This window comes from Escherichia sp. WS1451, from assembly GCF_046487365.1.
Taxonomy (GTDB): Bacteria; Pseudomonadota; Gammaproteobacteria; order Enterobacterales; family Enterobacteriaceae; genus Escherichia; species Escherichia coli.
Genome location: NZ_JBJQJP010000001.1, coordinates 402,069 through 456,841, shown reverse-complemented (window position 1 = coordinate 456,841; position 54,773 = coordinate 402,069). Strand labels below are relative to the sequence as shown.

Annotated in this window: 72 protein-coding genes and 1 pseudogene (1 of these 73 only partly in view); 30 read left to right on the top strand and 43 right to left on the bottom strand. The window is 49.0% G+C overall.

Annotated elements, in window-relative coordinates:
- The first annotated feature begins 70 nt into the window (after positions 1-70).
- Together ACJHX7_RS02310 and ACJHX7_RS02305 are read left to right on the top strand one after the other, a co-directional pair.
- Positions 71-115: a protein YmgK gene (locus ACJHX7_RS02310; RefSeq protein WP_120795380.1), complete on the top strand. Its 45-nt coding sequence runs from the start codon at positions 71-73 to the stop codon at positions 113-115.
- Positions 116-373: 258 nt separating this feature from the next.
- Positions 374-697 (top strand): anti-adapter protein IraM, encoded by a 324-nt coding sequence (locus tag ACJHX7_RS02305; RefSeq protein WP_094030205.1) that lies wholly within the window; start codon positions 374-376, stop codon positions 695-697.
- Positions 698-799: 102 nt separating this feature from the next.
- Here the strand turns inward: ACJHX7_RS02305 and ACJHX7_RS02300 are convergent.
- The 4 genes and pseudogenes from ACJHX7_RS02300 to ACJHX7_RS02285 all read right to left on the bottom strand — a co-directional run.
- Positions 800-967 (bottom strand): annotated as a pseudogene (locus tag ACJHX7_RS02300) (isocitrate/isopropylmalate family dehydrogenase); the annotation flags it as partial.
- A 464-nt stretch (positions 968-1,431) separates the two neighbouring features.
- Positions 1,432-2,166, bottom strand: a complete 735-nt coding sequence (locus tag ACJHX7_RS02295; RefSeq protein ID WP_001028881.1) for a DUF3800 domain-containing protein — start codon at positions 2,164-2,166, stop codon at positions 1,432-1,434.
- A gap of 493 nt (positions 2,167-2,659) precedes the next feature.
- Positions 2,660-3,289 (bottom strand): hypothetical protein, encoded by a 630-nt coding sequence (locus tag ACJHX7_RS02290; protein WP_163433770.1) that lies wholly within the window; start codon positions 3,287-3,289, stop codon positions 2,660-2,662.
- A gap of 196 nt (positions 3,290-3,485) precedes the next feature.
- A complete protein-coding gene (locus ACJHX7_RS02285) occupies positions 3,486-3,620 on the bottom strand; it encodes a hypothetical protein (RefSeq protein ID WP_001297180.1) in 135 nt (44 codons plus the stop codon).
- Between the two features lie 114 nt (positions 3,621-3,734).
- Between ACJHX7_RS02285 and ACJHX7_RS02280 the strand changes: the two genes are divergently transcribed.
- A complete protein-coding gene (locus ACJHX7_RS02280) occupies positions 3,735-4,937 on the top strand; it encodes a DUF4236 domain-containing protein (RefSeq protein WP_039022691.1) in 1,203 nt (400 codons plus the stop codon).
- Between the two features lie 257 nt (positions 4,938-5,194).
- A complete protein-coding gene (locus ACJHX7_RS02275) occupies positions 5,195-5,935 on the top strand; it encodes a DUF2971 domain-containing protein (RefSeq protein WP_224142731.1) in 741 nt (246 codons plus the stop codon).
- A gap of 103 nt (positions 5,936-6,038) precedes the next feature.
- On the opposite strand, the gene ACJHX7_RS02270 is transcribed toward ACJHX7_RS02275, so the two are convergent.
- From ACJHX7_RS02270 to ACJHX7_RS02160, 23 genes are all read right to left on the bottom strand, one after another.
- Positions 6,039-6,623 (bottom strand): tail fiber assembly protein, encoded by a 585-nt coding sequence (locus ACJHX7_RS02270; RefSeq protein WP_039022689.1) that lies wholly within the window; start codon positions 6,621-6,623, stop codon positions 6,039-6,041.
- Positions 6,623-9,538, bottom strand: a complete 2,916-nt coding sequence (locus ACJHX7_RS02265) for a prophage tail fiber N-terminal domain-containing protein (protein ID WP_104888979.1) — start codon at positions 9,536-9,538, stop codon at positions 6,623-6,625. The genes ACJHX7_RS02270 and ACJHX7_RS02265 overlap by 1 nt, the downstream gene beginning before the upstream one ends.
- A gap of 64 nt (positions 9,539-9,602) precedes the next feature.
- Positions 9,603-10,202: an Ail/Lom family outer membrane beta-barrel protein gene (locus ACJHX7_RS02260; protein ID WP_104888910.1), complete on the bottom strand. Its 600-nt coding sequence runs from the start codon at positions 10,200-10,202 to the stop codon at positions 9,603-9,605.
- A 66-nt stretch (positions 10,203-10,268) separates the two neighbouring features.
- Positions 10,269-13,667 carry a host specificity protein J gene (locus ACJHX7_RS02255; RefSeq protein ID WP_410231519.1) on the bottom strand — a complete coding sequence of 1,133 codons (3,399 nt, stop codon included), beginning with the start codon at positions 13,665-13,667 and terminating at the stop codon, positions 10,269-10,271.
- Between the two features lie 60 nt (positions 13,668-13,727).
- Positions 13,728-14,300 carry a tail assembly protein gene (locus ACJHX7_RS02250; protein ID WP_000847660.1) on the bottom strand — a complete coding sequence of 191 codons (573 nt, stop codon included), beginning with the start codon at positions 14,298-14,300 and terminating at the stop codon, positions 13,728-13,730.
- Positions 14,297-15,040: a C40 family peptidase gene (locus ACJHX7_RS02245; protein ID WP_000194779.1), complete on the bottom strand. Its 744-nt coding sequence runs from the start codon at positions 15,038-15,040 to the stop codon at positions 14,297-14,299. Before ACJHX7_RS02245 ends, ACJHX7_RS02250 begins: the two co-directional genes overlap by 4 nt.
- Positions 15,041-15,045: 5 nt before the next feature.
- Positions 15,046-15,744 (bottom strand): phage minor tail protein L, encoded by a 699-nt coding sequence (locus tag ACJHX7_RS02240; protein ID WP_001152612.1) that lies wholly within the window; start codon positions 15,742-15,744, stop codon positions 15,046-15,048.
- On the bottom strand, positions 15,744-16,073 hold the full coding sequence (locus ACJHX7_RS02235) for a phage tail protein (RefSeq protein ID WP_000847332.1): 330 nt from the start codon (positions 16,071-16,073) through the stop codon (positions 15,744-15,746). The genes ACJHX7_RS02240 and ACJHX7_RS02235 overlap by 1 nt, the downstream gene beginning before the upstream one ends.
- A complete protein-coding gene (locus tag ACJHX7_RS02230) occupies positions 16,070-18,619 on the bottom strand; it encodes a phage tail tape measure protein (RefSeq protein ID WP_094030540.1) in 2,550 nt (849 codons plus the stop codon). Before ACJHX7_RS02230 ends, ACJHX7_RS02235 begins: the two co-directional genes overlap by 4 nt.
- Positions 18,612-19,046: a phage tail assembly protein T gene (locus tag ACJHX7_RS02225; protein ID WP_000459458.1), complete on the bottom strand. Its 435-nt coding sequence runs from the start codon at positions 19,044-19,046 to the stop codon at positions 18,612-18,614. Before ACJHX7_RS02225 ends, ACJHX7_RS02230 begins: the two co-directional genes overlap by 8 nt.
- Positions 19,028-19,450, bottom strand: a complete 423-nt coding sequence (gene gpG / locus ACJHX7_RS02220) for a phage tail assembly chaperone G (RefSeq protein WP_000479153.1) — start codon at positions 19,448-19,450, stop codon at positions 19,028-19,030. The genes ACJHX7_RS02225 and gpG overlap by 19 nt, the downstream gene beginning before the upstream one ends.
- Positions 19,451-19,465: 15 nt before the next feature.
- Complete coding sequence (locus ACJHX7_RS02215; RefSeq protein ID WP_094030558.1) at positions 19,466-20,206, bottom strand: phage tail protein; 741 nt, start codon at positions 20,204-20,206, stop codon at positions 19,466-19,468.
- A gap of 7 nt (positions 20,207-20,213) precedes the next feature.
- Positions 20,214-20,609, bottom strand: coding sequence for a phage minor tail U family protein (locus ACJHX7_RS02210; protein ID WP_094030541.1), 396 nt, complete (start codon positions 20,607-20,609; stop codon positions 20,214-20,216).
- Positions 20,606-21,184: a phage tail protein gene (locus tag ACJHX7_RS02205; protein ID WP_094030542.1), complete on the bottom strand. Its 579-nt coding sequence runs from the start codon at positions 21,182-21,184 to the stop codon at positions 20,606-20,608. The genes ACJHX7_RS02210 and ACJHX7_RS02205 overlap by 4 nt, the downstream gene beginning before the upstream one ends.
- Before the next feature lie 11 nt (positions 21,185-21,195).
- Entirely contained in the window at positions 21,196-21,549 is a 354-nt protein-coding gene (locus tag ACJHX7_RS02200) for a head-tail joining protein (protein ID WP_094030543.1), read from the bottom strand.
- Between the two features lie 11 nt (positions 21,550-21,560).
- Positions 21,561-21,959, bottom strand: a complete 399-nt coding sequence (locus ACJHX7_RS02195; RefSeq protein WP_094030544.1) for a DNA-packaging protein FI — start codon at positions 21,957-21,959, stop codon at positions 21,561-21,563.
- A gap of 41 nt (positions 21,960-22,000) precedes the next feature.
- The gene (locus ACJHX7_RS02190) at positions 22,001-23,026 is read right to left on the bottom strand and encodes a major capsid protein (RefSeq protein WP_094030545.1); all 1,026 of its coding nucleotides are present in this window, start codon (positions 23,024-23,026) and stop codon (positions 22,001-22,003) included.
- A gap of 55 nt (positions 23,027-23,081) precedes the next feature.
- Positions 23,082-23,414 carry a head decoration protein gene (locus ACJHX7_RS02185; RefSeq protein WP_094030546.1) on the bottom strand — a complete coding sequence of 111 codons (333 nt, stop codon included), beginning with the start codon at positions 23,412-23,414 and terminating at the stop codon, positions 23,082-23,084.
- A gap of 9 nt (positions 23,415-23,423) precedes the next feature.
- Entirely contained in the window at positions 23,424-24,743 is a 1,320-nt protein-coding gene (locus tag ACJHX7_RS02180) for a S49 family peptidase (protein WP_094030547.1), read from the bottom strand.
- A complete protein-coding gene (locus tag ACJHX7_RS02175; RefSeq protein WP_089630660.1) occupies positions 24,724-26,325 on the bottom strand; it encodes a phage portal protein in 1,602 nt (533 codons plus the stop codon). The genes ACJHX7_RS02180 and ACJHX7_RS02175 overlap by 20 nt, the downstream gene beginning before the upstream one ends.
- Complete coding sequence (locus ACJHX7_RS02170) at positions 26,322-26,528, bottom strand: phage head-tail joining protein (protein ID WP_000198149.1); 207 nt, start codon at positions 26,526-26,528, stop codon at positions 26,322-26,324. Before ACJHX7_RS02170 ends, ACJHX7_RS02175 begins: the two co-directional genes overlap by 4 nt.
- Complete coding sequence (locus tag ACJHX7_RS02165) at positions 26,525-28,450, bottom strand: phage terminase large subunit family protein (RefSeq protein ID WP_001027295.1); 1,926 nt, start codon at positions 28,448-28,450, stop codon at positions 26,525-26,527. Before ACJHX7_RS02165 ends, ACJHX7_RS02170 begins: the two co-directional genes overlap by 4 nt.
- Complete coding sequence (locus tag ACJHX7_RS02160) at positions 28,425-28,970, bottom strand: DNA-packaging protein (RefSeq protein WP_094030548.1); 546 nt, start codon at positions 28,968-28,970, stop codon at positions 28,425-28,427. Before ACJHX7_RS02160 ends, ACJHX7_RS02165 begins: the two co-directional genes overlap by 26 nt.
- A gap of 343 nt (positions 28,971-29,313) precedes the next feature.
- On the opposite strand from ACJHX7_RS02160, the gene ACJHX7_RS02155 reads away from it, so the two are divergent.
- Entirely contained in the window at positions 29,314-29,496 is a 183-nt protein-coding gene (locus ACJHX7_RS02155; RefSeq protein WP_033560302.1) for a hypothetical protein, read from the top strand.
- A gap of 98 nt (positions 29,497-29,594) precedes the next feature.
- Here ACJHX7_RS02155 and ACJHX7_RS02150 read toward each other — a convergent pair whose 3' ends face one another.
- From ACJHX7_RS02150 to ACJHX7_RS02100, 11 genes are all read right to left on the bottom strand, one after another.
- On the bottom strand, positions 29,595-29,969 hold the full coding sequence (locus ACJHX7_RS02150) for a DUF6979 family protein (protein ID WP_094030549.1): 375 nt from the start codon (positions 29,967-29,969) through the stop codon (positions 29,595-29,597).
- A 38-nt stretch (positions 29,970-30,007) separates the two neighbouring features.
- Positions 30,008-30,451 (bottom strand): lysis protein, encoded by a 444-nt coding sequence (locus ACJHX7_RS02145; RefSeq protein WP_094030550.1) that lies wholly within the window; start codon positions 30,449-30,451, stop codon positions 30,008-30,010.
- Positions 30,448-30,924: a glycoside hydrolase family protein gene (locus tag ACJHX7_RS02140; RefSeq protein ID WP_094030551.1), complete on the bottom strand. Its 477-nt coding sequence runs from the start codon at positions 30,922-30,924 to the stop codon at positions 30,448-30,450. The genes ACJHX7_RS02145 and ACJHX7_RS02140 overlap by 4 nt, the downstream gene beginning before the upstream one ends.
- Positions 30,911-31,216 carry a phage holin family protein gene (locus tag ACJHX7_RS02135; protein WP_000544528.1) on the bottom strand — a complete coding sequence of 102 codons (306 nt, stop codon included), beginning with the start codon at positions 31,214-31,216 and terminating at the stop codon, positions 30,911-30,913. The genes ACJHX7_RS02140 and ACJHX7_RS02135 overlap by 14 nt, the downstream gene beginning before the upstream one ends.
- 321 nt (positions 31,217-31,537) lie before the next feature.
- On the bottom strand, positions 31,538-32,227 hold the full coding sequence (locus ACJHX7_RS02130) for a bacteriophage antitermination protein Q (protein ID WP_094030552.1): 690 nt from the start codon (positions 32,225-32,227) through the stop codon (positions 31,538-31,540).
- Positions 32,224-32,364, bottom strand: coding sequence for a YlcG family protein (locus tag ACJHX7_RS02125; protein WP_000971093.1), 141 nt, complete (start codon positions 32,362-32,364; stop codon positions 32,224-32,226). Before ACJHX7_RS02125 ends, ACJHX7_RS02130 begins: the two co-directional genes overlap by 4 nt.
- Positions 32,361-32,723: a crossover junction endodeoxyribonuclease RusA gene (rusA, locus tag ACJHX7_RS02120; RefSeq protein ID WP_094030553.1), complete on the bottom strand. Its 363-nt coding sequence runs from the start codon at positions 32,721-32,723 to the stop codon at positions 32,361-32,363. Before rusA ends, ACJHX7_RS02125 begins: the two co-directional genes overlap by 4 nt.
- Positions 32,720-33,010, bottom strand: a complete 291-nt coding sequence (locus ACJHX7_RS02115; RefSeq protein WP_021540087.1) for a DUF1364 domain-containing protein — start codon at positions 33,008-33,010, stop codon at positions 32,720-32,722. Before ACJHX7_RS02115 ends, rusA begins: the two co-directional genes overlap by 4 nt.
- The gene (locus tag ACJHX7_RS02110; protein WP_000224907.1) at positions 33,003-33,173 is read right to left on the bottom strand and encodes a NinE family protein; all 171 of its coding nucleotides are present in this window, start codon (positions 33,171-33,173) and stop codon (positions 33,003-33,005) included. The genes ACJHX7_RS02115 and ACJHX7_RS02110 overlap by 8 nt, the downstream gene beginning before the upstream one ends.
- Complete coding sequence (locus tag ACJHX7_RS02105) at positions 33,173-33,628, bottom strand: YbcN family protein (protein WP_094030554.1); 456 nt, start codon at positions 33,626-33,628, stop codon at positions 33,173-33,175. The genes ACJHX7_RS02110 and ACJHX7_RS02105 overlap by 1 nt, the downstream gene beginning before the upstream one ends.
- Positions 33,625-33,726, bottom strand: coding sequence for a hypothetical protein (locus ACJHX7_RS02100; RefSeq protein WP_094030555.1), 102 nt, complete (start codon positions 33,724-33,726; stop codon positions 33,625-33,627). The genes ACJHX7_RS02105 and ACJHX7_RS02100 overlap by 4 nt, the downstream gene beginning before the upstream one ends.
- A gap of 424 nt (positions 33,727-34,150) precedes the next feature.
- Here ACJHX7_RS02100 and ACJHX7_RS02095 point away from each other — a divergent pair, with 424 nt between their 5' ends.
- The 3 genes from ACJHX7_RS02095 (at position 34,151) to ACJHX7_RS02085 (ending at position 37,442) form a co-directional block, all read left to right on the top strand.
- Positions 34,151-35,938, top strand: a complete 1,788-nt coding sequence (locus ACJHX7_RS02095) for an AAA family ATPase (protein WP_032236358.1) — start codon at positions 34,151-34,153, stop codon at positions 35,936-35,938.
- Between the two features lie 9 nt (positions 35,939-35,947).
- Positions 35,948-37,141 (top strand): hypothetical protein, encoded by a 1,194-nt coding sequence (locus ACJHX7_RS02090; RefSeq protein WP_104888908.1) that lies wholly within the window; start codon positions 35,948-35,950, stop codon positions 37,139-37,141.
- A 178-nt stretch (positions 37,142-37,319) separates the two neighbouring features.
- Entirely contained in the window at positions 37,320-37,442 is a 123-nt protein-coding gene (locus ACJHX7_RS02085; protein WP_255402470.1) for a hypothetical protein, read from the top strand.
- Positions 37,443-37,486: 44 nt separating this feature from the next.
- Here ACJHX7_RS02085 and ACJHX7_RS02080 read toward each other — a convergent pair whose 3' ends face one another.
- The 4 genes from ACJHX7_RS02080 to ACJHX7_RS02065 all read right to left on the bottom strand — a co-directional run bounded on the left by ACJHX7_RS02080 (position 37,487) and on the right by ACJHX7_RS02065 (position 40,061).
- Complete coding sequence (locus ACJHX7_RS02080; protein WP_094030556.1) at positions 37,487-38,209, bottom strand: replication protein P; 723 nt, start codon at positions 38,207-38,209, stop codon at positions 37,487-37,489.
- Entirely contained in the window at positions 38,206-39,135 is a 930-nt protein-coding gene (locus ACJHX7_RS02075; protein WP_122992267.1) for a replication protein, read from the bottom strand. Before ACJHX7_RS02075 ends, ACJHX7_RS02080 begins: the two co-directional genes overlap by 4 nt.
- Positions 39,136-39,221: 86 nt before the next feature.
- Entirely contained in the window at positions 39,222-39,761 is a 540-nt protein-coding gene (locus ACJHX7_RS02070; protein WP_001546577.1) for a toxin YdaT domain-containing protein, read from the bottom strand.
- A 69-nt stretch (positions 39,762-39,830) separates the two neighbouring features.
- Entirely contained in the window at positions 39,831-40,061 is a 231-nt protein-coding gene (locus ACJHX7_RS02065) for a transcriptional regulator (protein ID WP_001067458.1), read from the bottom strand.
- Between the two features lie 104 nt (positions 40,062-40,165).
- Here ACJHX7_RS02065 and ACJHX7_RS02060 point away from each other — a divergent pair, with 104 nt between their 5' ends.
- The 15 genes from ACJHX7_RS02060 (at position 40,166) to ACJHX7_RS01990 (ending at position 48,067) form a co-directional block, all read left to right on the top strand.
- Complete coding sequence (locus ACJHX7_RS02060; RefSeq protein WP_000858971.1) at positions 40,166-40,855, top strand: helix-turn-helix transcriptional regulator; 690 nt, start codon at positions 40,166-40,168, stop codon at positions 40,853-40,855.
- Between the two features lie 122 nt (positions 40,856-40,977).
- A complete protein-coding gene (locus tag ACJHX7_RS02055; RefSeq protein ID WP_000654526.1) occupies positions 40,978-42,000 on the top strand; it encodes a hypothetical protein in 1,023 nt (340 codons plus the stop codon).
- 21 nt (positions 42,001-42,021) lie between these two features.
- Entirely contained in the window at positions 42,022-42,528 is a 507-nt protein-coding gene (locus tag ACJHX7_RS02050) for a hypothetical protein (protein ID WP_000841195.1), read from the top strand.
- Positions 42,529-43,008: 480 nt separating this feature from the next.
- Entirely contained in the window at positions 43,009-43,215 is a 207-nt protein-coding gene (locus ACJHX7_RS02045) for a phage encoded cell division inhibitor protein (RefSeq protein WP_000233576.1), read from the top strand.
- 75 nt (positions 43,216-43,290) lie between these two features.
- Positions 43,291-43,587 carry a host-nuclease inhibitor Gam family protein gene (locus ACJHX7_RS02040; RefSeq protein ID WP_096946078.1) on the top strand — a complete coding sequence of 99 codons (297 nt, stop codon included), beginning with the start codon at positions 43,291-43,293 and terminating at the stop codon, positions 43,585-43,587.
- A 5-nt stretch (positions 43,588-43,592) separates the two neighbouring features.
- Complete coding sequence (bet, locus tag ACJHX7_RS02035) at positions 43,593-44,378, top strand: phage recombination protein Bet (RefSeq protein ID WP_000100844.1); 786 nt, start codon at positions 43,593-43,595, stop codon at positions 44,376-44,378.
- Entirely contained in the window at positions 44,375-45,055 is a 681-nt protein-coding gene (locus tag ACJHX7_RS02030; RefSeq protein WP_024230154.1) for a lambda exonuclease family protein, read from the top strand. Before bet ends, ACJHX7_RS02030 begins: the two co-directional genes overlap by 4 nt.
- Complete coding sequence (locus tag ACJHX7_RS02025; RefSeq protein ID WP_000149544.1) at positions 45,052-45,234, top strand: DUF1317 domain-containing protein; 183 nt, start codon at positions 45,052-45,054, stop codon at positions 45,232-45,234. Before ACJHX7_RS02030 ends, ACJHX7_RS02025 begins: the two co-directional genes overlap by 4 nt.
- The gene (locus ACJHX7_RS02020; protein WP_000548537.1) at positions 45,207-45,398 is read left to right on the top strand and encodes a DUF1382 family protein; all 192 of its coding nucleotides are present in this window, start codon (positions 45,207-45,209) and stop codon (positions 45,396-45,398) included. Before ACJHX7_RS02025 ends, ACJHX7_RS02020 begins: the two co-directional genes overlap by 28 nt.
- 76 nt (positions 45,399-45,474) lie before the next feature.
- On the top strand, positions 45,475-45,690 hold the full coding sequence (locus ACJHX7_RS02015) for a hypothetical protein (protein WP_000188870.1): 216 nt from the start codon (positions 45,475-45,477) through the stop codon (positions 45,688-45,690).
- Between the two features lie 98 nt (positions 45,691-45,788).
- Entirely contained in the window at positions 45,789-46,010 is a 222-nt protein-coding gene (locus ACJHX7_RS02010) for a TraR/DksA family transcriptional regulator (RefSeq protein WP_000763374.1), read from the top strand.
- On the top strand, positions 46,010-46,342 hold the full coding sequence (locus ACJHX7_RS02005; RefSeq protein WP_042099480.1) for an ASCH domain-containing protein: 333 nt from the start codon (positions 46,010-46,012) through the stop codon (positions 46,340-46,342). The genes ACJHX7_RS02010 and ACJHX7_RS02005 overlap by 1 nt, the downstream gene beginning before the upstream one ends.
- On the top strand, positions 46,320-46,559 hold the full coding sequence (locus ACJHX7_RS02000) for a DUF4222 domain-containing protein (protein WP_094030526.1): 240 nt from the start codon (positions 46,320-46,322) through the stop codon (positions 46,557-46,559). Before ACJHX7_RS02005 ends, ACJHX7_RS02000 begins: the two co-directional genes overlap by 23 nt.
- 139 nt (positions 46,560-46,698) lie before the next feature.
- Positions 46,699-46,935, top strand: coding sequence for an excisionase (locus ACJHX7_RS01995; protein WP_000088653.1), 237 nt, complete (start codon positions 46,699-46,701; stop codon positions 46,933-46,935).
- The gene (locus ACJHX7_RS01990; protein WP_000741339.1) at positions 46,925-48,067 is read left to right on the top strand and encodes a site-specific integrase; all 1,143 of its coding nucleotides are present in this window, start codon (positions 46,925-46,927) and stop codon (positions 48,065-48,067) included. Before ACJHX7_RS01995 ends, ACJHX7_RS01990 begins: the two co-directional genes overlap by 11 nt.
- A gap of 113 nt (positions 48,068-48,180) precedes the next feature.
- Here the strand turns inward: ACJHX7_RS01990 and icd are convergent, their stop codons facing one another.
- Positions 48,181-49,431 (bottom strand): NADP-dependent isocitrate dehydrogenase, encoded by a 1,251-nt coding sequence (icd, locus tag ACJHX7_RS01985; RefSeq protein WP_000444487.1) that lies wholly within the window; start codon positions 49,429-49,431, stop codon positions 48,181-48,183.
- A 580-nt stretch (positions 49,432-50,011) separates the two neighbouring features.
- Here icd and ACJHX7_RS01980 point away from each other — a divergent pair.
- From ACJHX7_RS01980 to purB, 7 genes are all read left to right on the top strand, one after another.
- Positions 50,012-50,461 carry an STM2901 family protein gene (locus ACJHX7_RS01980; protein ID WP_000381622.1) on the top strand — a complete coding sequence of 150 codons (450 nt, stop codon included), beginning with the start codon at positions 50,012-50,014 and terminating at the stop codon, positions 50,459-50,461.
- Positions 50,461-50,796, top strand: a complete 336-nt coding sequence (locus tag ACJHX7_RS01975; protein WP_000246191.1) for a DUF1493 family protein — start codon at positions 50,461-50,463, stop codon at positions 50,794-50,796. Before ACJHX7_RS01980 ends, ACJHX7_RS01975 begins: the two co-directional genes overlap by 1 nt.
- A 332-nt stretch (positions 50,797-51,128) precedes the next feature.
- A complete protein-coding gene (gene rluE / locus ACJHX7_RS01970; protein WP_094029790.1) occupies positions 51,129-51,767 on the top strand; it encodes a 23S rRNA pseudouridine(2457) synthase RluE in 639 nt (212 codons plus the stop codon).
- A gap of 9 nt (positions 51,768-51,776) precedes the next feature.
- Positions 51,777-52,238: a phosphatase NudJ gene (gene nudJ, locus ACJHX7_RS01965; protein ID WP_000476093.1), complete on the top strand. Its 462-nt coding sequence runs from the start codon at positions 51,777-51,779 to the stop codon at positions 52,236-52,238.
- 53 nt (positions 52,239-52,291) lie between these two features.
- Entirely contained in the window at positions 52,292-53,398 is a 1,107-nt protein-coding gene (gene mnmA, locus ACJHX7_RS01960) for a tRNA 2-thiouridine(34) synthase MnmA (RefSeq protein ID WP_094029791.1), read from the top strand.
- A gap of 35 nt (positions 53,399-53,433) precedes the next feature.
- On the top strand, positions 53,434-54,075 hold the full coding sequence (gene hflD, locus ACJHX7_RS01955; protein ID WP_001297479.1) for a high frequency lysogenization protein HflD: 642 nt from the start codon (positions 53,434-53,436) through the stop codon (positions 54,073-54,075).
- Positions 54,076-54,078: 3 nt separating this feature from the next.
- Positions 54,079-54,773, top strand: partial view of an adenylosuccinate lyase gene (gene purB / locus ACJHX7_RS01950; RefSeq protein WP_000423742.1) — the 5' portion only. The gene runs 676 nt beyond the window's last position; only the first 695 of its 1,371 coding nucleotides appear in the window; it begins with the start codon at positions 54,079-54,081; its stop codon lies off the right edge, out of view.

Here is a 54,773-nt window from a genome sequence, read left to right as displayed (position 1 = left end):
AAAAATTGAAACCTTATTCTCAGGTCATGCTTATATTCATCATTATCGTTATATTAAAAGGCCAACCATAATGTTTAGCAAATTGGCTCAAAGTAGCATAAAGGCTATGTTTTAATTACAGAATATTCAGTCATTTGAATGTATAACATTTTAGCTAAACAAATCTAAAACGAAGTGAATAATTTAATGTTTTCACTAAATCTCATTTTGTTTAATCTCTATTGAGATTCCTTGCTTTAAATTTTGTTTTATATAGATAATGACATTAATTTTTAATTAATTTATTTTTTTGGGAGTAATATACACATATGCAAAATCAAGAAATGAACATCCAAATGAACTATATTAAGCACCGTGGGATAAGACATAACAAATGAAGTGGATAGTAATTGACACGGTAATTCAACCTACATGCGGCATATCTTTTTCAGCCATATGGGGTGATATGAAAATGATCATCTGGTATCAATCCACTATATTTCTTCCTCCTGGCAGGATATTTACACTGGTTAAATCTGGTATTATCCTTAAGGATAAAGAATATCCTATTACTATTTATAACATCGCACCATTCAACAAGGATTTATGGAGTTTACTCAAAAGCAGTCAAGAGTGTCCTCCAGGAGAAAGCAAAATAACAAATAAATGTTTGCATAATAGTTGCATTATAAAAATATGCCCATATGGGCTCAAGTAATGGGCTTCATATAAATATGCTCAATGTGCTATTAATAATACCCACATAAATAAAACAACGGGCGTGTTATACGCCCGTTACAATATTTAACACATGTAGTAATTACATATTCTTGATGATCGCGTCACCAAACTCTGAACATTTCAGCAGTTTAGCGCCTTCCATCAGACGTTCGAAGTCATAGGTTACAGTCTTGGCGTTGATTGCGCCTTCCATACCTTTAACAATCAAGTCTGCGGCTTCAGTCCAGCCCATATGGCGTAACAGTATATAAAAACATTAAGTTCAATTCATTGATATTTAATGATAAAAATTATTTTATTGTCTTTTATTAGCCAAAATCAACTTTATTCAACCGTTTGATTTCATTGACGTTCGTTTTTATTTTGGGGAAAGGTTTTCTCTACCATTTATATCCAAATTACAAGTCTACATTTTATTAACATCTCAATACATGTGAGGCCTTGCAGACCTTTGTGAGACCTTATGTGTCTCTGTTTTGTCCCACCTTGTATTACGACTTGCATAGCCAATAAAGATAAATGTGACGACAAACGGCGCGGCAGTCTTCTTTTCCTTCATACTTTCCCCACCCAGCATGCATACCTTCTACCATAACTGTAGTGAATGTCTGTTATGAGCGAAAAGCGGAAGTCAGTTGTATCATCGTCACCTATATTCTTAGGAACACCTAGCTTAATTTTGCTAGTAATTGATAAATAGTAATATTACATTTAATGGATGCAACCTAAGTACACTTCCCCAAAGGTTTTTAATGCCAACTGACTAAATTCAGTTGTTAAGTTTTTCGACAAAACCAATCCTTTATTAATAGTTTTAAATGTGGCAAATTCAGGCATCTCATTCCCAAGAGGTTCATTTCCCCTGAGCATAGATTGTCGAAGTGTAGCAAAAAGCTCAAATCCAAGCGGGGATTCTATTGGGGGCTCATAGCCGAAGTCGTAACCGTAAGTTAAAATTTTTGCTTTTCCTGTTATTGTTTCTCTCAACCTAACACCACTAAAAGATGCTACTAGATCAGCAAGTTGTATCCCACAAACTTCATGGGATGAGCATGTTATAACTTTGACTTCATCAGAGCATAGACTGAGAGCTTCTGTAGGGTTTATGATACCTTCATCGAAAAAAATATTCCCTTTCCTGTCTGGAAAATTCTTAATCAATAAGCTTAATAAAAAAGACACATCCTCATAAGAACGATGGCGATACTCACTTGGCATAATAAATGCCCCCCATCGACAATTTGCGTTTAAGTAGGAAATAAGATTACTCCTCAAATTTCTTAAAGATTCAGATTTATCCATTCTTGCGCATGAGTGATGTTCATCAACTGAATGTTCTGAAAGAATCTTGTATATATCAGACTGAGGATCCTGATTACAAACTACATAAGCCAAGATCATAAACCCAAACTCCTCGTGTATCGACTCATCAATGTAAATATTCAAAGCCTTATCCTTTCAATGATATATTATTTTTATGTTAGATTATAGGCATGGTTCATTGAATTACAACGCCATTTTTGAGTTAAAAAATCCTCTGAATATATTAATTTATCATTTTGCGTGTGACATAATGATAAACATGCTGAATATTAGTTAAAATGTCCGCTTCTGGCACTCAACTGCCATAGGCGGGCCCAAGGGCAGCTTCGAACGCAGGCTGTATGAAAACTCTGATTGCTGACAGAAGGTCACGCGTTTAGATGACTTCTTAGAAAATTTACATAGAAAGATGATGCAGATTTTACTTAAAAGCGCAGGCGTCAGCCTCTTTTGCATTCACCTCTGAAGCTTAAACCGTTTTCACACAGTCTGAGCGAATTACAGACGCAACACTAAGTTTATTGCGCCCTTGAGCACAATCTTGACCAATATGTAGAACTCATTGGAAAAAAAGTGCGGAAAATAGAGAATTAACTCAAGTTTTGTTTATATAGTTCTAAATGAATTTATCATGCCAAAAATACGTTGCGCCAGTTACATTTTGTGCATGAACTTGCCCATATTCAAATGTAGGTTCTTTCTTCATATGTTGCGTATTCAACTCTGGTTTATTCCAATAAATCAAGTTCGCTTCAAATTCACTCAATAGTTTCTCAGCGAAATCAAAAGGCTTAATCCATTCTATTGGGATGGTTTTGCTGTTTTTTAAAAAAACAACGCAGCACAAATATATACGCTTTGACAAATTGTCATATTTAGGATGGTGTAACTTAGTAATTGCGCTATGGCCTGAAGAAAATCGTGAGCTCTTCGATGATGTCTTGCCGATGTAAACAAGCCTTTCATTTTCATCATCTCCAACTGTAATCAAATAAATAGGATAACAAGCTAGAGGGGCCTCACCATCACAATTTGACGATAAGTAATTTTGGTTAGACTGCCATGAAATATCTAGGTTTTGGGCTGAAAGTCCAATAGTTTCATGTAGTGCATATGAGGATTGGAGAACTAGAAAACATCCTATCTCTTTTTCAGGAATTAGTAATGAAGGGTCTTTCAAACTTCTGCGAAGATAATTTTCATTCGATCCGTATTCGAGGGGTCTGTAAGTTAATTCATAAGCCATAACATCGATCCTTTAAATTTCATAACGATATGTTAAGGGATGGATGACCTGCTGGTCAATGTGCCTAGGGACTAGCCATGTCAGCTTCTGGCACATAGCAGCCCTAGAGACAGTGGCGTAAAGTCATGGAGGACCGATGGGAGGAGGCACAAATCCTCCCATACAAAAAATACGCAAAATCGATAACAGCTTGAAATCATTCAATATTCTCACTATCAGAAGCTGACCAGCCAGCCGCAGCACTTTCTTGCAGACGACGAGCCTGCGGTTTCAACTCCACCAGCCCACCAATCATTATTGGGCTTTTACGTTTTTCTTCACCTGCAAGCAAACCGTTGTATCATGGCGGAATGAAGATGAGCTAGGAATAATCTTATGAATCAGCTCAATATTCATATAAAAACATTTCGAACTTTGGTGTACAAAACTACATAGGTATAACTTTATGTCTCTTCGTTTCAGACAAACCTTTACTCTATTTCCTGGCGTTCGACTCAACATTGGCAAGCGTGGAATAAGTGCAAGCATTGGCGTGCCTGGCGCAACTGTCAATGTTGGTAAAAAAGGGGTTAGAGCAACTGTCGGATTACCGGGCACAGGCTTATCTTATACTACACCTACCTTGCCCTATGATGATGGATACTCAGTTACCAATCCATTAAATCCAGCCCCTACAGAACCTCATTTGGAGTCTGGGTCATCTCCAGAAAACACACCATCGAACGCTAAAATATATATGCCTGTAGCTGGCATGAATGAAATATCCAGCGCTTCGGTAGAAGTCCTTACAAGTACCTCCCTTTTACCTTTACGAGATTTGATTGCTAAAGCACGAGAACAAAGAGCAGAGATAAAAGCAGATCTTCAAGAGGCTCTTGCCGAAGAATCAAAACAAAAAAGCGAGCTGGCTCGACGCAAATCAAGTCTATTCCGTTGGTTTTACAAACGACGCATCGCAGAACTTGAGACACTACTCCCCCTAACCCAAGCTGAGATATCTCGCCTAGTTTCATGGGAAGACAGCACAAAAATAGCCATAACATTCGAGAGCAGTGATGCTTCACAGCGCGCATATGCAGCGATGGTCCATGCATTTGATATGTTAAAATCGAGTGTCAAAAAATGGGATATTACTGCAGATAAAGCTACAGACCAGTTTGCTGAAAGAACATTAGCAACCCGGTCTGTTAATCGTCACCCAGTTACCTTTGATTTTAGTTCAACGGATCTCATTCAATTTACAGGGCGTGCGATGAGGTTTGAAAATGTAAATGGAGACGATATTTTGCTTTATCCTGGAGTTGCAGTCATACCACGAGCTGATGGAGCATTCGCTCTGATTGATTTACGCGAATTACAAATTAGTTCAGAATATCTAAGATTCCATGAGGAAGAAGGTGTTCCCAGTGACTCACGCATAGATGGTTATACATGGGCGAAAACGAATAAGAATGGCTCACCAGACCGTCGTTTTAAAGACAACTACCAAATCCCTATTTGCATTTATGGAAATATTACTTTCCATTCTCAAACAGGGGTAACTGAAGAATATATGGTATCAAATGCAGATGCCGCGCACGCCTTTGCTGAGGCAGTAAAACGCTATCAGATTTCACTCACAGAAACAGAAGCGTTGGTACAAGCCTAATTTATCGCCGATATGGGGACGAATCGTAGCCCCCCCCTCGAACAAAAAAAACCTTAAGAACCAGACTATTATGGCTGGTTCTTATACGGAGGATTTGTTATTGTACAACTCTTCTATCTGGTATATTTACGGATAGAACTGTTCAGGCTACTCAATCCTTTTTAAGTACAAATGAACAGATAGAAATAGTTATATTGCAAGGAGCTATCATGCACACTGAGTATATATGGCGATACCTTGACATAGAGAAATTCTCTATGTTACTCGAACAAAATGCTTTATTTTTTTGCTCAGCAAAAAATTTTGAAGATCCATTCGAAGGTGAATTTGCTTGGGGACATACTGGCTATAAAAAATTCATTGAGACACAGGAAAAACTATGCGCTACTCATGGTGCCGGCATGGACTTAGATCCTTTCATGGCATTCAATTTAAAGACACTTAAGGAAATAAGCGAGAGGACATATATAAGTTGCTGGCATTGTAACGAACATGAATCTGAAGCTATGTGGAAGCTGTATTGTAAAAACCCCGCTAAAGGCGTTGTCATAAAATCAAAGAAAAAAAACCTCCAAAGCCAACTTGAAAATAATAATTTAAACAAACTACAATTAAAACACGTAAAATACGTCAAAAATTTCTGGATAAAACAATACAATCCAGAATCAGATGTATTCTTTAACAAGAGACCATCTTTCGAATACGAAAAAGAGTTTAGAGCTATTTTTCAAGAGAATACCTTTAACACTCCACCTGTAAAGGGAAAACTAGTCCCTGTATCTCTTAACAATCTGTTGGAAGAAATAAGGATTTCACCTTTCGCAGATAAGGATTTCAAAAATGAAGTTTTACAAATTTCAAAAAAATATGGACTAGATCTAAAAGTCAAAAACTCTGAAATTGAAATGCATCCCATCATGCATGTTGAGGAAGAAATAATTGCAGAAGGCCCCAATTGGTATCAGTCAAAAATCAGATTGGCAATACGTGATGCTTAATCTTATATTGAAGTTTTTTATGTCTCCTGCTGAAACTAGCTAAAATTTACCAAGCCGCAGCACGTTATTGCATACAACGTGTATGCGGCGTATCTCAAAACGATTACTCCATAACAGGGACAGCAGGCCACTCAATATCCGGTGCTACTGATGTATCAACACGGTTCAGCAACACCCGATACTTCTTCCATGCTGCCAGCAACGACGCCTCTTCTTCCGTTGCGATCTCCAGATCCACAGCATCCTGAAGTGGCGCAATATGCTCATTCGCTGCCTGCATCAGGCTGTTTTTTGTTTCTTCCGCCTCCCGGATCCGGAATAGTTTTTCTGCTTCTGCATCTTTCACCCAGGCTGTGCCGTTCCACTTCTGAAACTCCCCTTCCGGGGATAACCAGGTGACATTTTCCGGTAATGAGCCGAGTTCAGAAATAAATAACGCGTCGCCGGAAGCCACGTCATAAACCGTTTTACCCCGATGATCTTCAACGAGATGCCACGATGCCTCATCACTGTTGAAAACAGCCACGAAGCCAGCCGGAATATCTGGCGGTGCAATATAGGTACTGTTTGCTGGCAGACCTGTATGAGGCGGAATATATGCGTCACCTTCACCAATAAATTCATTAGTTCCGGCCAGCAGATTATAAATTTTTATGGTCCGTGGTTGTTCACTCATTCTGAATGCCATTATGCAAGCCTCACAATGTAGTTAAATGCGATGTTTTTGACGGTGTTTTCCGCGTTACCAGCAGCGTTAACGGTGATGGTGTGTCCATGTGAGCCAATCGCAACAGAGTGCGTATGAGCACCAATACCGACAGTATGTGCGTGAGCACCTGCAGATGCAGCTGTGCCGCTGACACTATGAGTGTGCGCTCCTGCAGCACTTGTATTCACACTGGCCGCAGACACTACCTTATGTACTGACCCATTTTGTGACCACTGGCTGACTGCTGATGCGCCTGTGACACTATGAGTATGGTTTCCGGCACTTGCGGCTGTACCGCTCACACTGTGCGTGTGCGCCCCGGTGTTATTCGTGGATTTAGTGCCGTAATCAAACGACGATGTGGTTTTCGTCCCCAAATCCGTACTGGATGCGCTGGCGCTGTGGGTGTGCGATTTAATGCCGTCCTGTTCCTGAGACAATACGGCCCGACCACTGGCAGGTTTGCCCTTAATCGTCCAGCCACGCATATCAGGGATCACGCCTGACGGATAAGCGGCTGCAAGTTTCGGGTATGCAGATTTGTCAAAAGTCTGCCCCTGCATCAGGGCATAGCCAGACGGAACGGTATCTGATGGCCACGGGATTGGTGCGCCAGGCGGATAAAACTGCTCTGATGGCGTATAGAGTGAATAAACCGTACCGTCCGTTAACCCTTCCGGCTTATTAGCAGAATATGCTGGTGACGTATGAATCGTCACGCTGGCATTACTGGTATAATCCCATTGAATATTTACACCAGTCGCATAATTTCCGATTGCAACGTAAATATCGTAAGTATCACCAGATGTATTGACCCAGGCAAAATTTGTAAACCCTGTCGATGTGCGCTGCCATAAAGCACCAGTAATCCCCTTCGGATTACCATTACCTGCACGCAAAACAAGTTCAGATATACCTGCCTGTTGAGGTGACCCCACGTTAAATCCCGCGCCACCAATCAACGTAATTGAAACAACAGAACTCGCCTGTGGCATGGTTACCGTTGCTAATTTGAACCAACCAGCACCACCGCTGAATGACATTGTTGTTGAGTTAAGCGTACCAATATCTTTCGGCGTCAGTGTTATATCCGATGAAAGCGCCTTACCATTCACCTTACGGGCAGAAGGTACCCGACCATTCGCATTATCATTAGCTGCTTTCACTGCTTTCGGTGTCGCGGCAAGCGTTTCAGATGCGCTGTTGGTTGCACTACTGAGCTGGACAATTCCTTTTTGTGCTGTCGTAGCGTCCTGAGCAGTATATTTCCCGTTAGCAAGGTCATAGGCTGCCTTTACCGACTTTGGCGTTGCCGCCAGCATTTCAGATGTGCTGTTGGTCGCGTTGCTAAGCTGAACTATCCCTTTCTGTGCTGTCGTTGCATCCTGTGCGGTGTATTTCCCGTTAGCCAGCTCATACGCGGCCTTAACGGCTTTTGGCGTTGCCGCCAGTGACTCGGAAGTGCTGTTAGTCGCACTGCTGAGCTGTACTATCCCCTTTTTCGTCGTGCTCGCATCCTCAAGCGCCACGGCGGATGCAATATCCTCTGCCCGTTTTGCCGCTGTCTCGGCGCGCGTTGCCGCGGATTCCGCCGTACTTTTGCTCTGAGCTGCCGCCGTCGCACTGCCAGCTGCCTCTGTCGCCTTCGTGGATGCCGTCGTGGCGCTGCCCTTTGCTGCTGACGCCTGTCTGGTCGCCTCATCTTTTGAAGCAGACGCAGATGATGCCGATGACGCCGCCGAACTGGCGGACGATGCGGCAGCCGTTTTTGAGGATTCTGCGCTGGTTTCCGACGCTTTCGCGTTCGTCTCGGATGTCTTCGCTGCGGAAGCAGACCTCGCTGCTGCGCTGGCCTGTACAGCGGCTTCGCCAGCATTCGTAGTGGCTGTTGAAGCAGACGATGCAGCACTTTCTGCCGATTTTCCGGCGGCGTTGGCACTGGCTGAGGCCTGCCCGGCACTTGTTGACGCGGCACTGGCAGATAATGCAGCCGCTGTTTTTGAGCCTGCTGCTGCGGAGGCACTCTGTTCTGCTGCCGTTTCAGAGGACTTAGCGTTTGTCTCAGACGTTTTGGCCGCCTTCGCGGAATTGCCTGCCGCCGTTGCCGAGGAGGCTGCACTACTGGCGCTCGAGGCTGCGCTCGTTTCTGATAATTTTGCCGCCTCTTTTGAAGCCGACGCATCCCGGGCTGAGGTGGCAGCTTCTGACGCTTTCGTGGTCGCGGTGGATGCAGAAGTGGCTGCTGATTGTTGTGACGCTGCCGCATTCGTTTCTGACGTTTTCGCCGCACCGGCACTGGTGGCCGCCGCGCTTTTTGAGGACTCAGCAGCGGCAGCACTTTTTGATGCTTCAGTGGCCTTTGTTGATGCCGTTCCTGCGCTGGAGGACGCTGACTGAGCCGACGACGCGGCCTGTCCGGCTGACGTGCTGGCTGCGCGTGCTGAGCCTGCAGCATCAGTCGCATGGGTTGCCGCCTCACGGGCTGATGTGCTGGCATCGCCGGCTGACTTCTTCGCGGCTGCTGTGTTCTGTGCCACCGAGGACGCGTTACGCGCCACCTCTTCCACCATCAGTTCAAAACGTCGCAGTGCCTCCGGACGGGCATCATCCTCCGTCATGGCACCGAGAAAATCATTCAGCGTACCGGGTTGAGAATCTTCATACACGGTGATAGTCCCGGCATGTGACGGCGGGAATCCCTCCACCAACAGAATAACGCTGTACTGACCATACTCAACGTCCATACTGTAACGCCCGGCTTCATCCGGATTTTCTGAGGCCAGCGTGTTCACCACCACCGTGGTACTGTTACGTTTTGCTTTCAGCTGGATTGTGCAGTTCTGTACCGGTTTTCCTGTGCCGTCTTTCAGTACACCAGAAATCTTTACTGCCATATTCACCCCACAAAAAAGCCCGCCTGAACCGGCGGGCTGTCATAACACTGTGTTACCTGGCTAATCAGAATTTATAACCGACACCCGCGATGAAACCGTCAGTGCGCCAGTCGCCACTGCCGGAGCCTTCATAAGCAATATCAACGGCCACGGATTCGGTCGGGTTAAACTGCACGCCAGCTCCCCACGCCAGAGACGTGTTGCTGTGGCGACCGTCATCACTTCCGGTCAGCACGTCGTGCGTTTTCCCCTTGTTGTCAGTTACGCGGAGATAATCCCCGGAGAAAGTCGACACACGGCTGTAAGCCACACCCGCCATCGCATACGCGCTGAACCATTCATTCACGCGCACAGACGGCCCCGCCATTACGCTGAACCAGCGGTTACGGACGGAATCTTCATGCCAGCGGGTATCGCTGTAACGGGTCAGCTGGCGATTCTTGTCTCCTGCATAGCTGAACGACGTCACCAGCCCCAGTGTGTCCGTAAACTCATAACGGTATTTCACGTTAATCCCGTTCAGATCATCACTGCCGGGAACGTTCGTCGAGGCATGAAGATAGCCCGCGCTCAGCGTGGACTGATGTTCAGACGCCCATGCAGGCGCACCGGATACGGCCAGACAGATGGCTGCGGACAAAATGGCGGCATAAAGTTTACGCATAATTACCTCTCGCTTTTCTGCAATAAAAAAGGCGTCATTTCTGACGCCCGTTATGGGTTATAAAATTCAGCTGATACTGATACCTACTGTGGATTTTTTCATCACCACAACCAGCAGATCGCTGATACTGGTTGTTGGTGTCCAGTTATTCGCTCCTGATGAAGATACGGTGAATGTCAGTGTCAGCGTCCCCTGTCCGGCAGGCATATCTATAACGGAGGAAAATACGCCCTGAGCATCCGTCGTGGACTGATTAAAAATCTCCTGACCATTGCGGGTCACTCTTAACCGGCAGGTTGAATACCAGTATGACTGTTGGTTATTACTGTTGAAATTCTCATGCTTACCACCGCGGAATAACACTGGCGGTATCATGACCTGCCGGTCAAATTTCTGATCATCACTGATTCTTACCGTGATGGTGCCACTGGCATAAGTGCTCGTGCGGGGGAAAGACTTGCTGACCGTTTTGACAATATCGCCTTCAATCTGATTGGCTGACAGTTTCCCCTTAATCTGACAGTTCTCATTAATCGTGACGTTGTTGAGCGTCCCGGAGTTCGCATTCACACTGCCACTGATATCCGCATTTTTAGCAGTCAGCTTTCCGTCCGGTGTCAGGGAAAATGCCGGTGGATTTCCACCGCTGGTAATGGTGGGGGCCGTCAGGCGCTTCAGGAACACGTCGTTCATGAATATCTGGTTGCCCTGCGCCACAAACATCGGCGTTTCATTCCCGTTTGCCGGGTCAATAAACGCGATACGATTGGCGGCAACCAGAAACTGGCTCAGTTTGCCTTCCTCCGTGTCCTCCATGCTGAGGCCAATACCCGCGACATAATGTTTGCCGTCTTTGGTCTGCTCAATTTTGACGCCCCACATGGCATTCCACTTATCGTTAGCATCCTTCCACTCTTTCGAAAACTGCTCCAGTTTGCTGGCGTTATCCTCCGTCAGGTCGACTTTTTCCAGCAGCTCTTTACCAAGATGGGATTCGGTTATCTTGCCTTTGAAAAAATCCAGGTAACCTTCCGCATCATCGCTCGCCCGACCGACGGCCTCCACGAATGCCGATTTGCCAACGGTGTTCACACTGCGGATATAAAAGTAATAATCATGGCCCGGTTTGATATTGATACTGGCGGCTATCCAGTACAGCCCCGTGCCAAGGTAGCGGGCTGTGGTTTCAACCTGCCTGATATCGGTAATCCGCGTTTCCGAGAACCAGAACTCAAATTGTACCGTCGGATCATAAACCGCAAGATGCGGCGTGGCGGTTATCTGAAAATAGCCCGGTGTCAGCTCAATCTGTGACGGCGCTGCCGGTGCGGCAATCCGGAACGATACCGATGCCGGATCGCCCTGCTGCCCCCACGCATTTACCGCCCGGACCGTCAGCATGTAACGCCCCAGCGTCAGCTGCCTGAAGCGGTATGTGGTTTCCGTCGTCCGGGCCGTGCTGACCAGCCGCTCACTGCCGTCATCCGCTGCCACGGTCAGGCGAAGCATAAAGCTCACCCCCTTCACCACCTTCGGCGTGTCCCAGCGCGCCAGCACCTGATATTCCCCGCTGTCTGCGGTGACTTCGGCAGTCAGGTGCTGCACTGCTGGCGGCGTTACACCATTCACCGTGCCGCTCTGGTCACCGTCAAAGTGCGCCCCGTTATCCACGATGGCTTCTTTTTCCGGTACATGCTGCACGGCAGTGATGGCATACGTGCCGTCATCGTTCTCACGGATACTCACACAGCGGAACAGTCGCTGGCGCAGCGTCGGCAGCTTCAGCCCCCATACGCTGTATTCAGCAACACCGTCAGGAACACGGCTCACTTTTACCTTCACGCCGCCGGTGACGGACTGAACCTCCACGCTGACCGGATTGCCACTTCCGTCAACCAGGCTTATCAGCGTGGTACCGGAGGATGGCAGCGTGATTTCACGGTCGAGCGTCAGCGTCCGGGTCTGGCTGTTCACCGCCAGCACACGACCACCGGTGCTGATACCGGCATAGTCATCATCACAGATTTCAATAACATCGCCCGGTACATGGCGAAGCCCTTCGGCACCCACGCTGAAGTCCACGGTCTGCGTTTCCAGCAGTTCCGTTTTAATCAGCCACAGCCCGGCGCGGTGTGCCTGCCCCCGACTGGTACAGCCAAAGGCATCCATCTTCGTGACATTACGACCGTAACGGGCAATGGCCTGCGTGTCCTCCACAAGCTCTGTTGCCGTCTCCCAGCCGTTATCCGGGTCAATCCAGTTCACCTCAACGGCATTATGGCGGTCCTTCAGGGCGCTGAAACTGTAGCGGAACGGCGCGCCATCATCCGGCATCACCACATTACTGCGGTTATAGGTCCACACCTTATCCGACGGTCGGTCCTGCACGAACGTCAGCGTCTGCCCGTTCCATACCGGCATACAGCGCATCGCCGAGCAGAAATCACTGAGCACATCCCACGCCTTGCGCTGTGTGGTCAGGTACGCATTACAGGTGATGCGCGGCTCCGTGCCGCCAAAGCCGTCCGGCACTGACTGGTCGCAGTACTGGCCGATGACATACAGCGCCCATTTATCCACATCCGCCGCACCAAGACGTTTCCCCATGCCGTAGCGCGGATGGGTCAGCATATCCCACAGACACCAGGCCATGTTGTTGCTGTATGCCGGTTTAAACGTTCCGTCCCAGATACCGCTGTATTGCCGCGTCTGCGGGTTATAATTCGACGGCACCTGCAGAATACGCCCGCGCAGATGATAATTACGGCTCACCTGCTGGCTGCCGAACTGCTCCGAGTCCACCTGCACGCCGACCAGTGCCGTGTTCGGGTAGCACTGTTTCACATCGATGATTTCGGTGTATGACGACCAGAGCGTTTTGTTCTGCAGCTGGTCTGTGGTGCTGTCCGGCGTTATCCTGCGCATCCGGATATTAAACGGGCGCGGCGGCAGGCTACCCACCACCACCGAGGCCAGATACTGCGAGGTGGTTTTGCCCTTAATGGTGATGTCTTTTTCCGTCACCCAGCCACCGTTACGTTGTATCTGAACCAGCAGACGGACTTCCGACGGATTCCTGTCACCCTTTGAGGTGGTTTCCACCAGTGCCTGTACACCGAAGGTAAAGCGCAGACGGTCGATGTTTGCAGACGTAATGGTGCGGGTGATCGGCGTGTCATATTTCACTTCCGTACCCAGCACCGTCTCGGAGCCGGAGGATTCAAACCCCTCCGGCGGTGTCTGCTCCTGCTCACCGGCACGGAACACCACCGTGACACCGGAGATGTTGGTATTCCCCTCAGTGTCCAGCACCGGCGTACTGTTCAGCAGCACGCTTTTTAATCCATCCACCGGACCTTCAACCGGCCCTTCGCTGATGGCATCGATCACACTCAGCAACTGCGTGGACTTCAGGTTGTCCTTCGCTTCGCGCGGGGTATGCCCCTTACTGCTGCCTTTACCCATTCCTCACGCTCCATAAATGACAAAACCGCCCGCAGGCGGTTTCACATAAAACATTTTGCATCAGCGACCAATCACCACAACCTGACCACCGTCCCCTTCGTCTGCCGTGCTGATCTCCTGAGAAACCACACGTGATCCCACGCGCATTTCACCGTACAGAACGGGCAGAACATTGCCCTGGGCAACCATGTTATCCAGTGAGGAGAAATAGGTGTTTTGTTTGCCGTTATCCGTTGTCTGTGTACGGGGAGTTCTGGCTTTCGGTGCCAGCATTTGCGCCACACCACCGAGCACCATACTGGCACCGAGAGAAAACAGGATGCCGGTCATACCACCGGCCCCAATGGCTGCCCCCCATGCTGCAAGGGTGGCTCCGGCGGTAAAGAATGATCCGGCAATGGCGGCAGCCCCCAGGACAATCTGGAATACGCCACCTGACTTGGCCCCGGCGACTCTGGGAACAATATGAATCACAGCGCCATCAGGCAGAGTATCATGTAACTGCGCCGTTAACCCGGACGTGCTGACGTCCCGCCCGGCAATCCGTACCTGATACCAGCCGTCGCTCAGTTTCTGACGAAACGCCGGGAGCTGTGTGGCCAGTGCGCGGATGGCTTCAGCCCCCGTTTTCACACGAAGGTCGATGCGGCGGCCAAATCGTTGCAAATCCCCGTAAAGGCAGATGCGCGCCATGCCCGGTGACGCCAGAGGGAGTGTGTGCGTCGCTGCCATTTGTCGGTATACCTCTCTCGTTTGCTCAGTTGTTCAGGAATATGGTGCAGCAGCTCGCCATCACCACAGTAAATAGCGGCATGATTCGGCACCGATGAACCAAAACAGCACAGCAGCACATCGCCCGGTTGTGCTGATGACAACGGCACCTGATACAGCCCTGTAGCCTCCAGATTATCCAGATAGAGATTCTGACCGTGACGCCACCAGTCATCCTCGCGATGAAAATCCGGCATCTCAATCCCCGCCAGATGATAAGCATCCCGGAACAGCGTGTAACAGTCCGTCACCCCGTGCTCAAAGCGCCGCCCGGTGAGATGCGGCACACAACGGAACTTATGAATCGTCCCCCGGCAGACCAGCCACCACGGCAAATCACTCTGCACCTGCAGCCGCCGGTCGGCCTCACTCAGCCAGGGCAGACCACCGGGGTGGCTGTGGACCAGCGCCACAATCTCACCCTGCATTTCTGCCTGCAGCCAGTCTTCCGGCGACATACGGAAATACGCCTCCGGCTCACCGGAGATATTCACGCAGGGGAAATATCTTTCCCCCTCCGGCGTGCTTACCACGAAGCCGCACGACTCCGCTGGCGCACATCGCCGGGCGTGCGCCAGAATTGCTGATTCTGTCTGTGTCATGGGATTTACTGCGAAAGTTTGTTAATGGAAAGGAAGCCGCCAAAGTTGCCGACGTTATTGCGGAACTTACAACCGCTCAGGCATTTGCTGCATTTATCCTTCGTGATATCGGACGTTGGCTGGTCATATTCATCCGCGACCGCCGGACCGTGATAACCGCACTCATCGCCGCGATAGGTCCAGGTGCAGGTGTTGGCCAGCATGATACGTCCCGGAAAAACAGCGCCGTCCGTTTCCGTCGGCGTGGACAGTACAAAAGAGGCACTCACCGCGCTCAGTTCGCTGCACTGCTCAATGCGCCAGCGGCTGATCACCTCCTGCTCCGGATCGGCGTCACTGTTTCCGTTGACGAAGTTCACCGCATCCAGAAAACGGGCGTAAACCTTACGCCGGACCACCGTTCCGCCGACCAGACTCTGCAGATCTTCCGCCATCCCGGTGACCATACCGTACAGGTTAGAAACCGTCAGCGTGGGGCGCGTACTGGTGCCTTTGCCATTCAGTTCAAAACCACTCCCCTGAATGGGATACGGCTGATACTGTCGCCCCTGCCAGGTGACCGGCTCACCTTTTTCGTTCTGCTCATTACAGAAAAAATAACGTTCTCCACCGACCTCTGTCAGATCGATTTCCCAGAGCACCACGCTGGCCGACTGCTCCGCACGGGTGCATTCATTCAGTGTTTCCTGCCGGATATCCTGCATCAGTTCACCACCTGTTCAAACTCTGCGCTGAACTCAACACGCAGCATACTGACCCGCGACGACCATTTTGCGCAGGTCACCTTTATCTGCCGCCACTCATAAGGCGGCGTCCACAGAAAGGATTTCCAGCCCCCGTGCTCAGCCAGAAACGACTCAAGCGCCGTGGCCTCCCAACGGGGAACAGAAAGCGTCACGCTGTACGTTTTCAGGTCGGCATTCAGCCCGGCAGGCGCTCGCTGGGAATAGCCATCACCAAAGCGCACCTTTCTTACGGAAGGGGCCGAAGCCACATCCATACCGGGTTTCACTTTCCAGCGGAAGGTTTTCATCGTCCACCTCCGGAGAACAGACCACCATCGCGCATCTGCCCGGTCACAACATCCATTGCCGCCTTACGGGCTACGTCATAAACCGCCTTCAGTGCCTGTGGCCCTATCTGACCGTTCGTGCCGTCGTTGTTAATCACCACATGGTTATTCTGCTCAAACGTCCCGGACGCCTGCGACCGGCTGTCCGCCATGCTGCCCGGTGTACCGACATAACCGCCGGTGGCATAGCCGCGCATCAGCCGGTAAAGATTTCCTACGCCAATCCGGCTGGTTGCCTCCTTCGTGAAGACAAATTCACCACGGTGAACAATCCCCGCTGGCTCATATTTGCCGCCGGTTCCCGTAAACCCTCCGGCCGCAAAATGGAATTTCGCCGCAGCTGCCTGAATGGCTGTACCGCCTGACGCTGATGCGCCGCCGCCAATGGCGCTGCCTATACTTCCGACAATCCCCACCATTGCCTGCTTAAGCAGAATTTCTGTCATCATGGACAGCACGGAACGGGTGAAGCTGCGCCAGTTCTGTTCACTGCCGGTCAGCATCGCCGCCATATTCTGTGCAATACCATCAAAGGTCCGCGTGGCAGCACTTTTAACCTGCGACATACTGTCCGTGGCGCTCTCTTCCCACTCACTCCAGCCTGACCTGAGGCCTGCCATCCAGCTCCCGCGAAGCTGGTCTTCAGCTGCCCAGGTCTTTTTCTGCTCTGACATGACGTTATTCAGCGCCAGAGGATTATCGCCATACTGTTCCTTCAGGCGCTGTTCCGTGGCTTCCCGCGCTGCCTGCCGGTCAGTCAGCCCCCGGTTTTTTGCATCAATGGCGGCCCGTTTTGCCCGTTGTTGCTGTGCGAATTTATCCGCCTGCTGTGCCAGCGCGTTCAGGTGCTCCTGATAGGTGACCTTGTCGCCAAGTACAGCCAGCTGGCGTTTGTACTCCAGCGTCTCGTCTTTATGCGCCAGCAGGGATTTCTCCTGTGCGGACAGCTGGCGACGTTGTGCCGCCTCCTCCAGTACCGCGAACTGACTTTCTGCCTTCCACAAATCCCGGCGCTGCTGGCTGATTTTCTCATTCGCTCCGGCATGCTTCTCCAGCATCCGGAGTTCTGCCTGAAGCGTCAGCAGGGCAGCATGAGCACTGTCTTCCTGACGATCGCCCGCAGACACCTTCACGCCGGACTGTTTCGGCTTTTTCAGCGTCGCTTCATAGTCCTTTTTCGCCGCCGCCATCAGCGTGTTGTAATCTGCCTGCAGGATTTTCCCGTCTTTCAGTGCCTTATTCAGTTCTTCCTGACGGGCGGTATATTTCTCCAGCGGCGTCTGCAGGCGTTCGTAAGCCTTCTGCGCCTCTTCGGTATATTTCATCCGTGACGCTTCGGTATCGCTCTGCTGCTGCGCATTTTTGTCCTGTTGACTCTGCTGCTCAGCCTTCTTTCGGGCGGCTTCAAGCGCAAGACGGGCCTTTTCACGATCATCCCAGTAACGCGCCCGCGCTTCATCGTTAACAAAATAATCATCCTTGCGCAGATTCCAGATATCGTCCGCTTTCTTAAACGCGGCCTCTGCCTTAATCAGCATCTCCTGCGCGGTATCAGGACGACCAATATCCAGCACCGCATCCCACATGGATTTGAATGCCCGTGCTGTCCTGTCTGCCCAGGTTTCCAGCGTGCCCATGTTCTCTTTCAGGCGGCGGGTCTGGTCATCAAACCCTTTCGTCGCGGCCTCGTTCGCCGCCTGCAATGCCCCGGCTTCTTCGCCGGAACGCTGCAACTGAGCAACATACGCAATCTGCTCCGCCGTCACGTTATGGAACTGGCGCGCCATCGCTGTCAGCCCCGACGTCGGGTCAGTGGTCAGCTTCCCGAAGGCTTCAGCGACCTTGTCCACCTCCACGCCGGATGCAGAGGAGAAACGCGCCACACTCTGGCTGATGGACGCAATCTGAGCCTCACCGCTTACCCCCGCCTTAACCAGTGCGCTGAGTGACTCGCTGGTCTGGTTAAACGTCAGCCCTGCCGCCTGCCCGGCTCTGGACAGGACCAGCATACGATCTGCCGTCAGCCCGGCCTGATTGCCGGAAAGGACCAGCGTTTTGTTGAAATCGGACAGGGTTGAGTTGCCCTGATACCAGGCATACGCCAGCGCACCGGTCGCCACCGCCAGCGAGGTGGCCCCCACCATCGGCAGGGTGATCGCACCGGCAAGCCCCCGGAACATGGGGATCATCCCGCCGAAGGAGTCCTTCACCTGACCCCCCTGTTGCAGCAGGATCAGCCACGGACTTTGCCCGCCTGCAAGCTGCGTGGCCACGTCAGTGAACTGCGCAGGCAGCATACGCATGGCGGCTTTATACTGCCCGACGGAAATTCCCGCTTTCTGTGCAGCCAGCGCCTGCCGGTTCATCGACTGTTCAACGACTGCCGCTGTTTTTTTCGCATCACTTTCCGTACCGGAAAAATGACGCCTGACTCTGGCCATCTGCTCGTCAAATCTGGCCGCATCCAGACTCAAATCAACGACCAGATCGCCTACCGGTTCAGCCATACCGGACTCCTCCTGCGATCCCTTCTGATACTGTCATCAGCATTACGTCATCCTCCGTCATGTCCGCCACATCCGGGGAAGTAGGGATAACTTCATTCCCGTCCGGGCCAAAGCGGACACCTCCGGCAAGCCCTGCCGCTTTCTGCATCAGCACATCATCTTCAGGCTCTTCGTCAGCCTCACGCCGGTTCAGCAAACTGAAATCCAGCGGATGCATATCCGGATCGCTGAAAAACAGGCTGAGCACGGTGTACGTCAGCCCGGAAAAGTGCATATCCAGCAGAACATCATGAAAATAATGGGTACTGTAAAAGCGGTGCCAGTCGGCATACTCCGTGGATGACATCCCGGCAAGCATGGCACGCCAGTCGGGTCGCCCCATCTCACGCGCCAGTTTCAGGGCAAAACTCAGCTCACCGTCGAACACTTTCCCGCAGAAACAGGCTCTGCAGGCCCGGCGTCCTCTGTCTGTTCAGGGGCATTATTCACAACAAACTCATACATACCAGATAGCCGGTACACCACGTTTTCAGCATGAGAAATTGCCTCTGTGGGCCAGGTGGTAAGCACTTCCTGCTCAATCTGTTTAACGGCTTCATTCATGGACGGCATCTGCGTCTTCTGCGGATGGTTATGCCACAGGGACATCGCCACCAGAAACGCGCCGGTTCTGATGGCGTCTTCCACAGTAAACTTCCGGTTGCTGTCTGACTCCGCCTGTTCTGCCTGCCGTTTCATCAGGGCGAGATGCTCAATACGCTGCAGGGCTGACAGTTCAGAAAGCGTGACGGTCACGCCGTTATGTTCAAATGATTCGGTTTTCAGGAACATCGCTGACTCTCCGGATTAACTGTCGGTGACAGTGATTTCTGCAACCGCAGCAAGTTCACCATTACCGGATACAACCGGAATGTTGACCTTACCTGCAGCAACGCCGTTCACGGTGATGGTCATACCACTGACCGACACGGTGGCTTTTGTTTTATCCGCAGACACCGCACGAAAGCTCTTGTCGGTTACGCCCTCCGGCTGGAAGGCCACGGTCAGCGTGGTGCTCTGCCCTTTCACCACCGAGGTGCTGGCAGGCGTCACGGTCATGCCGGTTGCCGCTGTTACCGTGCTGCGATCTTCTGCCATCGACGGACGTCCCACATTGGTGACTTTCACCGTGCGGGTGATCACTTCCTTCGCCGTCACCGCCTTACCGATACTGCTGACCCAGCCACGGAACACATCGACCGTGCCGTTCGGGAAGCGGATTTTATAGGCACGGGTATCGCCTTCATTAAACCACGCCAGCAGCGCCTGCTGCCCCTGCTCTCCGGGCATCCACGCCAGCGTGAAGCTGGTATCTCCGGCAGATTTCTGCCCCTGCCCGGTCGCAGTCCAGTCTGCATCTTCATCATCGAGATAGCTGTCGTCATAGGACTCAGCGGTCAGTTCGCCGGGCGTCAGGTCTTTAACTTTTGCCAGACGCGACCAGTCAACGTCTGAAAGCGGATTCGCATAAGGGTCACCGCTCCCCTTATAAACCCACAGGGTGGTCCCGGCACCTTTCACCGGCATTACAGGATTTGGTACAGGCATAGCGTCCTCACATTTCATAGGTAATGACATAAGTCAGATCGGCTGAACTCCACAGGTCCGCATCATCGTCGCGCCGGTAGTCATAGCCGCTGGCCACCATACTGGTGATCAAATCTGACAGTGCCGGGATATCACTCATCACCGGATAAATCCGGGACTCCATCCACGCATCCAGCTCTGAATCCGGCACCTGAGCAGGCAGGAAAACTTCGATATGCAGCTCCGCCTGCCAGGTATCGCTGTCCAGCTCTTCGCCCGTGTATTCAGCGCCGGTGAGATAAACGGCAACTGCCGGAAAATCCGCCTCATCAAAAACAGCGGGGCGACCATCAAAAAACGTCGCCCCGGTGTCATGCTTCTCCAGTGCATCCAGTACGGCTGCACGGAGTTCAGTATGTTTCATCGCTTTATTACCATCCTCAGTTGATGCTGCAGCGCATAGCCCAGCTCTTTCGGAAGACGTTCACGCCGTATCCGCTCAATATTTTGTTTAAACGCCGTGGTCAGCGGCACCGCCATCGGGATTTTCACCACATCAATGGGGTAACGGTTTTTCCCGGCCACACGCTGCATGACATGCCACCGGCCATTTTTCAGTTGCTGAATAAACGCGCCGGGAATACGACGGTTACCCACCACAAGCACGCTGCCGCCACCTTTCAGGGATGAACGCTGCCCCTTTTTACGACGCCTGCGGCGGGACAGGACAACCCGCGCATTACCCAGCTTGATTACGGGCAAATCCCCCCGGTTAACCTTGATTCTGACCTGCGGATTTTTGACCGTGGCCCTTTTCAGCCTGGTCCTTTCCTTTACCAGTTTCCGGCGTACCTTTGTCTCACGGGCAACCTGTGACGCCGACTGCGATATCGCGGATGAAGCAACGCGGTTAATGGCCATTGCGGCGGCACCAGGCACCGCCGTTTTGCTGATACGGCTGAGGTTTTCAACGGCCTGCTCAAGACCTTTTATGGCCATACATCCCCCTTTCAGCGGCGACAGTTAACGGCAGGCGGTACGCCCCGCCCAAGCCAGAGATGACAGCTTCCGCCATCATCCGGCGTAACCCGATCTACCCAGAAGTTTTCCTCACCGATGGTCAGCGTGTCTCCACGCCGCAGCTGCCGCACATCATCAGTCCGGACAAACAGGGACGGGCTGGAGCCTTCAACGCGCACGCCCTGTCCGGCATAGCTGATATTTTCAGGGTCATCAAAAACACCACGTATTACTGCGCCGGACTGCTCACCGGATGTAATGGTGGCTGACGTTCCCATGTACCCGCGTATCGTTTCATCGGCGCGGGCAATGGCAGCATCGAACAGGTTATCGAAATCAGCCACTGCGCCTCCCGTTATTGCATTCTGGCCAGGCCACGTTCTGTCATTTCGGCTGCCACACCGGCAGAGACACGAAACGCCGTTCCCGGCAGCACAAATGCCACAGGTTCATCCCGGATGGCGTGAAGTGCATCGGTATGCAGCGTCACCAGTGCCACGACCGTGACCAGATCAGCCGCATCCTGAATCACGGTATCCGGCTGCGCTGATACAGCCTCATTTTCATGCCCGGTCAGCACATTTTCCGGGCTGAGAGGGGTGTCCTGACCGGCAGCGTCATCCGTGTCACCAAGCTCTTCTTCCAGCTCTGCCACACGGAGCGCCAGTTCTTCTTTCGTCCCCGTTAGGCTGACATCACGGTTCAGTTGTTCACCCAGCGAGCGGAGACGGGCAATCAGTTCATCTTTCGTCATGGACTCCTCCACAGAGAGAAAATGGCCCCGAAGGGCCATGATTACGCCAGTTGTACGGACACGAACTCATCAGGGTCAGCCAGCAGCATCAGCGGTGCTGACTGAATCATGGTGAACTCACGCGCCGGATCGCCGGTGGTCACCCAGTTTTTCGGGTAACGGGCAGAGGCGTTAATGCCTTCGCGCTGTGCGTCCGCATCCTGAATGCAGCCATAGGTGCGCAGACCGCGTGCCTGAGTGTTCCCCAGCACCATCGTGTTGTCCGACAGGAAGTTCTTTTTGACGCCGTTTTCCACGTACTGTCCGGAATACACGACGATGGCCACATCGCCATACATCCCCTTATAGGACACCGCTTTACCCAGGTCTTTCACCGCTGTCTCCAGCTCGGAATGAGAGCCGCGACGGGTATCCAGCTTCTCCTTGACGGCTTTGAAGGAACGGAACAGCGCCCAGCCTTTCGGATCAAACACGATGATATTCACCACACCGCTGGCGTTCAGCGCGTAGGCTTCGATATCGTCGGTCGGGTCATACGTGGACTTGTCGCGCTTGCTCCACTCCGTGCCACCGGACTGTGTGATGTTGTTGGCCGCACTGCGGCCCATATCCACCTCAACCGGATCGAAGGCTTCACCGGTCATGGTGTATTTGCCCTTAAGCACGGCAGAAACTGCCTGCATCTCTTCCACTTGGGCAATGGCCAGCTCTTCGTCACGCATGTTCTGCATGATGATGCGACGGCGACGGTAAGCCGGGTCCGCCAGGTTCTGCGGATCTTCATCCGGCAGGCGACGCAGGGTCATCTGCGGATTCACTTCATGCTTGGGTTTGACATATCCCGGCGTAAATTCAGAGGTGGAGCCGCCACGGGAGCGGATAACCTCACCGGAAACAATCGGCGAAACGTACAGCGCCATGTTTACCAGTCCCGGAATTTGTGAGAGATAGACTTTCTCCGTGGTGAAGGGATAGCTCTCACGGAAAAAGAGACGCAGAAACAGCGGATCAAACTTAAATTTCTGCTCATTTGCCGCCAGCAGCTGGGCGGTTGTGTACATCGACATAAAAAAATCCCGTAAAAAAAGCCGCACAGGCGGCCTTTAGTGATGAAGGGTAAGGTTAAACGATGCTGATTGCCGTTCCGGCAAACGCGGTCCGTTTTTTCGTCTCGTCGCTGGCAGCCTCCGGCCAGAGCACATCCTCATAACGGAACGTGCCGGACTTGTAGAACGTCAGCGCGGTGCTGGTCTGGTCAGCAGCAACCGCCAGAATGCCAACGGCAGCACCGTCGGTGGTGCCATCCCACGCAACCAGCTTACGGGTGGCGGTGTCCAGCATCAGCGGGGTCATTGCAGGCGCTTTCGCACTCAATCCGCCGGGCGCGGTTGCGGTATGAGCCGGGTCACTGTTGCCCAGCGGCTGGTAATGGGTAAAGGTTTCTTTGCTCGTCATAAACATCCCTTACACTGGTGTGTTCAGCAAATCGTTAACGGCATCAGATGCCGGGTTACCTGCAGCCAGCGGTGCCGGTGCCCCCTGCATCAGACGATCCAGCGCAGTGTCACTGCGCGCCTGTGCACTCTGTGGTGCTGCGGCCAGAATTCGGCGGGCCGTTTCCACGGTCATACCGGGAGTTTCTGCCAGCACGCGAGCCTGTTCTTCGCGTCCGTGAGCCTCCTCACAGTTGAGGATCCCCATAATGCGGCTGTTTTCTGCCGCAACCGCTGCGGTGATCTGCGCATTCACGTCCGGCTGCGCCGCGCTGGCGTTTTCGCCCTCCGTCGCGGGCATCACGTCAGTAACGTCAGCCTGCGAAGCAGTGGCTGAAACAGTTGTTGATTGAGTCTCTTTGGTCATTCGCCCTCCTGAGAGACGGGATTTACGTGCATCCAGTGCATCACGCATGACGGTGATCGCATCGGTGCTGTTAACAAGTTCATCAGCCAGTCCGGCATCAATGGCCTCCTGACCGCTGTACACTGCAGCCTCGGTATCCAGCACGGCCTGCACGGACAGACCGGTATATGCCGACACCTTCTGCGCAAACATCTGACGGGTTGCATCCATCCGGGACTGCAGTGTCTCCCGGACGTCATCCGGAAGATGGCTGTAGGGGTTGCCATCCACCTTATGGCTGCCGCTGTAAATCAGCGTGATTTCCACACCCTGTTTCTCCAGCGCAGCGCCGTAATTACTGTGAGCCATCACGACGCCGATGGAGCCTGTCCGGGCGGTCTGTGTGACCAGACGCCGGGAAGCGGCACTGGCAAGCAACTGACCTGCACTGCAGTTCATGTCGTTGGCCAGCGCCCATACCGGTTTTATGTCACGCACACGGGCGATGATGTCAGCGCAGTCAAATGCCCCCGCCACCATCCCGCCGGGCGTGTCCATATCGAGCAGAATGCCGTCCACCATCGGGTCGCTGGCAGCCTGTTGCAGACGGGCGATAATGCCGTTGTAACCGGTCATCCCCGAATACGGCTGCAGCGCCCGCGTCCGGCTGACCAGCGTGCCGGACACCGGCAGCACGGCGATGCCGTTCATGACCTGATAACTGCGGGCCTGTCGCGGTCCGTCATCATCACCGGATAACGCCAGCGTCGCGGGTGCCTCTCCGGCAGCCAGGCTGTCACCGGACACCGCATCCGTCAGGCGGCTGATCCCAAGCTGGCCTGCAAGTGCACAAAAGAAAACCCGCGCATAGGCGGGTTCAAGCATCAGCGGCTCATTAAAGGCCATGCTGGCAATATGCGGGAGATTACGCAGCTCTGCTGTCACTCTTCTCCTCCTCTGTTGATTGTCGCAGCCCGGATTCAAATGCCGCAGCCGCCCAGGCGGGCGGTTTAAGACCAGCAGCGCGGCGCTCCATCGTTTCACGGACCTGCTGGGCAAAAATTTCCTGATAGTCGTCACCGCGTTTCGCGCACTCTTTCTCGTAGGTGCTCAGTCCGGCTTCTATCAGCATCACCGCTTCCTGAACTTCTTTCAGACCATCGATGGCCATACGACCGGAGCCTATCCAGTCACAGTTCCCCCAGGCACTTCGGGCTTCCTGAAAACTGAAGCGCGCTTTTGAAGGTAACGTCACCACGCGGCGAACGATGGCCTCTTCCAGCCAGCACAGAAACATCTGGCTCGCCTGACGGGATGCGACGAATTTTCGCCGTCCCATAAAGTGCGCCCACGACTCGTTCGCGCTGGCCCGTGCCGTGGAGTAGCTCATCTGGGCGTAATTCCGGGAAAGCTGCTCATACGAGACACCCAGCCCGGCTGCGATATACCGCAGCAGTGACTGCTCAAAAACGGAGTAGCCGTTATCCGTGTCCTGAGCCGTCTGCAGGTTCAGTGAGTCACCTGGCATCAGGTGCGGCACTTTTGCGCCTCCCAGCCGGACCGGCGCAGCGGCGTAATACGCGGCAATTTCACCAATCCAGCCCGTCAGCCTTTCCCGCTGCTCCTGACTGTTCGCGCCAAGAATAAAATCCATCGCTGACTGCGTATCCAGCTCACTCTCAATGGTGGCGGCATACATCGCCTTCACAATGGCGCTCTGCAGCTGCGTGTTCTGCAGCGTGTCGAGCATCTTCATCTGCTCCATCACGCTGTAAAACACATTTGCACCGCGGGTCTGCCCGTCCTCCACGGGTTCAAAGACGTGAATGAACGAAGCACGACCGCCGGGTAACTCACGGGGTATCCATGTCCATTTCTGCGGCATCCAGCCAGGATACCCGTCCTCGCTGACGTAATATCCCAGCGCCGCACCGCTGTCATTAATCTGCACACCGGCACGGCAGTTCCGGCTGTCGCCGGTATTGTTCGGGTTGCTGATGCGCTTTGGGCTGACCATCCGGAACTGTGTCCGGAACAGCCGCGACGAACTGGTATCCCAGGTGGCCTGAACGAACAGTTCACCGTTAAAGGCGTGCATGGCCACACCTTCCCGAATCATCATGGTAAACGTGCGTTTTCGCTCAACGTCAATGCAGCAGCAGTCATCCTCGGCAAACTCTTTCCATGCCGCTTCAACCTCGCGGGAAAAGGCACGGGCGTCTTCCTCCCCGATGCCCAGATAACGCCAGCTTGGGCGATGACTGAGCCGGAAAAAGGACCCGACGATATGATCCTGATGCAGCTGGATGGCGTTGGCAGCATAGCCGTTATTGCGTACCAGATCGTCTGCGCGGGCATTGCCACGGGTAAAGTTGGGCAGCAGGGCTGCATCCACACTTTCACTCGGTGGGTTCCACGCCCGCAACTGCCCACCAAATCCGCTGCCACCGCCGTGATAACCGGCATATTCACGCAGCGATGTCATGCCGTCCGGCCCCAGAAGGGTGGGAATGGTGGGCGTTTTCATACATAAAATCCTGCAGGTCCCCTGCGTCGCTGTGTCATGCCGGTCTGCACTTCCAGCTCTGCAATGTATTTTTTCAGGTCAGACACGGAAGTGGCCGTAAACTCCACCCTTCGTCCATCTTTCTGTACTGTTGCCACCCGTTTACCTGTCATCAGGTCATGCAGTGCCGCACGGGCAGCGGCAAGTTCTTCCTGTCGCGTCATTCATCCTCTCCGGATAAGGCACGGGCGTAATCTGCCAGTGTTTTCTTGTTGGTTGCTGCACCATCCTCCTCCTGCAGGCTCGCCAGCAGTGCACTGAGATCCAGCTGCCAGCGGGAAATACTGATACGGAGCGCCGCCAGCGCATAAACGAAGCAGTCGAGTGCCTCATTGCGTCGCTTTTTGCTGTCCCACAGTATTTTTTTCCTGCCATCCACCCATTTTTCGACCTGCTCTTCAGCAGTCAGCTGCTGCGCTTCGGTCAGATCAAAAATATCCGGGTTATTCGGGAAGTGAACGGCACCGGGAAGCGGTTCATCCCCTTCCGGCGTCAGTGTGAAGCGGTTATAAATCTGCTCTTTCGCGGTATCCGTACCGATTTCGGTAAGGTAAACCCCGTTTTTGTTTCGCTTACGTGGCATGCTGGCCACAGGCTTTCCGTAGACGGATGCCCCTTTAATGGGGATCACCCGGAACAGCCCATGCTTTTTCGAGCGTTCATACACAATGGTCGGGTCAATCCCGCCAATATCCCAGCAGATACGGGATACCGACATTTCTGCACCATTCCGGCGGGTGTAGGTTTTATTGATGGCCTCATCCACACGCAGCAGAGTCTGTTCATCATCGTGGCGGCCCATAATAATCTGCCGGTCAATCAGCCAGCTTTCCTCACCCGGCCCCCATCCCCATACGCGCATTTCGTAGCGATCCAGCTGGGAGTCGATACCGGCAGTCAGGTAAGCCACACGGTCAGGAACGGGCGCTGAATAATGCTCTTTCCGCTCTGCCATCACTTCAGCATCCGGACGTTCACCGATTTTCGCTTCCCATGTCTCACCGAGCGTGGTGTTCACGAAGGTTTTACGTTTTCCCGTATCCCCTTTCGTTTTCATCCAGTCTTTGACAATCTGCACCCAGGTGGTGAACGGGCTGTACGCCGTCCAGATGTGAAAAGTCACACTGTCCGGCGGCTCAATCTCTTCACCGGATGACGAAAACCAGAGAATGCCATCGCGGGTCCAGATCCCGGTCTTTTCGCAGATATAACGGGCATCAGTAAAGTCCAGCTCCTGCTGGCGGATGACGCAGGCATTATGCTCGCAGAGATAAAACACGCTGGAGGGGTCATCCGGCGTCCATTTGAGGCCAAACGGCGTCTCTTTGTCGCCAAATTTAAGATACTGCTCCTCCCCGCAGTGCGGGCAGGCAACATGAAAACGCATAAAATGCGGGGATTCACTGGCTGCACGCTCAATCTGGCAGGTGCCTCTCACTTTGGGCGTGGAGCCACGGATGGACTTTGGCCAGACCGAGCCTTCAATACGCTTGTCGCCCAGGAACGTCGGAGAGCCTTCCTGTTCAATATCATCATCAAAGGCAGCAAGTTCATCATAACCCGCCACATCCACTGACTTTTCACGGTAGTTTTTTGCCGCTTTACCGCCCAGGCACCAGAAGCCACGCCCATTGGTGAAACGCTTCATGGTGAGCGTGTTATCCCGGTGCTTTTTGCCATACCACGGGGCCAGCGCCAGCAGCGACGGAATATCACGGATGGTCGGCTCAACGTGGGTTTTCATGAAGTTTTCGGCATCGCCATCCGTCGGCAACCAGATAAGGGTGTTGCGCTGCTTATGCTCTATGAAGTAGGCATAAACACCCAACAGCATTTTGGAATAACCGACACGGGCAGACTTCACCACATTCACCTCGCGGATGTAGTCGCTGCCCATCGCATTCATGATGGCCCGCTGAAAGGGCAGTGTTTCCCAGCGCCCTTCCTGGTATGCGGATTCTTTCGGGAGATAGTAATTAGCATCCGCCCATTCAACGGCGGTCTGTGGCTCCGGCCTGAACAGTGAGCGAAGCCCGGCGCGGACAAAATGCCGCAGCCTGTTAACCTGACTGTTCGATATATTCACTCAGCAACCCCGGTATCAGTTCATCCAGCGCGGCTGCTTTGTTCATGGCTTTGATGATATCCCGTTTCAGGAAATCAACATGTCGGTTTTCCAGTTCCGGAAAACGCCGCTGCACCGACAGGGGGAGCCCGTCGAGAATACTGGCAATTTCACCTGCGATCCGCGACAACACGAAAGTACAGAATGCGGTTTCCACCACTTCAGCGGAGTCTCTGGCATTCTTCAGTTCCTGTGCGTCGGCCTGCGCACGCGTAAGTCGATGGCGTTCGTACTCAATAGTCCCTGGCTGGAGATCTGTCTCGCTGGCCTGCCGCAGTTCTTCAACTTCCCGGCGCAGCTTTTCGTTCTCAATTTCAGCATCCCTTTCGGCATACCATTTTATGGCGGCGGCAGAGTCATAAAGCACTTCATTACCCTTGCCTCCACCCCGCAGAACGGGCATTCCCTGCTCCTGCCAGTTCTGAATGGTACGGATACTCGCGCCGAAAATGTCAGCCAGCTGCTTTTTGTTGACTTCCATTGTTCATTCCACGGACAAAAACAGAGAAAGGAAACGACAGAGGCCAAAAAGCTCGTTTTCAGCACCTGTCGTTTCCTTTCTTTTCAGAGGGTGTTTTAAATAAAAACATTAAGTTACGGCAAAGAAGAACGGAAACGCCTTAAACCGGAAAATTTTCATAAATAGCGAAAACCCGCGAGGTCGCCGCCCCGTAACCTGTCGGATCGCCGGAAAGGACCCGTCAGCCGTTCTGGTCGACTTCGTAATGGGATTTAATAGCTGAACGACAAAAGTCGTGCGACCACGGTTGCACAGACCTGAATACACGTCCTGTTTCTTCCACCCCCGCACAGGACTGGCGAGCATGAGGGACAAACCCGCGAATCATAAACGCGGTAAAAACCCGGTGTGCATCGTTTTTGATTATTCCCGCACACTCGCGCAGAAGGAATTCCCCGTCGGGCTACGGTCATGGTTAATGCAGGAATACGGCGACGATACAGCGCATAATGTGTCAGGCTTGAATACCTTTATCGAATCCCGGTAACGAATTCTCCTGACGTTCCAGTCAGGTGATGATATGCATGGTGAGATTCAGATATGAAAAAGCCCCGCTAAAAGCGAGGCCATAAATCACTTAATATCTTATTGAGGACGCTGGATTAATCCGTGCTGAGCGAGAGTTAGAGCAATGTCATAAGACCCTTGCCTGTCTTTATAGCAAGTTTTATCAACTAGCTCAGCTTTGCTAATTCCGGGTAAATCAAGAATCAGATTCGCAACTTCAATTGCCCTTTGGTACAACTTACCGATCTTTTTCTCCCCATGATGTGGTTTTACATTCTTCAGATAACCGCTATCCGCCAGAGCGAGAAACGTTGCCCTTGGGCATCCCTTCTTTCTTGCCGATTCGCTTTCTGTAACCTCAGCGACAGCAGCCTCCCATGCATCACGAGGAGACATTGAGTTATGAGCAACCAATTGATAAGCATTTAAAGCGGCTTGAGCGTATTGAGACATAATGCATCCATATACAAAAATCTTATGATAAGACTTTTCTAATATGAACACTGTGATCTCACATACTCTTGCAGACCATTCAATTGGTTAGTTACGGTTTCGATGCGCTCTCTGAGAACGAAATAATCCCGTTGAGCGGTGTCAGTAAGTCTGGGGCTGGCACCATTATCCACGCCGGAGGCGGCGGTGGTTTTATGCATGTCCGGACAGACTGCTTTGACGCGCAGCCACTTACGACCAGCAAAAACATCAGCACGTAGACTTTCGATAGTCGCGTTAGCATCAGCAAGCTCCTTTGTGTATCTGGCGTCGAGTTCTGCTACATCACGTTGACGCTTCTGCATGTCAGCGATAGTAGATGCGGCTTTGTCGCGCTGCTCTTTGTAGGCGATGGCGTTATCACGGTAATGATTAACAGCCCATGACAGGCAGACGATGATGCAGATAACCAGAGCGGAGATAATCGCGGTTACTCTGCTCATACCTCAATCTCTCTGACCGTTCCGCCAGCTTCTTTGAATTTTGCAATCAGGTTGTCAGCCTTATGCTCGAACTGTCCATAACCAGCGCCCGGCAGTGAAGCCCAGATATTGCTGCAACGATCGATAGCCTGACGGATATCACCGCGATCAATCATCGGTAAAGCGCCACGCTCTTTAATCTGCTGCAATGCCACAGCGTCTTGGCTTTTCGGAGAGAAGTCTTTCAGGCCAAGCTGCTTACGATAGGAATCCCACCAACGGGAAAGAAGCTGGTAGCGCCCGGCTGCTGTTGATTTGAGTTTTGGGTTTAGCGTGACAAGTTTGCGAGGGTGATCGGAGTAATCAGTAAATAGCTCTCCGCCTACAATGACGTCATAACCATGATTTCTGGTTTTCTGCCGTCCGTTATCCGTTCCTTCTGACCATGCCACCATATCGAGGAAAGCTTTACGCTGAGGATTAAGATTTTGCATTTTTCACCCCTGTCAGTCGTTCCCAGAAGTACGTCAGTGCAACCGAACCCATCGCACCACTAATCCCCGCTGTCGCGAGAATCATGTAAATACTGAATCCACTTTCGATGCTGATCAGGCCACCAATAACACCGGTGAATCCTGATACCACTATCTGAGCCAGAGCATTTATCCAACTCCACGTTGCTTTACTCTGCTTCACATCTATCAGGTAGCGGACCAGACCGCCCCAACCTGCGATGATCAGCAAAACGAGCCAGAACGCTCCGGCAAGGCTCTCTTTTTCGTGCATATGAATAGCCAATGTTTCGCCGCCGACAAAAGGCCGGGACGTTAAATGTCAGAAATCAGGCTCACGGGGTAATTTAACGACAAAGCACGGAGTTGATGCTCCCCGCAAGCCTGGAATAAAAAAGCCAGCATGTAGCTGGCAACAGAGGGTTAAGCAATATCAACTCAACAGCTGAAGACACCCTGGCTGGGGTACGTTGGAAGGATACTCACCGCCCAGAAACAGAAAAGCCCAAGGCTTTAAACCTCGAGCTTGAATTTGGAATACTGCCAGTGCGTACAACATTGGCAAAATATCAGATTTATATGAAATATATGCTTTTTAATCCAGTTTTGCAATATCTTGCTGTGAAAATGTGGTCTTTTGTTTTGAACGTGTTTTCGTTAAAAGCAATAAAGCTTGGCTATCAAGCTGTAGAAAAATGTGCTTCATTGCAACCCAGCGTTCAGTAAATGTCTCAGACCAGTTTTTTGATGTCACTCCCACCAGTGATGCCAGCTCCTGGTATTCATAGGTCTTACGCCCTGCCAGCTCGTTCTTCACATCCTGTGCAGCCAGCCAGATTAACTTCTTCAGGCGATCCAGTGTCTTACCTGCAATTTTTCTGGTACCCAACAGAGCCTTAAACTCGTTCCATGCCCACTGCGTTATGGCAACCTGATGCTCCCAGCGAATATTTTCACTGTAACTCCACAGCAACCACGCTTTCTGATGTTCATCGAGAGACAAAATCGCACGCCGCCACGAAGAGGTTGAAAACTCGACCGAACTGACCAGGGCGACAGATGAACCTTTTGCGTACGACTGCTTACCGGAAATCGGCGGATTATCCAGCGTAATCATCTTGCCCGTTACCTCATCCAGAATGCGCGGCTTGTTTCGTTTATATGTACCAGTATCAAATTGTGCATGCTCCAGCCAGGCTTCAAGCTGGCCTTTCGTTGCTCCGCTCAAATCAGCGGTAGCCACAATGAGTTGCTCGCGGACATACTGTAAATATTGGGTATTCATGCGGCAGCTCCTTTCAGTGTTTTGGCGTAATTCTTCAGTATCCGGTAATCGGTCAAAACAGAACCGGGGAAACGATATAAGCGCAGGCGCATCCAGCGGTGGCGAAGACGTTCTGCCATATAAGACTCAAACATCATTCATTCCCCAGTTCGGTGATGGTCAGCTCCAGCTTCCCACCTTTGGTAACGGGCATCTTCACAACACGGTAATCAACGACCTGAGCATCATCCAGCCAGAAACCTGCTTTGGTGAGTGCGTCAAAAGCGGCTTTTTGCAGATTATCCAGGTCACGGCGACGGCGATCCGGCATGTGGCACCCAATACGGATTTTCACTGGCATAGCCAGGCCGATATCCAGCATGGAGCCTTTGATGATTCGGGCGACGTTATCGCGGTATGCCAGCCCTTCTGCGCTGATGTGTGTGCGCCCGCGATTATGGCGGTAGTAGCGGTTATTGCTCGGCGGCCAGGGTAGTGTGATGTGGTAAGTATTCACGCCTTAATTACCCCCTCTTTCAGCCAGATAACCTGCGTTCTCGCCATACCTTCCAGCGCGCATTCTTTTGCATACTCAGCATCGACAAAATGTGTGCGGCGGTCGATTTCGTCGTGGCAGGCAGAACATGCAATGGTGGCAATCAGGTCTGGCGGTTTGATACCGGTACCGCACAATCCAGCCAGCCGGATATGTGCCAGTACAGACGTTTCAGGATTGCCATTACATACGCCTGGGATTCTTACCTGGCATTCCCGACCACACGCTGCTTTTCTCAAATCAGCCATGATTCCTCCTTGCTGCCAGTCGCAACCATTTTTTATCAACCAGGCTGGCGGTATATCCGAGCAGTGTTGGTATTTCGGATGGTTTCAGCTCAGGCTTACGCTTACGACGATTTGGTACTTTGTAGATGTGTCCGTTCATGACACGAATAAGCGGTGTAGCCATTACGCCTCCTGCTTATCACGCAGCAGCTGGAACTCGCAGCTCTGCGGAATAGTCAGGTGGCAGCCAATATTTATCGCCCAGGCTTCAACCTTACACAGGAAGACATACATCTCTCCGGTATCGAGGTCGGAGGTATGGCGTAACGACTGAATAGTGGTGATTTCACCGGTTATGACATCAACCAGTTCTTTGGTTTCATAACCGAGGTATGTGTGTTTGAGAGCATCTTTTACCCATGCTGCAGTAGCGAACGATTTCCCCCTGCTTATGAGGTATTCACTGATTTCGCTGTACCACATGTGGCTGAGTGCATTCTGGGAAAGGCTGCGTTTCTCACGCCACGGTTTAAGCACCATGCGAAAGCATTTTCCGTCCTCCAGATAAGGCAGGATCTGCTGGCCGATAGCGGTGAAGTTGCCGCGATGTAATTTGATGCCGTCTTGTGGGAGGTTCACGCTTCACCTCCGCAGATGTCAAACGTTGGATGCAAAGAATCGCAGGTGCATTTCTGCATCTGTGAAGGGAGAAGAGAGTTTAGATTGTATGTGCGCATAAACGTCCCCGTTTAGCGCAGAAGTCACCGGAGGTGTTCAGGCTCCGATGCGATAATTATGACGATCTGATTTTGGAAAATCAAATTTAAGTAACCGCCAACCTATAATTTTCAATCAAGATTTCATTTATTAGCTCACTCATATAAAAATACATTACAACGTCTTTATCTCTTAATTTATGAAGGCAACCTCGAAAAACAAATCACCCAAACACTTTAAGACAATTAAACCCGTTAAAAATTACAATTACATTTAGAAAGCAAACTTTCAAAAGATGTGATGATACAATTGCATAAAACAAATACTTGGGGTAAAATATAAAAATAATACTCCCAGCTTAACGCTAGGTGGCGGTAGCGTGTATTTTTCAAATACGCCTATCACCCCATTATGTTTTTTCATATTTAAGAGATTGGTTATATAATGGAACTAATATACACTTATATCCACAATTATAAAGGTTTAAATAAGCTGTCCCTCCCCACCTCAAGTAAATTTACCTTTAGCCATAAAGGTAACGTCCTTACAATTGCTAAGAAAGATTTAAGTCGTGACTATTATAGCAATATTCCCTGTACATTAATTTTAGGGAAAAATGGTGTTGGAAAGTCATCAATTTTAGATTTCATTAGTAGCTTTATTTACGATTTTGAAGGTAGCGGTTATAGCATCTGGAATGAAAATGATAAACTTATAATTATCACAAGCAATTGCAAACCTCCTGTAATATTATCCAAAATGCAAACGGAACTGATTGATAATAATGAACATTTTTTTAGAAGAAACAAAATCAATCTAATAAAGATAAATAACACAATCGACCTCAAAAGTATGTTAGTTGGACAAAAAAAGAAAAAAAACGATTCGATTTCCAAAGATTTATCACTGTCATATTTTTTGCAAGGCAGTAAAACACGCAATAAGAAATTACTTAAGCAATTAATTTCATTTTCAGACCACAGTTCATGGGCTAAAGACAATTTATCAAGACTTAATACTAAATTTCAATTTGAAATAGAAAACTCACCAGTATATAAAATAAATTCCATTATAAAAAACAATGATATTGGTGACAAAGGACTTTTTGGAGCTATTGAATACTTTTTTGATACGTTGAATGATAGAATTAAAAACAATAAGCTCCCTAGATATATTGAACGTGATTTAGATTCTTTAGGTATTTCACTTGTGGATATACTCAATCATGGGATAGATTACGATGAAGATTTTATTATTAGCATTATTTTTAACAAAGAAAGATCATTAAATTTCCTCGCAACCTTTTCATATCACAAAATAATTTACTTGATGCTTTTGCCTGCAATAACATGGCATTTACTCAAGACATCAAAAATCCCTAAAGACATATGTGAGACTGTTTATTTATTTTGCTTGTGTCGCGCGTATCTTGAAGAAAAAGATCCAGCAAAAACTATATTAGAGACTTTAGATGAATTTAACGTTAATGTTAAATTTCAGTCAAAAATAGCAATGTTATCTGAACATATCTCCGACATTATTGGTAATATAGCTGATATATTAGAAAACACAGCAAGAGACCCAGTTGATAGTTTATCTTTCACAGTTGAAGAACCAAAGCAGATTATGGAGTTAATAAGATTAGTTGATAGGTTACCAAATGGCGTATCATCGCGATTTAAGTATGGTTGGGATTCACTTAGTTCAGGAGAGTTTGCAAAATTAAACCTTTTCAATCAACTTTATGATTCTATAGAACATAGCAACAGCAAAAATATTATAATATTATTAGATGAGTGTGATTTATATCTACACCCTGAATGGCAACGAGTTATTTTTTCAGAAATTATAGATTTAACATTAAGATATAAACAAAGTAAAAATATTCAATTAGTATTTACAACTCACTCCCCTATACTCGCAAGTGATTTTTTGCCATCAGATATAATATATCTTGAAAGAGATCATAATCAAGGAACCTATACTAAGAAAGTAGAGTTTGGTTTCGGAGCAACCATATCAGAATTATATATAAATGGTTTTTTTATTGATGCCACAATAGGACAGCACGCACATAATTATCTAAACTCAATAATAAAAAACTCAGATGACGGTAATTTAAATAAACATCAAAAAACCATACTATCACAAATTAAAAATAAACTTCTCATAAATCTTATTGATCTGAAGTTAAACAAAAACAATGATAAAACAGATTCTTTTGAGAAATGAGTAAAAAAAATGATAAAAATAAACAAAGACTTCAATGTTGATGTAAAAATATCCTTTTCTAAAATAGTAAGCAAAGTTAATAAACGCGTGAAGCAGAGGAAGTTACTGAACATTACTCCCGATGAAGTAGAGTTTCTAAATACAATCAACAAAAAAACTATCAGAAAATTAGTCTTTTCAAAACCCAAACGATTAAAAAATATAATCATCAAAATATACAACAAACACCCAGTTGTGTGTGAGTACTATTCTCCTGATTATTTTTTAAGGCACTTAAATTTACAACCATTAACAAACCTACAATTACCTTTAAAAACAAAAGAAAACAAAAAAATAGTTTATAATGAACTAGCACATGCCATCAAAATAATCACATCTTTCTCTCAAACTACACAAAGCCTAATACTTGAAGATATATTAAATACACATTTCTCCCCCCAAAAATTATCTAGTTTAAGAGATAAGATTCTTAATCTTATAAGTATCAAGAATGGTGGTCCTTTAAAGGAAAATACCATTAAGTTATTTCCATCATGGGTTAAAAATATTTCTGAAATATTTAAGTACTCACTTATTGATAGAGAAACAGCGTATCAATTGAACAGTTTTTTAGACATTAGCATATGCCCATATTGCAACAGTGAAGAAATTGAACAAGTAGAAGACCATACAGGTACTAGCTACAGGCCAGCATTTGATCATTTCATACCTAAGTACAAATATCCGTTGATCTCCTTTAGTTTATTTAATTTAATTCCTAGCTGCACTAAATGCAATAGTACTTATAAAAAATCACTCGATCCGATCATGACCCCATTTTCAAATCCTTTTCTTGAAGGTGTAAATGACACTCAGCTTTTTGATTTTAATTATGACATTGATTATATATATAGAGATGGCCAAATTGATGATGATCACATTCAAATTATACTAAAAAAACAAAAAAACAACATCGATGAAAACATGGCTAAACTTAGCATAGAGAATAGATATAATTCACGCATTAGAAAGAAAGCAGTTAGATTAATTGCAAAGAGAGCATTTGATCTAAAAGCTTATGAAGAAAATTTCATTATAGAACCAACTCTTTTCGCTACTTTCGGTTACGAGACTAACATTGAGCCGCTAAAGCATATGCATAAAAAACTTACTCAAGATGCAATATTAGTATTCTGCAACAAACAAGTACCGTTAATTGAATAAGTAAAATGAAAGGATATCGAGCTATATAATGTAGTATGTCGAAAAATCAAACAGAAACAAATCGAATAGTTACACTGTGCTCGGTGCTGTCTTCATGCTCCGTTCCTCTCGTAGGCTAGTAAAATTCGCGTCATCACCGGGCTTGGGGGCCATCATCGAAAATCTGATTGGTGCTTTTGTGCCAAGAGATTTCCTCTTCGGTTACCAATCGGTGGTGAATCGTTCGCTAGATATTGCTGACATCGACCAGATCGCCCTGCTTTGTCAGAATGTTTACGGTCTGGTTGATGCCGCAGGATGAACTATATTTTCTGGGGGAAAGGTTTTATGTGTCTTGAAGATAGTTCAGGTTAGCTTCACTCCCGTTAATTGTTTACGTCTTCTCAGTCCGTGCTTCTCGCGAATCTCAGCCAACTTTGCCAATCCTTGTATACGAGATAGCGGCTTACCACCAATAACCGGAAGCTGTTTAACTGGCTCGGGAATCGCCTCACCACGGTTAATTCTCGCAGTCATATGGGCAAGTTCATCGGCAGCCTTGCGCCGTAATTCCGTATCAGTAAGCGCATTGGCCCGCATATTCTGGTACAGGCTAGTAACCAGCCAGTAGTGCGCGTTTGATTTCCACGGATAAGACTCTGCATCCGGATACAGGCCACGCTTCCGGCAATACTCGTAAACCATATCAACCAGCTCGCTGGCGTTTGGCAGTCCGGCAATAACGGATGCTTCTTCACGGCACCATGCAACAAACTGTCCGGGTGATGGCAGGAATGGTCGATTCTGCCGACGGGCTACGCGCATTCCTGCGTTAACCTGTTCCATTGTGGTGATCCCGTTTTCCCGGAAAGCCAGAACCCACTGGCGGCGGATTTCGTTCAGTTCGTTCTGGTCACGGTTAGCCAGGCTCGCCGGGAAAGTTGCCAGTAACTGGCTGAACACACCGTTGATGATCTGCGCTACCTGCTGTACCTGCGGCTTTTCGTCGTACTGTTCCGGCATGTTGTTGGCGATCCGACGCATCTGCTCACGGTCAAAGTTAACCATCTGTGCGGCGATGTTTTTCATAAATCCACCCCGTAAATCCAGTCAGTGTTTGTCAGGTCGAGTTTTGGTTTTCCGGCTGTCACGCCAGCCTGTTGTTTGTTACGGTTGATTTCGAGTTGGGTCCACTTGTCGCGAAGTTTGGCCGGGCTCAGCACGTTACCAGACCAAAAGTTGTCCTGGCATGCCCAGCGGAACAGCACGCACATGTCGCGGTGGTTACGTCCGTCACGTTCACGCATCAGGCGGATATCATTAGCCCACCCTGCAAAATTCGGTTTTCTGGCTGATGGGGCGATGGTCTTCACCATGTCAAACATCCACTCTGCGGCAGTCAGGTCTTCTGCTGTCCCCCACTTGCTGCCGCTCTGAATTGCAGCATCCGGTTTCACCACAGGAAGATCGTTTTCTGGTTGGTCAGAGGATTCGCCAGAATTCTCGGACGAAAAAGGTTTTATATTGTCTTTTGTTAGTTTGTCTTTTGTGTTTACCTGATTCGGGTAAACGCCTTTACCTGATTTGGGTAAACTTTTCTTACCTGATTCAGGTAAATTTACCTCTTTCAGGTAAACTTTATTTTTCTTACCTGATTCGGGTAATGTTGACCATTCACTGACCACATTATTAATGCCGATATTTCGCCCGCTCTGAATAAGAATCCCACGCTTTACCAGAACGCTTTTTGCAGCAGAACACTTGTGCGGCAATATCCCGGTCAATTCGGAAAGTTGCTCGTTGCTCACCCAATCCAGTTTTTTATTAAAGCCATATGTTTTGCGCATGACAGCCAGGAAGACCAGAAGCTGGTGCTGTGTTAATCCGGCCAGCATCACAGCTTCCAGCAACTCATTTGCAATGCGCGTATAACCATCGTCGAGATCTGCCACGCGCGGCTCCTTTTGTGCCACATCCGGCACTGGAAAATTGAATATCTCAGCAGTGTTTGCCATAATTCCTCCCGCAATGAGTGTGTTACGATTTGCACCTGAAAGTCGGCTCTGTTCCCGCAGACCGGCTTTCGCCATTTCTGAGCCTGTCATATTGCCCCCAACATGGTGGTAACCATCGCCATCAATGGACCAGCCAGATCCGGGTCCACACGAAACATCGACACAATACCTTCACTCATCTCCTTCAGTTTCTGGTGGCGTGGTGCGTTGAGAATGACAGCCTGTTTTGCCTCACTGAGTTCCTTTTCCATTTCAGCCAACCTAGCCATGAAGCTATCCTGCTCAACCAGGTAACCGCGATATTCCAGCGGTAGTACCGCCAGAATTGCCGGGGTCAGTTCACGCACGTTATTTCGGTATTTTTCAGAATCGAATTTGTTATCGAGGAAGCGGAACAGCTTCTGGCGTGCACGGCTGACATCATCAGGGAAATCGATGGCGCCGCCGCCCTGCTCCCGATACTCATTCACAATGAGTGTGGCAACGACATCCTGATTATCTTCAGCCGACCAGGCGCGGACGGCATCACGGATTTTTTCGTGGCCTGGCACCTGTTTTGTTTGAGAACGATTTATCACCGCAGTCGGGCTAAATCCGCTAGTCTGTTGGTATGTAAGTGGTTGCATAATTGACTCCTTTAGTTTGAATTGACTGTTAAGTTGATTGCTTATTGTTAAAGAGCGTGAAATGGAAATTTAAGCTGCGTTCTTTTCGGTGTGTGGAAACAACTTCGGAAGATCCGGGCGAATCTGGTATGCCTTCACTACTCCACCAGTAGCCGTAACAATGCTGCCGACATGTTCAGGGGATACCTTTGCTTTGTTGTGAAGCCACTTATAGACGGCCTGCTGTGAAACTTCGCAGGCAGCGCCCAGTTTCTTTTGTGAACCAACGATATTGATCGCTGTTTTGATAGCTGGGTTCATAACAACCTCCGTGGTTAATTTGAATCAAGATTAAAACTATGGTTGTTTTTAGTCAACAACCATTTTCGTTTGATGGAATAAAACCTTGGTTGTACATTTGGACTATGAAAACAACACTCTCAGAAAGACTTAAAGAAGCCAGATTAGCGCGAGGCCTTACACAAAAGGCGCTTGGGGATTTGGTCGGGGTTAGCCAAGCTGCTATTCAGAAAATCGAAACAGGGAAAGCTAACCAAACAACTAAAATCGTGGAGATCGCGAACGCTTTGGGTGTGCGCGCAGAATGGTTATCTTCTGGCGTTGGAAATATGTCAGACAGTACAGTGCAACCAATACTATCAACTGTCAGCCATTCCAAATACTTTAAGATTGACGTTCTTGATATAGAAGTCAGTGCTGGGCCGGGAGTCATCAACCGTGAGTTTGTAGAAGTTCTACGCTCGGTTGAGTACTCGTTTGACGATGCTCGTCACATGTTCGATGGTAGGAAGGCGGAAAATATCCGCATCATTAACGTGCGTGGTGACAGCATGTCAGGAACGATCGAACCAGGTGATCTGCTGTTCGTTGATATCACAGTTAAATCTTTCGACGGTGATGGTATCTATGCGTTTCTGTACGACGACACAGCCCATGTAAAGCGCCTGCAAATGATGAAGGATAAGCTACTGGTTATCTCTGATAACAAGAGCTACTCGCCGTGGGACCCAATTGAGAAAGACGAGATGAACCGGGTGTTTATCTTCGGGAAAGTTATTGGGAGCATGCCGCAGACCTACAGGAAGCATGGGTAGGTAGTATGTAAAGAATTACCTTTGGTTGATTTGTAATAGCTACCGATTACGTTATCGGTAGCTATAAGAAATTTTTATGTCTTTACTGTGTTTATTTATTCAATACTAGTTGGACTATAGCAATGAAAGATAACAGACAAAAAGTCGTTCATTATAAAAAAGCAGTAATCCCACATAGCAAATCATCATTACAAAACATACTACTTAGTATTATAGGTGAGGGCGGCGTTGCAGAAAAAGTACTTAGTAGACAAGAAAAAATAACACCTTCAGATGAAAATTCGGGGTATCGTTTCTTAAATAAAAGCGACACATACAAAACTATACTTTTTGGGCAACTGGTTTTATTTGAAAAAGACAAAAGCCAGTCTCTATTAGAGCTTAGTGATAATGTTAAATTTTATGACATTAACTCCATCACGTCTAATGATATAATTATTGATGGAGATAAACGTAGTGACAAAAAAAGAGAGTTTGTAGATTCAATTTTATATTTTGGTGTACTAAACAACCATGTCATGATCGTTCAATCCACATCGCTTCGAGCAAGGGAGCTTGAGGCGCATTTGAATTGGCTAATTAATACATTCACAGATGAAAAAGAATCTGTGTTAATGCTTCAAGATAAGCCATCCGAAGAAACGATGAAAAAAATGGAGAAAGCACCAGCCAAGAGCATAAAAATTGGTGGATTACCCATTACTTCAGAAGTTAAAAATTCAGAGAACCAAACACCCTCCTTTTCAAATGGTTCGGTGAAGACAATAAAATACCGCCCAATAGGGAAAGGAGGTGCGCTACTAAAAGCATTTTTTGGCGATAACTGGGCAAATGATATAAACATTAAAGATTCATTAGATGAGGCCAATTTACAAGTAAGCCTCGAGATTACATACTTCAGAAAAACAAATGATAGCGGTCAAGCTGTTATAGACAGTATTGCTACCTCACTACGACATCTAGATGAGGATGATATTAGCATCAAACTTCAAGGCGGTGGGGAAATAACGGGAAAAGAGATAAAATTATCCGGAAAAATTAGCGTTGAATATAACAATGGCATTATTGATGAAAATGATTTATTCTTAAAAATGCATAAGTGGCTGTTCTCAAAACTTGATGCCGGAGAATTGGTTGCAAAATAACCTACCAAAAGGAGGGCGATAATGAAATCGAACATCATCCACCTTATTGGTATGTTGGTCTTCTATTTTGCTGGTTACTTTTTGTTCAAGTCAGCATTGGGCTATATTACACCGGGTGTTGTCCTAACTGCTCCGTGGGCTGTGGTTGGACTCATGCAATTGCCATTATCATATTGTATACAAGCCATTTTTAAGGCAAATGAGGCCAATGACCACTCGTCTTTAACCCCTAGTGAGGTTAGGCGATTAGTGCCAATAGTCAAATCCAAGAGACTGAAATTGGTTTTATTATTAGCTTTCTATGTATTTTCAACTTTGTTTGTAATCTTGGGGTTAATAGCAAGCACAAATGATCAAGCCCTACTCTTCAGGGTCTTAAAAATTTCAGGTGGATTACTCTTTATTTCTCTCTATACCAGTGTATTCGTTCATAAAATAATGGTTGAGCTTCAAGAGTTTAAAGCGTTATTAAACCGAAGAGAATCAGAGAAGAAGGAAAGAGAGTCACTCCTTGATAGATTAAAATGACCCCCCTCCCCGGCCGTCGTGCCGGGTTTTCTTTTGCCTCCCCTCATCACACACCGTTCAAAAAACCACCATACCCCCCGCTTCAGTTATCGCTATGCGATGCAAGTCACAAAATAAATCCATCCTAAATACAACCAGTTATATCTAAAACAACCAATGAAACAACTTTTGTTGTTGACGGTAAAACAACTATAGTTTTAAATGAGTTCATCGCAACAACACAACGATACGGCAACCACCTGATTCACCGTTGCGATGACCGCTTAGATCCGCAGCTTGAATTTCAGCAGGCTCCGGGGAGTGCGAGGGGTGAAACGGACGTGTGAACGTCGGTGTGACCAGCTGAAATCAACTCAACACCTCATACCTCAGTCGCTTCAACGAGGCGGCTTAGTTATGACAACCGGCGGCCATCCACCGCCTGAATACGCGCAGAAGTCTCTATATGTTCAGCAGCCCAGCTTACGGGCAGGAGTTTTTATGGTTCATCAACATTACGGAACGCAGACCGTTAATCGAGGTGCGGTCATGCCAGGAATGCTGGTCAAACACAAAGATGGTACCTGGACTGCATCAGCTAATTTACGCGGACGGCTTTATCTGCATCGCGGCATCGAGCGCACTTATACCCGTGATTTGCTCGTGGAAGTTTTTCTCGACGGACGCGGTAACGGCCTGAATCACTAATCCCCTTTCCTGTTTTCCTAATCAGCCTGGCATTTAGCGGGCGATATTTTCACAGCCATTTTCAGGAGTTCAGCCATGAACGCTTATTACATTCAGGATCGTCTTGAGGCTCAAAGCAGGGCGCGTCACTACCAGCAGATCGCCCGTGAAGAGAAAGAGGCAGAACTGGCAGACGACATGGAAAAAGGCCTGCCCCAGCACCTGTTTGAATCGCTATGCATCGATCATTTGCAACGCCACGGGGCCAGCAAAAAAGCCATTACCCGTGCGTTTGATGACGATGTTGAGTTTCAGGAGCGCATGGCAGAACACATCCGGTACATGGTTGAAACCATTGCTCACCATCAGGTTGATATTGATTCAGAGGTATAAAACGGATGAGTACAGCACTCGCAACGCTGGCAGGGAAGCTGGCTGAACGTGTCGGCATGGATTCTGTCGACCCACAGGAACTGATCACCACTCTTCGCCAGACAGCATTTAAAGGCGATGCCAGCGATGCGCAGTTCATCGCATTGCTGATCGTCGCCAACCAATACGGCCTTAATCCGTGGACGAAAGAAATTTACGCCTTCCCTGATAAGCAGAACGGCATCGTTCCGGTGGTGGGCGTTGATGGCTGGTCCCGCATCATCAACGAAAACCAGCAGTTTGACGGCATGGACTTTGAACAGGACAATGAATCCTGTACATGCCGGATTTACCGCAAGGACCGTAATCATCCGATCTGCGTTACCGAATGGATGGATGAATGCCGCCGCGAACCATTCAAAACTCGCGAAGGCAGAGAAATCACGGGGCCGTGGCAGTCGCATCCCAAACGAATGTTACGGCATAAAGCCATGATTCAGTGTGCCCGTCTGGCCTTCGGATTTGCTGGTATCTATGACAAGGATGAAGCCGAGCGCATTGTCGAAAATACTGCATACACTGCAGAACGCCAGCCGGAACGCGACATCACTCCGGTTAACGATGAAACCATGCAGGAGATTAACACTCTGCTGATCGCCCTGGATAAAACATGGGATGACGACTTATTGCCACTCTGTTCCCAGATATTTCGCCGCGACATTCGTGCATCGTCAGAACTGACACAGGCCGAAGCAGTAAAAGCTCTTGGATTCCTGAAACAGAAAGCCGCAGAGCAGAAGGTGGCAGCATGACACCGGACATTATCCTGCAGCGTACCGGGATCGATGTGAGAGCTGTCGAACAGGGGGATGATGCGTGGCACAAATTACGGCTCGGCGTCATCACCGCTTCAGAAGTTCACAACGTGATAGCAAAACCCCGCTCCGGAAAGAAGTGGCCTGACATGAAAATGTCCTACTTCCACACCCTGCTTGCCGAGGTTTGCACCGGTGTGGCTCCGGAAGTTAACGCTAAAGCACTGGCATGGGGAAAACAGTACGAGAACGACGCCAGAACCCTGTTTGAGTTCACTTCCGGCGTGAATGTTATTGAATCCCCGATCATCTATCGCGACGAAAGTATGCGTACCGCCTGCTCTCCGGATGGTTTATGCAGTGACGGCAATGGCCTTGAGCTGAAATGCCCGTTTACCTCCCGGGATTTCATGAAGTTCCGGCTCGGTGGTTTCGAGGCCATAAAGTCGGCTTACATGGCCCAGGTGCAGTACAGCATGTGGGTGACACGAAAAGATGCCTGGTACTTTGCCAACTATGACCCGCGTATGAAGCGTGAAGGACTGCATTATGTCGTGGTTGAGCGGGATGAAAAGTACATGGAGAGTTTTGACGAGATGGTGCCGGAGTTCATCGAAAAAATGGACGAGGCACTGGCTGAAATTGGTTTTGTATTTGGGGAGCAATGGCGATGACGCATCCTCACGATAATATCCGGGTAGGCGCGATCACTTTCGTCTACTCCGTTACAAAGCGAGGCTGGGTATTTCCCGGCCTTTCTGTTATCAGAAATCCACTGAAAGCACAGCGGCTGGCTGAGAAGATAAATAATAAACGGGAGGCGGTATGCACAAAGCATCTCCTGTTGAGTTAAGAACGAGTATTGAGATGGCACATAGCCTTGCTCAAATTGGAGTCAGGTTTGTGCCAATACCAGTAGAAACAGACGAAGAATTTCATACGTTAGCCACATCCCTTTCACAAAAGCTGGAAATGATGGTGGCGAAAGCAGAAGCAGATGAGAGAGACCAGGTATGACAACCACTGAATGCATTTTTCTGGCAGCGGGCTTCATATTCTGTGTGCTTATGCTTGCCGACATGGGGCTTGTTCAGTGACACCTCAGCAAGAAAACGCCCTTCGCAGCATTGCCCGTCAGGCTAATTCTGAAATCAAAAAAGCCAGACAGCAGTTTCCGGATAAAAACGTCGATGACATTTGCCGTAGCGTACTGAAGAAGCACCGCGAAACAGTAACGCTGATGGGATTCACACCGACTCATTTAAGCCTAGCGATCGGCATGTTAAACGGCGTCTTTAAGGAACGGTGAACATGAAAAGCAAAATCATCAGGGAGCTACAGGCTCCTTTTTTATTGTTCGCATTCACCCTCAAGCGTATTAACCAACAGTTCAGGGATTAATGAAAGATGGCAGACATCATTGATTCAGCATCAGAAATAGAAGAATTACAGCGCAACACAGCAATAAAAATGCGCCGCCTGAACTACCTGGCTGTATCTGCCACTCATTGTTGTGAGTGTGGCGATCCGATAGATGAACGAAGACGACTGGCCGTTCAGGGTTGTCGGACTTGCGCCAGTTGCCAGCAAGATCTGGAGCTTATCCGCAAACAAAGGGGGATTAAGTGATGGCTAACCTGCAACTTGCTGTTAAAAGTGAATACTTCGATGCCATGATTCGCGGAGAGAAAACAGAAGAGTATCGCTTGTGTAATGACTACTGGAATAAGCGAATTATGTTCCGGGAATATGACCGCCTGATTATCACAAAGGGATATCCGAAGCGCGACGATTCCAGTCGCAGAATTGATGTTCCGTATGACGGATATGAAGTGAAGACAATCACACATCCGCACTTTGGCGATAAACCGGTAAAGGTGTTCGCTATAAAGGTGAATATCACCACTGAATATCAATCCGCACAACACAAGGTCAAGAATGTTCAGAGTGATTTACCCTAACACCTGGTACGTCGACCACCACGGCACTCCCTACAAAATCCTGCGTTCTACCCATAACAAAGTTCACTACATCCGAAAAGGCAGAACATGTATCGCCAGCATGTTCCGCTTTAATCATGACTTTGAACCTGTGAATAAAGCTGATGCAGATCGGATAGCAGAAGAGATCGAAACGGCAGAACACATTAAGAAGTTACGTGCCATACGCAGGAAATAGAAAAATTGATAAATTCAATACTGCATTTCTCAGCATTAAATTTATCTCTATGACCAGTCATGAGATGTACCTGCCATGAGCTTAATATCATGTCAGATATATCGGTCACAAACTCCCTCAGCAGCTAAGAGGAGGACAAATGTCTCGACTAATCACTTTACAGGACTGGGCTAAAGAAGAATTTGGGGACTTAGCACCAAGTGAGCGAGTTCTGAAAAAATACGCGCAAGGGAAAATGATGGCCCCACCAGCTATAAAAGTTGGTCGCTACTGGATGATTGACCGAAATTCCCGTTTTGTAGGAACGCTTGCAGAACCGCAACTCCCAATAAACGCAAACCCAAAACTCCAACGGATAATCGCTGATGGCTGCTAGACCCCGATCTCACAAAATCTCTATACCCAATTTATATTGCAAATTAGATAAGCGAACCGGAAAGGTATATTGGCAATACAAACATCCACTATCCGGTCGTTTTCATAGCTTAGGAACTGATGAGAATGAAGCAAAACAAGTTGCTACTGAAGCAAATACCATTATTGCTGAACAACGTACCAGACAAATATTAAGCGTCAATGAGCGTCTGGAAAGAATGAAAGGCAGGCGCTCAGACATTACGGTGACAGAATGGCTTGATAAATATATTTCTATCCAGGAGGACAGGCTGCAACATAATGAACTAAGACCCAACTCCTATCGGCAAAAAGGCAAACCCATTCGTCTTTTCCGTGAGCATTGTGGAATGCAACACCTCAAGGATATTACCGCACTTGATATTGCCGAAATAATTGATGCTGTAAAGGCTGAAGGTCATAACAGGATGGCGCAAGTCGTGAGAATGGTGTTGATCGACGTCTTCAAAGAAGCACAACACGCAGGACATGTTCCGCCAGGATTTAACCCAGCACAGGCAACAAAACAACCGCGAAATCGAGTAAACCGCCAAAGATTGTCACTGCCCGAATGGCAGGCAATATTTGAAAGCGTAAGCAGACGGCAGCCCTATTTAAAATGCGGCATGCTACTTGCTCTTGTTACTGGACAACGTTTAGGTGATATCTGCAATTTGAAATTCTCTGATATCTGGGACGACATGTTGCACATTACTCAGGAAAAAACCGGTTCAAAACTTGCTATTCCGCTTAACCTGAAATGCGATGCTCTGAATATTACCCTTCGTGAAGTTATATCTCAGTGCAGGGATGCTGTTGTTAGTAAATATCTGGTCCATTACCGTCACACTACCTCTCAAGCAAACAGAGGAGACCAGGTTTCTGCAAATACTCTGACAACGGCTTTTAAAAAGGCCAGGGAAAAATGTGGCATAAAATGGGAGCAAGGAACTGCGCCCACATTTCATGAGCAGCGATCTCTGTCAGAACGGTTATATCGGGAACAGGGTCTGGATACGCAAAAGTTGTTAGGCCATAAATCCAGAAAAATGACCGACCGATACAATGATGATCGTGGTAAAGACTGGGTTATCGTAGATATCAAAACAGCATAGAAAATAGCCAGTTTTGGGGAAGGGTTTTGGGGAAAGTTTTGGGGAAGATTTTACATCATCATAAAACAACGGGCGTATAACACGCCCGTTTCAATATTAAACACATGTAGTGATTACATGTTCTTGATGATCGCATCACCAAATTCTGAACATTTCAGCAGTTTAGCGCCTTCCATCAGACGTTCGAAGTCATAGGTTACGGTCTTCGCATTGATTGCGCCTTCCATACCTTTAACAATCAGGTCTGCGGCTTCAGTCCAGCCCATATGGCGTAACATCATCTCAGCGGAGAGAATAATAGAGCCTGGGTTTACTTTGTCCTGACCGGCATATTTCGGCGCAGTACCGTGGGTGGCTTCAAACAGGGCGCATTCGTCACCGATGTTTGCGCCAGGGGCGATACCGATACCGCCAACCTGCGCTGCCAGGGCGTCAGAAATGTAGTCACCGTTCAGGTTCATACAGGCGATAACATCATATTCAGCCGGACGCAGCAGGATCTGTTGCAGGAACGCATCAGCAATCACGTCTTTAATGACGATCTCTTTGCCGGTGTTCGGGTTTTTAACTTTCAGCCACGGGCCGCCGTCGATCAGTTCACCGCCAAACTCTTCACGCGCCAGCTGGTAGCCCCAGTCTTTAAACGCGCCTTCGGTGAACTTCATGATGTTGCCTTTGTGCACCAGGGTCACAGAGTCACGATCGTTAGCAATTGCGTATTCGATCGCTGCACGAACCAGACGTTTGGTGCCTTCTTCAGAACACGGCTTAATACCGATACCGCAATGTTCCGGGAAGCGAATTTTCTTCACGCCCATCTCTTCACGCAGGAATTTAATCACTTTCTCAGCGTCGGCAGAGTCTGCTTTCCATTCGATACCCGCATAAATGTCTTCCGAGTTTTCACGGAAGATAACCATATCGGTCAGTTCAGGGTGTTTAACCGGGCTTGGAGTGCCCTGATAGTAACGTACCGGACGCAGGCAGATGTAGAGATCCAGTTCCTGGCGCAGAGCAACGTTGAGAGAGCGAATACCGCCACCAACCGGAGTGGTCAGCGGGCCTTTGATGGCAACACGATATTCACGAATCAGATCAAGGGTTTCAGCAGGTAGCCAGACATCCTGACCATAAACCTGTGTGGATTTTTCACCGGTGTAAATTTCCATCCAGGAGATTTTACGCTCGCCTTTATAGGCTTTCTCGACTGCAGCGTCGACCACTTTCAGCATGGCTGGGGTTACATCTACACCGATTCCATCACCTTCAATGTAAGGGATAATCGGATTTTCAGGAACGTTGAGTTTGCCGTTTTGCAGGGTGATCTTCTTGCCTTGTGCCGGAACAACTACTTTACTTTCCATTCACCTCTCCTTCGAGCGCTACTGGTTTGCTCGTCTGCCACCACGTTGCATATGCGTTTGCGTCCTGCGATACGGATGCTTTAGAGCAATTTTTTTGTTAATGATTTGTAATTGGCTTGTCAATACTACCCTATTGTTTGCCGTCATGAAAGATGCGCGTTATTAGGCTATAATGCGGCAATTCATAATCTCTGAAAATACCATGCAAAAAACTTCTTTTAGACCAAAGACAGTATTTTTCTGACCTTCAAATAATGTATTAAATATCAATAAGTTACATCAGATTTTAAGCAATAAAAAAAACACCAGAGATAACTAACAAGGTGCTATTTGGTCAAAATTTGACATTACTCGATTCAGCGACTATCTCACTTTGAGCACTATTGGGAAAATTATCAAAAGTCATGGTTGAAGCGACAAGCAACGAGTAAATTATGGCATCCCCCTTTTTGAGGTTCACATGAAACGCTTTGCACTGATAGCTGTGAAACTCGTTGCCTTTACTGGTTCTGCATCTGCTGCAACCGAAGAAATCAACTTCAAGTAACAGAAACACTATATAACAATGGAGTGTTGACAAATGGATACTACCGAAGAACGCAATGGAACATATTTCTACAGAGGACACCCGAACCTGTCCAAAATAGAACTACTCAACGTCATATTCCTTGAAGAATTCTGTAAGGAATTGGGGATTGATTCGGTATCAGGTGCAGCAATCTTATCTGGTCAACCGTGGCTGGGTACAAGAGCGAAGCCGCAAGGGGCAACCCTGGGAACAAGTGTTGTCTCAAAGTATGCGCGTATACTGATGAGAGATGCACGCATGCCTTTTGGTATTTCTGTTCATACACCAGTGGGTGTAAGGATGCAGAAATCTAATAAGCTTGCTGCAATTATCGCTCGTTGGGTCCCGTGGATTGGTTGGGCTTCACTGTCGATGAGTCTTTACAGGGTTTCGACTCGTACCCAGGAAAAATACAATCTGATTGCCAAACCTCAAGACCGTATTAAGTGGACTTCCTTCTAATGGCGACAACAATCACAGACGAAGTTTTAGCACTGTTCCGTGATGAGATTCCAGGTTATCAGGATGACCACGGGAAGGAAATTCCGTTAGAACTGGACTCTGATTTGTTCGACTATCCACGAGATGATTTAGAGGACGCTATACGGAAATACAAAGAGAGGTTTGGGATTAACCTGGATAATCTGGACTGGTCTTTGTACCTTCCATGGGAGTCTGCACCATTGCTTCAACGATGGTTCAAGCTCAAGCGGGAAGAGGTAGAAACAACACGTTTACCGTTAACTGTACGGATGTTTGCAGAATCAGCAGAAGCGGGAAAATGGCTGTATCAGTAGAATAAAAAAGAAGGCTGCGATGCCCCGCTTATTACTGCTGATGATGGTAGTGGTAAAGCATCATCCTAAACTTGAACAGTGAAGTGCTGTCACCCATCAGTAATACAGAAACACTATTTTTCATACCAGTATTTATTCAATTCATCAATGTAAAATGTGTTCATTGGGCCATATTTATCACCATGCAGCCACACAACCGCTGCTCACTAACCCAGGTATTGATGAAACCGCGCTGAAGAGCCTGAACCCTGAACCTCTAACGAGTACCTTAAAAGTCCAATGCAATCCGACACTGTGCTACCCTCTGCGTATAGCACTATTTGGAATTTACCATGAAATACTTTAGCGATTCTAAATCTTCTTTTAGAAAAAAACAGGTTAGTCGACTAAACTCGCAACACTCCACTAAGCGTAAACCTGAAAACCAGCCCACGCGTGTGATCCTGTTCAATAAACCCTACGATGTTCTTCCGCAGTTCACCGATGAAGCCGGACGCAAAACATTAAAAGAATTCATCCCGGTTCAGGGCGTTTATGCAGCAGGTCGTCTTGACCGCGATAGCGAAGGGTTACTGGTGCTGACCAATAACGGCGCGTTGCAGGCGCGTTTAACCCAGCCGGGTAAACGCACCGGAAAAATCTATTATGTGCAGGTGGAAGGTATTCCCACACAAGACGCACTTGAAGCCTTGCGCAATGGCGTAACCTTAAATGATGGCCCTACCCTGCCCGCAGGCGCGGAGCTGGTTGAAGAACCCGCGTGGTTATGGCCGCGGAATCCACCAATTCGTGAACGCAAAAGTATTCCCACCAGCTGGCTGAAGATCACCTTATATGAAGGACGTAATCGCCAGGTGCGCCGCATGACCGCCCATGTTGGTTTCCCCACGCTGCGACTGATTCGCTATGCGATGGGTGATTACTCTTTGGATAATCTTGCCAACGGCGAATGGCGAGAAGCGACAGATTAAGGACGCAAAATGTTTAAACCGCACGTTACCGTTGCTTGCGTGGTGCACGCAGAAGGCAAATTTTTAGTCGTTGAAGAGACGATTAATGGTAAAGCGTTATGGAACCAACCTGCCGGGCATCTGGAAGCCGATGAAACCTTAGTGGAAGCCGCCGCCCGTGAGCTGTGGGAAGAAACCGGCATCAGCGCGCAGCCGCAACACTTTATTCGTATGCATCAGTGGATTGCGCCAGATAAAACGCCGTTTTTGCGTTTCCTCTTTGCCATTGAGCTTGAGCAAATATGCCCGACCCAGCCTCATGACAGCGATATCGACTGCTGCCGTTGGGTTAGCGCCGAAGAAATTTTACAGGCGTCAAATCTGCGTTCGCCGCTGGTGGCGGAAAGTATTCGTTGTTATCAAAGCGGGCAACGCTATCCGCTGGAGATGATTGGCGATTTTAACTGGCCTTTTACAAAGGGTGTCATCTAAAAGGCTGCGTGATAGAATACGCCGCCTTGAAGTTCAATGTCGTGAGTGATCCAATGTCTGAAACCGCAAAAAAAGTAATCGTCGGCATGTCCGGCGGTGTCGATTCCTCCGTTTCTGCCTGGCTGTTGCAACAACAGGGATATCAGGTCGAAGGCCTGTTTATGAAGAACTGGGAAGAAGACGACGGTGAGGAATATTGCACAGCGGCAGCGGATCTGGCTGATGCCCAGGCTGTCTGCGACAAGCTCGGCATTGAACTGCACACCGTTAACTTTGCTGCCGAGTACTGGGACAACGTCTTCGAACTGTTCCTTGCCGAATATAAAGCCGGTCGCACGCCGAATCCGGATATTCTGTGCAACAAAGAGATCAAATTTAAAGCCTTCCTCGAATTTGCCGCCGAAGATTTAGGTGCCGATTATATCGCTACCGGTCATTACGTACGTCGGGCAGATGTCGATGGCAAGAGCCGCCTGCTGCGTGGTCTGGACAGCAATAAAGACCAGAGCTACTTCCTTTATACGCTCAGCCATGAGCAGATTGCGCAAAGCCTGTTCCCGGTCGGCGAACTGGAAAAACCGCAGGTGCGTAAGATTGCTGAAGATCTTGGTCTGGTCACCGCGAAGAAAAAAGACTCTACCGGCATTTGCTTCATTGGCGAACGTAAATTCCGCGAGTTCCTGGGCCGTTATCTCCCGGCGCAACCGGGCAAAATCATTACCGTCGATGGCGATGAAATTGGTGAGCACCAGGGGCTGATGTATCACACCCTCGGTCAGCGTAAAGGTCTGGGTATCGGTGGCACCAAAGACGGCACCGAAGAACCGTGGTATGTGGTCGATAAAGACGTCGAAAACAACATTCTGATTGTTGCGCAGGGCCATGAACACCCGCGTCTGATGTCTGTCGGTCTGATTGCCCAGCAGCTGCACTGGGTCGATCGCGAGCCGTTCACCGGTACTATGCGTTGCACAGTAAAAACCCGCTATCGCCAGACCGACATCCCGTGCGCCGTCAAGGCGCTGGACGATGATCGCATTGAAGTGATTTTCGATGAGCCGGTTGCCGCCGTGACGCCGGGCCAGTCTGCCGTCTTCTATAACGGTGAAGTGTGCCTCGGTGGCGGTATTATTGAGCAGCGTCTGCCGCTGCCGGTCTGATTATTATCTTTACTTAAAACAAGGAAGCAGTGAACGTGGCAAAGAATTACTATGACATCACCCTCGCCCTGGCCGGTATTTGTCAGTCGGCACGCCTGGTGCAACAACTCGCTCACCAGGGGCATTGTGATGCCGATGCGCTACACGTCTCACTCAACAGTATTATTGATATGAACCCCAGCTCGACGCTGGCGGTTTTTGGCGGTAGCGAAGCCAACCTGCGCGTCGGGCTGGAAACCCTGCTCGGCGTGCTCAATGCCAGCAGTCGCCAGGGCTTAAACGCTGAATTAACCCGCTACACACTCAGCCTGATGGTGCTTGAGCGCAAACTCTCCTCAGCGAAAGGTGCGCTCGACACTCTGGGCAACCGGATCAACGGCCTGCAACGCCAGCTCGAACACTTCGATTTACAGTCCGAAACGCTGATGAGCGCGATGGCTGCTATCTATGTTGATGTGATTAGCCCGCTTGGCCCGCGCATTCAGGTAACCGGTTCCCCTGCTGTACTGCAAAGCCCACAAGTGCAGGCGAAAGTTCGCGCAACCCTGCTGGCAGGCATTCGCGCCGCCGTGCTCTGGCATCAGGTTGGCGGCGGACGTCTGCAACTGATGTTTTCTCGTAATCGCCTGACCACTCAGGCAAAACAAATTCTTGCTCATTTAACCCCGGAGTTGTGATCTATGGAATTATCCTCACTGACCGCCGTTTCCCCTGTCGATGGACGCTACGGCGATAAAGTCAGCGCGCTGCGCGGGATTTTCAGCGAATATGGTTTGCTGAAATTTCGTGTACAAGTTGAAGTACGTTGGCTGCAAAAACTGGCCGCGCACGCAGCGATCAAGGAAGTTCCTGCTTTTGCTGCCGACGCAATCGGTTACCTTGATGCAATTGTCGCCAGTTTCAGCGAAGAAGATGCCGCACGCATCAAAACCATCGAGCGTACCACTAACCACGACGTTAAAGCGGTTGAGTATTTCCTGAAAGAAAAAGTGGCGGAGATCCCGGAACTGCACGCGGTTTCTGAATTCATCCACTTTGCCTGTACTTCGGAAGATATCAATAACCTCTCCCACGCATTAATGCTGAAAACCGCGCGTGATGAAGTGATCCTGCCGTACTGGCGTCAACTGATTGACGGCATTAAAGATCTCGCCGTTCAGTACCGCGATATCCCGCTGCTGTCCCGTACCCACGGTCAGCCAGCCACGCCGTCAACCATCGGTAAAGAGATGGCAAACGTCGCCTACCGTATGGAGCGCCAGTACCGCCAGCTTAACCAGGTGGAGATCCTCGGCAAAATCAACGGTGCGGTCGGTAACTATAACGCCCACATCGCCGCTTACCCGGAAGTTGACTGGCATCAGTTCAGCGAAGA

Bases quoted from the DNA above. Each gene is read 5' to 3' on its own strand.
- ACJHX7_RS02255 (WP_410231519.1), bottom strand. From the start codon at position 13,667: ATGGGTAAAGGCAGCAGTAAGGGGCATACCCCGCGCGAAGCGAAGGAC.
- ACJHX7_RS01990 (WP_000741339.1), top strand. From the start codon at position 46,925: ATGGCTGCTAGACCCCGATCTCACAAAATCTCTATACCCAATTTATAT.
- ACJHX7_RS02235 (WP_000847332.1), bottom strand. From the start codon at position 16,073: ATGAAAACCTTCCGCTGGAAAGTGAAACCCGGTATGGATGTGGCTTCG.
- ACJHX7_RS02130 (WP_094030552.1), bottom strand. From the start codon at position 32,227: ATGAATACCCAATATTTACAGTATGTCCGCGAGCAACTCATTGTGGCT.
- ACJHX7_RS02100 (WP_094030555.1), bottom strand. From the start codon at position 33,726: ATGCGCACATACAATCTAAACTCTCTTCTCCCTTCACAGATGCAGAAA.
- ACJHX7_RS02260 (WP_104888910.1), bottom strand. From the start codon at position 10,202: ATGCGTAAACTTTATGCCGCCATTTTGTCCGCAGCCATCTGTCTGGCC.
- ACJHX7_RS02190 (WP_094030545.1), bottom strand. From the start codon at position 23,026: ATGTCGATGTACACAACCGCCCAGCTGCTGGCGGCAAATGAGCAGAAA.
- ACJHX7_RS02065 (WP_001067458.1), bottom strand. From the start codon at position 40,061: ATGAACCCAGCTATCAAAACAGCGATCAATATCGTTGGTTCACAAAAG.
- ACJHX7_RS02185 (WP_094030546.1), bottom strand. From the start codon at position 23,414: ATGACGAGCAAAGAAACCTTTACCCATTACCAGCCGCTGGGCAACAGT.
- rluE (WP_094029790.1), top strand. From the start codon at position 51,129: ATGAAATACTTTAGCGATTCTAAATCTTCTTTTAGAAAAAAACAGGTT.
- ACJHX7_RS02060 (WP_000858971.1), top strand. From the start codon at position 40,166: ATGAAAACAACACTCTCAGAAAGACTTAAAGAAGCCAGATTAGCGCGA.
- ACJHX7_RS02040 (WP_096946078.1), top strand. From the start codon at position 43,291: ATGAACGCTTATTACATTCAGGATCGTCTTGAGGCTCAAAGCAGGGCG.
- ACJHX7_RS02175 (WP_089630660.1), bottom strand. From the start codon at position 26,325: ATGAAAACGCCCACCATTCCCACCCTTCTGGGGCCGGACGGCATGACA.
- ACJHX7_RS02230 (WP_094030540.1), bottom strand. From the start codon at position 18,619: ATGGCTGAACCGGTAGGCGATCTGGTCGTTGATTTGAGTCTGGATGCG.
- ACJHX7_RS02145 (WP_094030550.1), bottom strand. From the start codon at position 30,451: ATGAGCAGAGTAACCGCGATTATCTCCGCTCTGGTTATCTGCATCATC.
- ACJHX7_RS02160 (WP_094030548.1), bottom strand. From the start codon at position 28,970: ATGGAAGTCAACAAAAAGCAGCTGGCTGACATTTTCGGCGCGAGTATC.
- ACJHX7_RS02110 (WP_000224907.1), bottom strand. From the start codon at position 33,173: ATGGCTACACCGCTTATTCGTGTCATGAACGGACACATCTACAAAGTA.
- ACJHX7_RS02140 (WP_094030551.1), bottom strand. From the start codon at position 30,924: ATGCAAAATCTTAATCCTCAGCGTAAAGCTTTCCTCGATATGGTGGCA.
- ACJHX7_RS02020 (WP_000548537.1), top strand. From the start codon at position 45,207: ATGCACAAAGCATCTCCTGTTGAGTTAAGAACGAGTATTGAGATGGCA.
- ACJHX7_RS02215 (WP_094030558.1), bottom strand. From the start codon at position 20,206: ATGCCTGTACCAAATCCTGTAATGCCGGTGAAAGGTGCCGGGACCACC.
- ACJHX7_RS02005 (WP_042099480.1), top strand. From the start codon at position 46,010: ATGGCTAACCTGCAACTTGCTGTTAAAAGTGAATACTTCGATGCCATG.
- mnmA (WP_094029791.1), top strand. From the start codon at position 52,292: ATGTCTGAAACCGCAAAAAAAGTAATCGTCGGCATGTCCGGCGGTGTC.
- ACJHX7_RS02245 (WP_000194779.1), bottom strand. From the start codon at position 15,040: ATGACACAGACAGAATCAGCAATTCTGGCGCACGCCCGGCGATGTGCG.
- ACJHX7_RS02075 (WP_122992267.1), bottom strand. From the start codon at position 39,135: ATGGCAAACACTGCTGAGATATTCAATTTTCCAGTGCCGGATGTGGCA.
- ACJHX7_RS02090 (WP_104888908.1), top strand. From the start codon at position 35,948: ATGATAAAAATAAACAAAGACTTCAATGTTGATGTAAAAATATCCTTT.
- ACJHX7_RS01995 (WP_000088653.1), top strand. From the start codon at position 46,699: ATGTCTCGACTAATCACTTTACAGGACTGGGCTAAAGAAGAATTTGGG.
- ACJHX7_RS02150 (WP_094030549.1), bottom strand. From the start codon at position 29,969: ATGTCTCAATACGCTCAAGCCGCTTTAAATGCTTATCAATTGGTTGCT.
- ACJHX7_RS02270 (WP_039022689.1), bottom strand. From the start codon at position 6,623: ATGGCATTCAGAATGAGTGAACAACCACGGACCATAAAAATTTATAAT.
- ACJHX7_RS02025 (WP_000149544.1), top strand. From the start codon at position 45,052: ATGACGCATCCTCACGATAATATCCGGGTAGGCGCGATCACTTTCGTC.
- ACJHX7_RS02155 (WP_033560302.1), top strand. From the start codon at position 29,314: ATGAGGGACAAACCCGCGAATCATAAACGCGGTAAAAACCCGGTGTGC.
- ACJHX7_RS02115 (WP_021540087.1), bottom strand. From the start codon at position 33,010: ATGGCTGATTTGAGAAAAGCAGCGTGTGGTCGGGAATGCCAGGTAAGA.
- ACJHX7_RS02030 (WP_024230154.1), top strand. From the start codon at position 44,375: ATGACACCGGACATTATCCTGCAGCGTACCGGGATCGATGTGAGAGCT.
- bet (WP_000100844.1), top strand. From the start codon at position 43,593: ATGAGTACAGCACTCGCAACGCTGGCAGGGAAGCTGGCTGAACGTGTC.
- nudJ (WP_000476093.1), top strand. From the start codon at position 51,777: ATGTTTAAACCGCACGTTACCGTTGCTTGCGTGGTGCACGCAGAAGGC.
- ACJHX7_RS01980 (WP_000381622.1), top strand. From the start codon at position 50,012: ATGGATACTACCGAAGAACGCAATGGAACATATTTCTACAGAGGACAC.
- ACJHX7_RS01975 (WP_000246191.1), top strand. From the start codon at position 50,461: ATGGCGACAACAATCACAGACGAAGTTTTAGCACTGTTCCGTGATGAG.
- ACJHX7_RS02210 (WP_094030541.1), bottom strand. From the start codon at position 20,609: ATGAAACATACTGAACTCCGTGCAGCCGTACTGGATGCACTGGAGAAG.
- gpG (WP_000479153.1), bottom strand. From the start codon at position 19,450: ATGTTCCTGAAAACCGAATCATTTGAACATAACGGCGTGACCGTCACG.
- icd (WP_000444487.1), bottom strand. From the start codon at position 49,431: ATGGAAAGTAAAGTAGTTGTTCCGGCACAAGGCAAGAAGATCACCCTG.
- ACJHX7_RS02055 (WP_000654526.1), top strand. From the start codon at position 40,978: ATGAAAGATAACAGACAAAAAGTCGTTCATTATAAAAAAGCAGTAATC.
- ACJHX7_RS02000 (WP_094030526.1), top strand. From the start codon at position 46,320: ATGTTCAGAGTGATTTACCCTAACACCTGGTACGTCGACCACCACGGC.
- ACJHX7_RS02045 (WP_000233576.1), top strand. From the start codon at position 43,009: ATGGTTCATCAACATTACGGAACGCAGACCGTTAATCGAGGTGCGGTC.
- ACJHX7_RS02265 (WP_104888979.1), bottom strand. From the start codon at position 9,538: ATGGCAGTAAAGATTTCTGGTGTACTGAAAGACGGCACAGGAAAACCG.
- ACJHX7_RS02095 (WP_032236358.1), top strand. From the start codon at position 34,151: ATGGAACTAATATACACTTATATCCACAATTATAAAGGTTTAAATAAG.
- ACJHX7_RS02135 (WP_000544528.1), bottom strand. From the start codon at position 31,216: ATGCACGAAAAAGAGAGCCTTGCCGGAGCGTTCTGGCTCGTTTTGCTG.
- ACJHX7_RS02080 (WP_094030556.1), bottom strand. From the start codon at position 38,209: ATGAAAAACATCGCCGCACAGATGGTTAACTTTGACCGTGAGCAGATG.
- ACJHX7_RS02070 (WP_001546577.1), bottom strand. From the start codon at position 39,761: ATGCAACCACTTACATACCAACAGACTAGCGGATTTAGCCCGACTGCG.
- ACJHX7_RS02010 (WP_000763374.1), top strand. From the start codon at position 45,789: ATGGCAGACATCATTGATTCAGCATCAGAAATAGAAGAATTACAGCGC.
- ACJHX7_RS02170 (WP_000198149.1), bottom strand. From the start codon at position 26,528: ATGACGCGACAGGAAGAACTTGCCGCTGCCCGTGCGGCACTGCATGAC.
- ACJHX7_RS02290 (WP_163433770.1), bottom strand. From the start codon at position 3,289: ATGGCTTATGAATTAACTTACAGACCCCTCGAATACGGATCGAATGAA.
- ACJHX7_RS02280 (WP_039022691.1), top strand. From the start codon at position 3,735: ATGTCTCTTCGTTTCAGACAAACCTTTACTCTATTTCCTGGCGTTCGA.
- ACJHX7_RS02195 (WP_094030544.1), bottom strand. From the start codon at position 21,959: ATGACGAAAGATGAACTGATTGCCCGTCTCCGCTCGCTGGGTGAACAA.
- ACJHX7_RS02125 (WP_000971093.1), bottom strand. From the start codon at position 32,364: ATGATGTTTGAGTCTTATATGGCAGAACGTCTTCGCCACCGCTGGATG.
- ACJHX7_RS02305 (WP_094030205.1), top strand. From the start codon at position 374: ATGAAGTGGATAGTAATTGACACGGTAATTCAACCTACATGCGGCATA.
- ACJHX7_RS02275 (WP_224142731.1), top strand. From the start codon at position 5,195: ATGTTACTCGAACAAAATGCTTTATTTTTTTGCTCAGCAAAAAATTTT.
- ACJHX7_RS02050 (WP_000841195.1), top strand. From the start codon at position 42,022: ATGAAATCGAACATCATCCACCTTATTGGTATGTTGGTCTTCTATTTT.
- ACJHX7_RS02205 (WP_094030542.1), bottom strand. From the start codon at position 21,184: ATGGCCATAAAAGGTCTTGAGCAGGCCGTTGAAAACCTCAGCCGTATC.
- ACJHX7_RS02240 (WP_001152612.1), bottom strand. From the start codon at position 15,744: ATGCAGGATATCCGGCAGGAAACACTGAATGAATGCACCCGTGCGGAG.